Genomic DNA, 55202 nt, shown 5'->3' with positions numbered 1-55202 from the left:
GTGGACCTGCACCCGGACCGGCTGGCCGGCGTCGCCGCGCTGCCGGTCTGCGCGGGCCGCCCGGTCGAGGAGGCGCTGGCCGAGCTGGACCGTGTCGCCGCGATGCCGCAGTTCGTGGGCGTGTGCCTCAACCCCGACCCCAGCGAGGGCGCGGGCACCACGCCGCCGCTGGGCGGCGCGTACTGGTATCCGCTGTTCGAGCGGCTGGTCGCGCACGACCTGCCCGCGCTGGTGCACTCCGCGGGCTGCTTCAACGAGCGGGAGACCTACAGCGAGCACTTCATCACCGAGGAGTCGATCGCGATCCTCACCGTGCTGCGGTCGGACACGCTGGCCGACTTCCCGGAGCTGAAGCTGATCATCGCGCATGGCGGCGGCTCGGTGCCGTACCAGATCGGGCGGTGGCAGGCCGAGCGGCTGATGCCGAGCCTCGGCGGCTCGCCCGGCGCCGAGCGCTTCGAGGTGTCGCTGCGCCGGCTGTGGTTCGACACGGTCCTGCACAACCCGGCGTCGCTGCGCCTGCTGCTGGAGACCGTCGGCCCGGACCGCTGCCTGTTCGGCACCGAGCGGCCCGGCAGCGGCTCGGTCGCCGACCCCCGCACCGGGCGGCATCTCGACGACATCAAGCCCGTCATCGACGCGATGCCGGGACTCAGCGAAGGCGAGAAGCAACTCGTGTTCGAGGGCAACGCCCGGAAGGTGTTCAGCCGCCTGCCGTGCTGACCCGGAACGGAGGAGAGAAACCAATGGTCCAGCCCACCGCCACGCGGGCCTCCACCGACCCCCGCCCGCCGTTCGTCCGCAACGCCTGGTACATCGCCGCCCTGCGCTCGGAATGCGGCGAGCGCATGCTCGCCCGCAGCGTCCTCGGCGTCTCCGTGACGCTGCTGCGCACCAGGAGCGGGCGCATGGTCGCGCTGCGCGACCGCTGCACGCACCGCGGCTACCCCCTGTCCGAGGGCACGCTCGGACCCGACGACGTCATCACCTGCGGCTACCACGGCTTCCGCTTCGACGCCGAGGGCGCCTGTCTCAGCGTGCCCGGGCAGAGCGGCGTCCCCGGCGGTTCCGACCTGCGGTCCTTCCCGACCGCGGAAAACGGGCCGTTCGTGTGGATCTGGATGGGCGACCCCGCGCTCGCCGACCCCGCCGAGATCCCGGCGGAGACCGGCTTCGGCGATCCGAGCTTCCGGTTCGTCTCCGGGCACGTGGTCATCGACGCCGGCCACACGCTGATCGCGGACAACGTGCTCGACCTGTCCCACGAGTCGTTCATCCACGCCACCAAGATCGGCTCGCGGGAGGTCGCGGAGACCGGCATCACCAGCGAGTCCGACGAGAAGCGGTGGCTGGTCCGGGCCTCGCGCGTCATGCGTGACGTGGAGTGCCCGCCCACCTACCGCGAACGGACCGGCCTGCGCTCCCCCATCGACCGCGAGCAGCACATCAGCTTCTTCGTCCCGTCGCTGTACGTGCTGGACGTCATGGTCGTGGCCGCCGAGTCGCAGCACGATCCCGCGACCGGGCCCCGGCGGCCGTACCTCGGGAAGGTCGTCTACGGCCTCACGCCGCAGTCGGAGAAGCGCACGCACTACTTCTTCGCCATCGGCCGGGACTACGCCCAGGACGACCCCCAGATGGACGCGGCCGTGCACGAGGGCCAGCTCTGCCTGATCGACGAGGACGCGTACGCGGTGGCGGTCCTGCAGCGCCTGGCCGATGAGGAGGGCCCCATGCCCGAGGTGAGCACCCGGCTGGACACGGCCGCGCTCATCGCCCGCCGCATGCTCGCCCGGCGGCTGCGAGCCGAGACCCGCTGACCCGCTGGGAGGACATATGGCATCGATCGTCCTGGGCGCCGCCACGTCGCACACCCCGCTGCTCATCCTGCCGCCCGCCATGTGGCTGGAGTACGCCGAGCGCGACGAGCACAACCCCGAGCTCGTCTTCCGGGGGCGGGCGATGAGCTACCAGGAGGCCGTGGCCACGGTCGTCCCGGACTGGATCCGCGCGCGGCCGCGCGACCTCGCCACCTTCGAGCGGCAGTCGGCGCGGTGCCAGGCCGCGCTGGACGAGCTCGCCCGCGACCTCGCCGCCGCCCGCCCGGACGTCATCCTGATCATCAGCGACGATCAGGACGAGTGGTTCTACGAGTCCAACATGCCGGCGTTCTCCATCTTCTGGGGCGACACCGTGCCGCTGATCCCCCGGCCGAAGCCGGTGCGGGGCACCGAGCGGCAGCGCCTGATGGACCAGCTGGTCGCCGACGGCTACGGCGACGCGCGCCGCGATGTGCCGGTCGACTCCGGGCTCGGCCGCCATCTCGTCGAGTACCTCATCGAGCACGACTTCGACGTGAGCCAGATGACGTACGTCGAGGAGAGTTACGGCGGCCGGGTCGCGCGGCGCTACCCGGCCGGCGACGGCGAGCTCGATGTCGTACGCGAGACGCCGTTCCGCCCTCAGGGGCTCCCGCACGGCTACGCGTTCGTGGTGCGGCGACTCCTTGGGGAGGGGCACCCGCCGATCCTGCCGATCTCGCAGAACACCTGCTACCCGCCGAACGCGGTGACGCCGCGGCGGTGCCACGCGCTCGGCGCGGCGCTCGCCGGGGCCGTCGCGGCGTGGGACGACGACGTGCGGGTCGCCGTGATCGCCTCCGGCGGGCTCAGCCACTTCGTGGTGGACGAGGAGCTCGACCGTTCGCTGCTGCGGGCGCTGCGGGAGGGCGACACCGCGACGCTCACCTCGCTGCCCAGGGAGCGGCTGTACTCGGCCACGTCGGAGTGCCTCAACTGGGTCACCCTCGGCGCGATGATGGCCGGGACCGGCCTGGCCATGGAGGAGCTGGCCTACGAGCCGGTCTACCGCACCGAGGCCGGCACCGGGGCGGGGCTGGGGTTCGCCCGCTGGACCTGAGCGCGTGGCGTCAGGCCGGCAGCAGCCTGGCCGGGTTGGCGGCGACGGCCGCGGCCAGGTCGGCGGCGGGCCGGCCGAGATCGAGCAGCCCGCGCAGCACCCTGCGCACGGTGTGGACCGGGCGCGGGCTGCGCGGCGGGCCGGTGTCGGAGCTGATGATCACACGGTCGGCGGGGAGCGCGTCCAGGAAGCGGGCGAGGTCCTCGGGGAGCAGGTCGGTGTCGCGCAGGCCGTCAGCCCGGTCGTAGAGGCCGGCGCAGAACTCGACGTGCGCGCCCTGCCCGGCCCAGCCGGCGACGCGGCCGGGGTCGGCGCCGACGATGAAGTCGGGGTGGCTGATCAAGATCCGGCCGACGCCGGCGGCCACCGCGGCGGGCAGCAGCACGTCGATCTCGCCGGCCCCGAGGTGGCCGGTGTTGAGTATCGCGTCCGCCGCGGCGATGAGCTCCAGGATCTCGCGCGCCTCGCGCCTGAGGGCGCCGTCGTCGTCGAGCACCGAGATGGGCGGGCCGGAGCGCAGGGCGAATGCCGCCGCGGGGAAGTCTTCGTGGAAGCACCGGTGCGCGCGGGAGTCGAGGGTGGGGAACCAGACGACGCGCCCGCCCAGCTGAAGGGTGTGCTCGACGGCGTAGGGGTTGAGCCCGCCCACGGCGTGGTTGAGGGCGATCCCGCCGTAGACCTGGATCGGGATCTCCGCCAGGCCGTGCTCGGCCAGCGCGAGGATCTCGGGGACCATGCTGTGGTGGTGCGATTTGGCGACGATCGCACGGTAGCCGACGGCCGCGGCGGCGGTGGCGATCTCGATGATGTCCATGCGGCGGGGCATGGCCGCGGGTTTGGGGTGGGTGTGCAGGTCCACCGCGCCCCGCAGCAGCCGGTCCACCTCCGGGTCGGGCCGGCCGCCCATCCGGTCCAGGTCGGCGATCGTGTACTCCGGGCGCAGGCCGATCCCCATCGTTGACTCCGTTCGCGTTCACATTCCGCTCATCATGTTCGACATCCGAAAGTGGTGTCAAGAAGCCCTGTGCGACGCGCCTAACAATCGGGAGAACAAGGCTTGTGCACGTCCGTTTACTCCCCTACGCTCACGGCAGCCAAGCATTCGCACATGACGTTCACATTATGAACCGTCCCTCTGGCTCCGCGGACGAGTCACCCGATCAACACCATCTCGACGATTCGATCTGAGGAGATGCCAGCAATGCCAAGCCGACCCCCCACACGCGCCATCGCCACGGCCATGGCCGCCGTACTCGCCCTGTCCTCCTGCGGTGGCGGCACCGGGACGAACGCCGGCGCGTCCACCGGCAAGACCGAGATCAGGTTCGGCGGGACCGTGATGTCGACGTTCGACCCCGCCCTGTCGGGGGTGTACCAGCAGAGCTTCCTCACCCCCGTGTACGAGAGCCTGCTCACCCGCGACGCCGCCGGCGAGCTGGTCCCCGGCCTGGCCACCGAATGGAAGCTGTCGGAGGACGGCAAGACGTTCGACGTCACCCTGCGCGACGGGGTGAAGTTCCAGGACGGCGCGCCGCTCGACGCCGACGCGGTCAAACGCTCCATCGAGCGCGGCAAGAACCTGCCCAAGAGCCTGGTCAAGGGGCAGCTCGCCGTGGTGACGAGCGTCGAGGCCGTGGACGCCACGCACGTGCGCTTCCACCTCGACGGCCCGCCCGGGTCGATCGGCAACATCCTCGCCAGCGAGGCCGGCATGATCATCAGCCCGCAGGCGGTGGACAATCCGGATCTCGCCACCAAGCCGGTCGGCACCGGGGCGTACACGCTGGTCAGCAAGACCGACAGCGAGGTCGTCTACAAGGCGTGGGACGGCTACTGGAACAAGGACGCGGTGAAGAACTCCGGCATCCGCTACGTCCAGCAGCAGGATTCCTCGGCCCGGTTCCGCGCCCTGGCCTCCGGCCAGCTCGACCTGATCGGCATGGACGGCTCGCAGATGGCCGAGGCCCAGAGCGCCGGCCTGAACGTCGTGCAGGGCGCGAGCACCAACCTGGTCGGCATCCTGCTCAACCCGAAGGCCGTGCCCGAGTTCGCCGACCCGCTCGTCCGCCAGGCGATCATGCGCGTGATCGACCGCAAGGCGATCGCGGACAACAGCGGCTTCACCGGGGCGTGCACCCCGTCCGCGCAGCCCTTCCCCGAGGGATACTGGGCGCACGTGGACGGCCTGGAGACCGACCCCGGCCTGTCCTACGACGTCGCCGCGGCCAAGGACCTGCTGGCCAAGGCGGGCAAGGCGGACGGGTTCTCCTTCACCCTGAGCACGATCGCGTTCCCGGCCTTCTCCTCGCTGGCCCAGATCCTGCAGGCGCAGCTCGCCCAGATCGGCGTCAAGGTCAAGATCAACGTCATGGACACCAGCGCATACATCGTCGCCCGCGGCGCGGGCAACCTCGAAGCCGGCCTCGGCCAGTACGCCACCGGCCGGCCCGACCCCAGCGCCTTCCTCCAGACGATGTACCTGCCCGACGGGATGTACAACTGGGGCAAGGTCGACTACCCCGGCGCGGCGGACCTGCTGAAGAAGTCACTCGCCAGCACCGACACCGCCGAACGCTCCGTCCCGACCCACGAACTGATCAACCTGGTCACGAAAACCGGCCCGAACCTGGTCCCGATCTGCGCCCTGAGGCAGACCTTCGGCACGAGCACGGCCGTCGAAGGCTTCGGCACGACACTCCTGCAGGAGTACGACTGGCGCGGCATCTCCATTAAGAAGTAGGACCGATGAGAGCGGCCGCGTGCGGGGGACGCGGCCGGGTGGCCGGTGCGGGTGCAGACCCCGGCCGCGCTGTGCGGGTCAGGTTGCGGAAGCGGCGCCGGGTGGCAGGTGAACTGTCATGATCATGTTGCAGGCTTCGGTGCCCGAGCCGCGGTAGGCGTGCGAGGCGTCGCCGTTGAACGTGGCGGTTCGCCCGGCCTCGACGATGTGCTCGGCACCATCGACGACCAGCGTCATCCGGCCAGAGATGACAGTGATGGTTTCCACGACTCCAGCCTGGTGGGCCTGGCTGGAGTATTCCTCGCCGGGTTCCAGACGCCAGCGCCAGATCTCGGCGGGGGCCGGGCCTGAGGTCGTCAGCATGAGCCTCGCCTCGCCGCCCCGTTCTCCCGTCCACAGGGGTATCACGGTGTCGGCGGCCACGATGCGGACGCGGCCTTCGGGTGGCCCCTGCATGAGGGCGGACACCGAAATGCCGAGGGTGTCGGCCAGCCGGACGAGGGTGGCCAGGTTGGGATTGCCCTGGGCCTTCTCCAGCGCCACCAACGCGCCTTTGCTGACCTGCGCGCGTCGGCCGAGTTCCTCCAGGGACAGGCCCGCGCGGGTTCGGGCCGCTTTGACGTTGTGCGCCACCGTGCGCAGGGCTGTGGCCGCCTCGGCCATCTGATCACCATCCTCACGACTGGACCATTTGAATGCACCATGCGGTCGTTTGACTGACATCCATCGGTCAATCTACTGTACTGCGCAGTCGTTCCAGTGAACAGTTAGGGAAAGTGCTGTGATCGCTCTGCTGCTGGCCCTGGGCAGCTCACTCGCCTACGGCTGCGCCGACTTCCTCGGCGGCCTGGGCGCCCGTAAGGCTCATGTGCTGCGTACCGTGATGATCGCGGCCCCGGCCAGTCTCGCGGTCGAGCTGCTGCTGTGGCCGGTGCTCGGCGCCTCCTTCAGCCCCGCGGCCCTCGGCTGGGGAGCCGCCTCGGGGATCGCCTCGGCCGCCGCGTTCGCCCTGCTCTACCGCACCCTGGCGATCGGCCCGATGAACGTGCTGTCACCCGTGACCGCGCTGGTGTCGGCCGCGCTGCCCCTCGGCGTGGGCCTGCTGCAGGGCGAGCACCTGACCGCCGCCGGGCTGGTGGGTCTGCCGCTCGCACTGGTGGCCGTGGTGCTCATCAGCGCCGGACCGGGCGCGGGCTCGGCGCGCCCCTCGCGCGTGGCGCTGCTGCTGGCCTTCGGCGCGGGCGCCGCCATCGCCCTTCAGCTGGTCTTCTTGCACCAGGCGCCGTCCGACAGCGGGGTGGCCCCGCTGATCGTGGGCCGCGCGGTCTCCTCGGCGATCACCCTGGCGGCGGCCGGGCTGCTGCACCGCAAGCTGGGCTCCGAGCGGCCCGCCTACGCGCTGTCGGCAGCCGCGGGCGTACTGGACTCTCTGGCGAACCTGCTGTTCCTGCTCGCCGCCCGCGGCGGAGACCTCGCCGTCGTCGCCGTGATCACCGCTCTATACCCGGCCGGCACGGTCCTGCTCGCCCGCGGCGTGCTCGCCGAACGCATCCACCGCGGCCAGTTCGCCGGCCTGGGCACCGCCGCCCTCGCCGTCAGCCTCCTGGCCCTCACCTGAGCACCGGCCGAGCCGGGCGTGCGGATCCGGTGGGGCCACGAGCTTGCTCTGGCGCATACCGAACAGGCAATCACTTGCCAATCTGGCAACCATGTTCCATTCTGGAGACATGGCGGAAGAGATATCACCCGAGCAGGCGCGTGATGCCCTCGAGCACACCGACCGGTTGTCGCGCCGTGTGCGCGCACGCGCGTACTCCATGCGGCTGTACCTGCTGGTCTGCGCGGCGGGCATCAGCGTGGCGCTGCTCGTGATCGGCTTGGTCGAGCCCGTCGTGCTGAAGACCGTGCTGGCCCTGGCCACCACGATCCTGCCGTTCGCCGCGGTCACCCTGTGGTACCGCAGGCTGCCCGTGCTCGCCCGCACGCCGCCGCCGCCCCGCTGGGGCGCCTACCCGTACGCCTGGGGGACCTGGCTGCTGTGGTGCGCCGCAGCTGGGTTCGGCCTCCTCACCGGCCTGGACGGCCGGCTGGAGTACTGGATCCCGGCGGCGTTGGTGGTCGCCGCTCCGCTGACGTTCGCCGCGCTGAGGGAACCGCGCCCGTGACCGAACCGAACCCGGGAACCCGTCGCACCCACCCACGCCACGACCTGGACGACCTGCTGACCCACGCGGTCCGCCTGTCCATCGTCGCGGCACTCGCCGACGTCGACCGCGCCGAGTTCGCCCTGGTACGCGACAGCGTGGAGATCACCGACCCGATGCTGTCCAAACAGATCGCCCTGCTCGAACAGGCCGGCTACGTCGGTGTGGACAAGGGCAGGGTAGGCCGCCGCACCCGCACCTGGCTCACCCTCACCCCCGACGGCCAGGCCGCCTACCGCCGCCACATCCACGCCCTCCAGGCGATCGCCGGCCTGGCACCCAACGCCGACGCGAGAGACGCGACGTGATGCCGATCCCGCCGGCCGCCGCCTGCTGATCAAGACAAGCAGCGGTCCGAGGCGGACGGTGCTGTCCTGCAGCGTGTGATGATCTCGGCCATCGTGCTGCGGAAGCGCTCGCGGTCGGCGTCCGTGAGCGGGGCGATGAGGCGGCTGAGTTCCGCGCTCACCTCGGCGTGGAAGGCGGTCGCCGCCTGGTGGCCGGTGTCGGTCAGGGTTGCCTGCAGGGCGCGCCGATCGCCCGGCACGGATGATCGCTGGGCGAGCCCGCGCCGCTCCGCCCGGTCCATCAGGCCGGTGAGGGCCGCCTTCTCGACGCCGAAGCAGGAGGCGAGGTCGGCCATGCCTCGGGGGCCGTCGAGCAGGACGCACAGGAGTTTGGCCTGGACGGGGGTCAGGTCGTGGCGTTCGGAGACGCGGGCGTAGACGCCCTGCACCAGGGCGGTGAGCTGGACCAGTCCGGTGGCGACGTCCAGGTCCGGGTCGCCTGCGCCGGTGGGCTGGGTGTCGGTAGTGCAGCCGAGTCCTGCTGCGGGGTCGGTGGACGTGCTCGTTTGCCCCGTTTTGGCCATGGCACTATGGTACACGTCGCATATAGTTAATATCACGTACAGTACGCGTCATTAACAATGGAAGGACTAACATGAGCTTTGACACACCTGCTGGAACCCGTGGCACCCGCCAGCCCTCCGGGTGGGCGTTCCGCCAGCTGAACAAGCTGATGGCCAGGCGCATCCGCCGTAAGGGCGGCGGCACGTTCATGGGTTTCAACGCCCTGATCCTGACGACCGTCGGCCGCAAGAGCGGTGCCGAACGCACCACTCCGGTCGGCTGGTTCCCCGGCCCGGACGGCAGCTACCTGATCGTGGCCTCAGCAGCCGGAGCCACGGGAAACCCGGCTTGGTACTACAACCTCGCCGCCCACCCCGACCAGGTCCGGATCGAGGTCGACGGCCGCACGATCGCCGTGACCGCCGAGCAACTCCACGGAACCGAACGCGAACAGGCCTGGCGGCAGATCACCACCACCGCCTCCCGCTTCGCCTCCTACCAGGACAAGACCGACCGGGAACTGCCGATCATCCGCCTGACGCCCCGATCCGGCCAGGATGGGCCGTAACCACACTTTGAAGGTACGTCCTCGCCAACAGCCGGAAATGCCGCCAAAGTTTACACAGTGGGTTCAACGATACGGTTGAAGGCATGACGACCTCGATCCGGGACGTCGCCCGTCCCTTCGCCGGTGGCGCCCTCACCGCGCTCCTGTCCCCCGCCACCCGCCTGCTCGGCCTCGGCGAGCCCACCCACGGTGTCGAAGCCTTCCTCGAGCTGCGCAACGAGCTCTTCCGCCACCTAGTCGAACACGAGGGCTACCGCTCGATCACCATTGAGAGCGACTGCTTGTCGGCCCTGATCGCCGACGCGTACGTCACCGACGGCATCGGGGCCCTCGACGACGCGATGAGTCACGGTTTCAGCCACGGCCTCGGCGCCGCACCCGCCAACCGCGAGCTCCTGCGCTGGATGCGCGCCTACAACGAGCCGCGTCCCCTTTACGAGCGGCTCCGCTTCTACGGCTTCGACGGCCCTCTGAAGATAACCGGCCCCGCCAGCCCCCGCCCGGCCCTGACCGCACCGTACGACTACCTCGTCGCCCACCTCGACCTGCCCTGGAGTCGCGAGACACTCGACGAGCTGCTCGGCCCCGACGAGCGCTGGACCAACCCCGCCACCTTGATGGATCCCACCCAGTCCGTCGGCCGCACCTCCGAGGCCAAGGAACTGCGCCAGATCGCCGACGACCTGCGTGCGCTGCTCACCTCGCACTCCCCCCACCTGACGGCCGCCACCTCCCCCGACGACTGGTGGCGCGCCGACCTGCACGCCCGCACCGCCGCCGGGCTCCTGCGCTACCACGCCGGCATGGCCGACACCACGCCCGCCCGCATGGGCTCGCTCATGTGCCTGCGCGACACGATGATGGCCGACAACCTCGACGCCATCGTCCGCCGCGAGGCCCGTCGCGGCCCCACCCTCGCCTTCGCCCACAACCGCCACCTGCAGCGCGACAAGAGCCACATGCACTTCGCCGGCCAGCCGCTCCAGTGGTGGAGCGCGGGCGCCATCATCGGCACCCACCTCGGCGACCAGTACGCCTTCGCCGCCACCACCTTCGGCACCCGCGGCTCCGACATCCCCCATCCCGACACCCTCGAAGGACTCCTGTCGACCCTCCCCCACGCCCGCGCCGTCGTCGATCCCGCTCACCTCGCCGCAACCCTCGACCGGAAGCTGACGCCCCGCGTCCCAGCCGACCACACATACTTCTCCCTCGACCCGGCCACCATCGACCAGATCGACGCCATCGCCTTCCTCACCGAAATCTGAGCCACCCATGGGGTCAACGGCCAGCCGCGTGCCGGCACTCTCCCGCACGCGGAGCGCATGGTGACGCATGCAACCGTCAAGATTACTGACGCTAGTGTAGACTTTTCAGCGTTAGAGTTGAGACCGGTTCACACCATGAAGGGAAGCCCCATGAAGCACGTCCGCGTCGGACTCGTGGTCCCCAGCTCTAACGTCACAGTCGAGACCGAGATGCCGCAGATCCTTGCCCGACACCCTGAGGCCTCGTTCTCCTTCCACTCCTCGCGCATGCGGATGGCGAAGGTCTCACCGGAGGGGCTGGCCGCGATGAACGCGCAGCGCGAGCGCTGCGTCATCGAGTTAGGCGACGCCACGCCCGACGTCATCCTGTACGCCTGCCTGGTCGCCATCATGGTCGGCGGAGCCGGTGAGCACCGCCGGATCGAGGGGCTCGCGGCCGAACAACTCGCGACCGGCGGCTCCGAGGCGCTCGTGCGCTCGAGCGCGGGCGCGCTGATCGAGGGGCTGCACGGACTGAGGGCCAAGCGGATCGCGTTGGTGATGCCATACATGCGGCCGCTGGCCCAGCAGGTCGTGGACTACCTCTCGGCCGAGGGTTTCGAGGTCGCCGACTGGCGCGCTTTGGAGGTCGAGGACAACCGCGAGGTCGGCTGCATCGCCGGCGACCGCGTCATGGCGGCCGCGCGAACCCTGGACCTGGACGGTGTCGACGGTGTCGACGCGGTCGTCATCTCGGCCTGCGTTCAGATGCCCTCGCTCGCCCTCGTCGAAGCCGCGGAACGGGAGTTCGGAGTCCCGGTCATCTCCGCGGCCACGGCCGGCGCCTACAGCATTCTGCGGGCGAACGGCCTCCCCCTGAGCATCGCCGGAGCCGGCTCGCTGCTGGGCTCCGAGGCCGCGGCCGTCCAGCCGGCCTGAGACGACAACTCGAAGGAGCTCACCATGAACCAGCTCGACGACCAGCACCTCGTGACCGGAGTCGACCACGCGGCGTTCCCGACGTTCGACCCGGCCGGCACCGTGCGGTTCTACCGCGACGTCCTCGGCTTCCCCGTGGTGCACTCGATCTGCGCGGCCGGCTGGGGGCCTGACGACCACCCGGACTTCATCCACTTCTTCTTCGACATCGGCGGCGGAGACCGGCTCGCCTTCTTCTACTACTTCAACTGGCCTCAGCCTGACACCACCGTGGGGCTTGGCGACGTCTACGCCCGCTTCCCCGAGGGCACCCCCGAATGGTTTGTCCGCTCCCGCCACCTCGCACTCCATGTGGACTCCGAGGAGCACATGCTCGAGTACCGCCGACGGCTCGACGGCAGCGAGTGGCCGGTCGAGATGCAGATCCAGCACGAGACCATCGAGTCGATCTACACCCACGACCCCAACGGATACATGGTCGAGATAACCCGCCCTATGCGCCCGGTGACTCCCCAGGAAGATCTCGACGCCAACCTCACCATCGACGCCCTCGTGGACATCGTGCGGAAGCCGGGTCACTCCATGGACGATCTCCTCGTCCGCAAGGCCGAGCTCATCGTCGAGCGGGCCGAGGCGTGGACACGCGCGCAGGAGGTCCGCTGATGGGCGGCCGCCTGTTCGTGCTCGATGTCCCTGAGAACACGCCCATCGTCGAGGTCGCCCGCGCCCTGCCGGCGGTCACGGTCGGCACGCTCGGACCGTACCTCGTGATCGAGTCGGAGGCGCCGATCTCCATCGACCGCCGCGCGACCGGAGTCCGGCACGCTGTCTGGTACAGCTGCGTCGCAGGCCTCGACGGCGTGCGCATCGCCCAGTGGACCAAAGACGTCCTGCGTACGGTGGCCCGATGACCGACCCGGCTCGCGGGCTCGGCGCCGGACGGTACACCGAGGCGATACCCGAGCCAGATGCGGTCACCACGTCGGTGCACCAGTTGCGGACCTTCGATGGCGCGAACGTCGTCGGTGTGCTTCGCCGCCCGGCCGGCGCCCGCACCGTCGTCACGCTCATGCACCCGCGGCAGGACGTGACCCACCATGCGCTCGTGCCCCTCCTGCTCGGATCCGGGCTCGCGGTGTGGACACAGGGCTCGCGGTCGCCCAACAACGACCTCAATCTGCTGCACGAGCAGGCGATCCTCGACTTCGCCGCGGGCCAGGTGTTCCTGCGCGAATGGGGCTTCGAGTCCGTGGTGGCGCTCGGGCACTCGGGAGGCGGCACGCTGGCGGCGTTCTACATCCAGCAGGCCTCGCTGCCGCCGGGGCTCCGCCTGACGCACACGCCATCGGGCCGGCCGGTCCCGCTGGGCGAGGCCGTGATGCCGCTGCCGAGCGGGTTCGTCGCACTGGCTCCGCACCCGGGGCAAGGGGCGTTGCTGCAGCGGGTCATCGACCCCTCGGTCGTCGACGAGGGCGACCCGCTGTCGCGCGACCCGGGCCTCGACCCCTTCAACCCGGCGAACGGCTTCGTCGACGCGCCGGGGCCGACGCGCTTCTCCCCCGACTTCGTCGCCGCCTATCGCGCGGGACAGCGAGCCCGGGTCGCCCGCATCGACGCCATCGCGGCCGAGATGAACGCGGCACGACGTGGGGCAGACGCCTCGTTCCGCGACGGGGGTTCCGCCATGGATCGGCGTGCCGCGATCGCTCCGGCCCTGGTCACCGTCTACCGCACCGACGCCGACCTGCGAAACGTCGACCTGACGCTGGACCAGAATCTGCGACCGTACGGCTCCCTGTTCGGGCGCCGGCCAGACCTCACCAACTACGGACTGGTGGGCTTCGGCCGGTTGTCCACGGCGGAAGCGTGGATGTCGACGTGGAGCGCCTCGACGACCAACGCCGGCTTCCTCCGCTGCGCCGCGAGCATCGAGGTGCCGACGCTCCTGCTCGAGTTCGCCGGAGACCAGGCCTCGTTCCCGACCGATATCGAGCGGTTCGCAGCGGCGATCCCCGCGGCTGACCTCACCGTCGAAGCCGTGGACGGGACCCACTTCGGGGACCGCTTGACGAAGGGGGCGCCCACGGGCAACGAACTGGCCGCCGTACGCATCGACAGCTGGGTAGGCGAGCGCTTCTAGGTGCGTAGCAATTCTTTCGAGTCGGCGCAGCCCGTCCGGTAGCGTCGACGGACACCTCCGGAGGTTTCACTCATGGACTGGGCTGGACGACTTGCCCCATACCCCTCCGACACTGTGCGCCAGTACCGCGCCTCCGGCCTGTGGGGCACGCGCACCGTCGCCACCGAACTGCATGAGGTCGCCGTGCGACGCGCGCCGCATCCCGCTGTGGTCGCAGCCGAGGGATCACTCTCCTACGCCGAGTTGGACAAGGCCACAGACCGGCTCGCCCTGGGCCTGTCGAATGCGGGACTGGCGCCCGGCGACCGGGTCGTGGTGCAGCTGACCAACCGGCTCGAATCGATCGTGGCCTGGTACGGCATGCTCAAGGCCGGGCTGATCCCGGTTTGTACGCTCGCCGCCCATCGCGCACACGAGATCGGCCCGATCAGCCGCAAGGTCGGCGCCGTCGCCCACCTGGTCGAGTGGAGCCCATCGGGGTTCGACCTGGTGGCCTTCGCCGTCGAACAGCAGGTCGACCATCCCACGATGCGGCTGGTGCTCACCGCCGGCGCGCCCGCCGGCGCCCCGGGTACCTCGATCGAGCGCCTCGCCGACACCGACCCGGCGCTCGCCCGCGAGCGCGTCGAGGCGATCCAAGCGGCGATCGACCCCGACGACATCGTCTGCTTCCAGCTGTCCGGCGGCACCACGGGCGTCCCCAAGGTCATCCCGCGGTTGCACGCCGAGTACTGGTACAACGCGAGGTCCTACGCCGAAGCAGGCGGCTGGGACGAGAGCACACGCGTCGCCCACCTGATCCCGATCATCCACAACGCGGGCATCACCTGCGGCTTGCACGCGACCCACAGCGTCGGCGGCACCCTTGTGCTCGGCACGCCGGTCCTGGACCAGGCCCTCCCCGTCGTCGCTCGCGAGCGGACGACCGACGTGCTCATCGGCCACGGCCATTTCGGCATCGTGGACCATCCCCTCTTCGAGGAGGCGATGACCGCCATGAAGCGCGTGGTGCTCTCGGGCGCGAAGGTGCCCGCTCGTGTCTTCGAGGCCTTCGAGAGCCGCGGGGTATGGGTCGGCCAGAAGTTCGGCATGGGCGAGGGTTTCTTCACCATGTCGACGGCTGCCTCGACTCGCGAGGCGAGGCTCACGACCGTCGGCGTCCCGGTCTCACCGTACGACGAGTTCCGGGTCCTCGAGCCGGGCACGGAAACCGAGGTGCCGGATGGCGCTGTCGGAGAGCTCGCCTGTCGCGGGCCGTACACCATCCGGGGTTACTTCGACGCCCCCGGCATCAACTCCTCGGCGTTCACCTCCGACGGTTTCTACCGCACCGGCGACCTCGTCGCGGTCCGGACCGTGGGCGGCGAGCGCAGCATCAGCGTTGAGGGCAGACTGAAGGACCTCATCAACCGCGGTGGGGAGAAGGTGAGCGCCGAGGAAGTCGAGACGCTGCTGATGCGACACCCTCGCATCGTCGCCGCGGCGGTCGTGGCGATGCCCGACGAGAGGCTGGGTGAGCGCGCCTGTGCCTATCTCGTCACCGCGGGCGAGCCTTTGACCATGTCTGAGGTGCAGAACCACCTCAGCTCGCTGTCGCTGGCGAAGTTCAAGTGGCCCGAGCGGCTCGAATGGATCCCAGAGCTGCCGAGGACACCCCTGGGCAAGCTCGACAAGAAGCTGCTCCAGCGCGACATCACCGCGAAGGTCACGACCGGGCGATGAGGAGTTCTCGTGCCTGAAATCCGACGCACAAGGCGAAACGCCAACGCAGGCGTCGGCTCGCGCGGGTAGCGTATGGAATCATGGAGAACACGAACGGCGGCGAGGTCGAGGCACCGAAGAAGGCCGGGGTACGCCGAGGTCTCATGCAGCACGAGATCTTTGAGCAGGCCACTCGCCTGTTCGCTGAGCGCGGGTTCGCCGGCACGAGTTTTCAAGACATCGCCGACGCCGTCGGCTTGACCCGGCCTGCGCTTTACCACTACGTCAAGAGCAAGGACGACCTCTTGGCGAAGCTCGTCGCGGAGGTCACCGTCGTCGCCGCGACCGACATCGCAGAGGTCGCGCAGCGCACCGAGCTGTCCGCGACCGAACGAATCCGCGACATCGTGCGCCTCATGGTGCGACACCAGGGCGAGCAAGGCGAGCGCTTCCGCCTGCTGCTGCGCTCGGAGGCGGATCTGCCCGATTCGGTTGCCGGCTCCTACGCCGAGAATCGCCGAGCCGTGCTCCGCTCCCTCACCGAGGTGATCGAGCAGGGCGTGGCACATGGCGAGTTCCGACCGGTCACCCCGACCGTCGCGGCATTCGGCACGCTCGGCATCGTCAACTGGGTGGCCTGGTGGTACCACCCCGGCTCACAGTTCGATCTGGATGCCATCTGCGCCGAGCTCGCGGAACAGGCAGTGCACAGTCTCGCGGCCGAGCAGGGCCGGCCCGCGTCCGCGACCCCGCTCGACGCGGTGCACAGCATTCGACGCGAGATCGATCGGCTGGAGGGACTGCTCAAGGAGGCGTGATCGGTGCGGTGGGCTCCGATCCCGACGCCCGTGAACGAACGCTGATCGCAAATTGTCGGCGGAATTTCACCACTTGGCGCGAAAAAATGGCGTCATGAGAATTCTGGTAATCGGTGGGTCGGTGTTCCTGGGGCGGGCGATCGTGGCGGACGCTCTGCGCCGGGGGCACGAGGTGACGACGTTCAACCGGGGGGTGAGCAGCCCGGACCTGTCCGGGGTGACGGCCGTGCACGGGAACCGCGAGGTTCCGGCCGACCTCGACCGGCTGGTCGAGGGGCGAGAGTGGGACGCGGTCATCGACGTCTGCGGCTTCACCCCCGCCGTCGTCCTGGACGGGGTGCGGCGGCTGAACGGCCGCGTCCCGCACTACACGTTCATCTCCAGCATCTCCGCCTTTCCGGGGTACCCGAGCGTGATCGGGCTGGACGAGAGCGCCCCCCGGCACGAGTGCCCGCCGGACGCCGATGCGAGCCTCGGCGAATACGGGGTGCTCAAGGCCGGCTGCGAGCGCGCGGTCGAGGAGTTCTTCGAGGGCAAGGCGCTCATCATCGAGCCGGGGCCGATCCTCGGCCCGCACGAGAACCTCGACCGCCTGTCCTGGTGGCTGACCCGGATCGAGGGCGGCGGCCGGGTGCTGGCACCCGGCGTCCCTGACCTGCCGATGCAGATCATCGACGCGCGAGACATCGCCGCCTTCACCCTGGACCAGGCCGAACGCGGCGCGACCGGGCGGTACTTCACCACCGGCGAGCCGGGCAAGATCACGTTCGGGGAGTGGCTGGGGCTGTGCGTGGCGGAGACCGGCTCCGACGCCGAACTGGTCTGGGTGGAGGACGAGTTCCTGCTCGCCCACAGCGTGAAGCCGTGGACCGAACTGCCGCTCTGGCTGCCGCGGGGGCCGATGACCTCCGGGATCTGGACGCCCTCCTCCGCCAAGGCCGTCGCCGAAGGGCTGGTCTGTCGGCCGGTGGCGGAGACCGTACGGGACACCTGGGCCTGGCTGCGGGAGATCCCGGTGGCCGAGCGGTCGTTCGGCGGACGGCTCCTGCGGCACGGCATCGACCCAGAGAAGGAAGCCAGGATTCTGGAGCAGTGGGATCATCACATCAGCGGGTGAATTGAATCCCCACCTGACGACGGCGAGTGCCTGCCGATGGTGCGGGTCGAGCCGGCCGACCAGGCGGCCAGGCGCCTTTCCTGCCCTCGTGGCCTCACCGGACGGTCCTGTCGAAGATCTGCTGGTTGCCTCGCTGCCAGTGCTCAACCTGGCGGATCTTGGCGATCCGCCAGTCCTGATCCCGTGTGAGCCGGTACTCGTAATAGCCCACCTGCTGGTGGAACTCCCCATCGGTCATGTCCTTGAGGTAGTGCGTCGCGTTGAGCGTGGACCAGGCCACCGCGCGGTCGCCCTCGATCGAGATCTGATGGTTGGCGCTCACGTGCTGAGTCGCGCTGTAGGACTCGAAGACCCCCCGCACCAACGACACCAACTCGGACCGCTCAAACCGCACCCACCCATCGGTGCGGATGAGATCGACCTCGACCGTCTCGACGAAGCAGGACGAAAAGTCGTCCCATCGGAGTCGATCGATGCTCACGGCGTACTTGCACAGCAGATCCACGATCGCGGCCCGATCCTCGATCGCGCGCAACCGTTCCTCGAGAGATCTTTCCGCCATATTGCGTCCTCCGTCACCTATTCAGCGACTCCAGCACGAGCACGGATCCGGCCGTGGCCTCCTGGACTTGTCCGGTGGCACGCTCCCGCGCCGCTCGCGGCAGCACGGTCCACGACCACGGATGAGCTCTTGCTTTCGTCCACGCAACAGTTCTCGGGGGCTCACCGCTTACCCCTGAGAACTGTGAAGCACACTACCCTCGAACCACATTAGCGTCAATTATTCAACGCACTCGTTTGGACATCCCATGTTCCCTGCCGCGTCGAGGGTTCAGGCCAGCAGGTGGTCGAGGCAGAGGCTGAGCCCACCCTCCAGATGCTCCGCGGAACCTGTGGCGAGCAGGACGGCGACCCCGCCCTGGATGGTGGCGATGACGGCCGCGGCGGTTCGGTCCGGGTCGAGTGCGGGGTTGGCCTCACCGACCGCTAGCGTGGCCTCGATCCCGGCTCGGACGCACTCCTGCCACCGTCGCACCAGCTGCGCGGAGACGGCTCGCGCGGCCGAACTGTTCGCGCTCGTCGAGAGCGGTGAGCTGGTCGTACGGATCGGTGCCCGCTATCCGCTCGCAGCGGCGGCCAAGGCACACGCCGACATCGAGTCGCGCGCGACCACCGGAAAGCTCCTGCTCGTCCCGTGACCGGTGGCGCGGCCAGCCAGGCCCGATGCGGCCACGTCCCGTGAGCGGCGCGCCAGATCGGACGTTCCGGCGCGCCGCCGAACCTCTGGTGCCAGGCAGGCTTGGCCGCCGTCAGACGGAAGCCGTCACCGTCCTCGACGATGTAGCCGGCGCCCATCCCCGTGAAGTGGGCACCCAGGATCAGCAGGTCGGTTCCTGCGCACGACTCGAAGGTAGCCTCAGCCGCCGCTGCACGGTCGGACCATGTGCGTCGGCGGGCGCGTATTTCCGTACCATTGAGGTATGACCGCTGGGCTTCCGGAACCTGTCCCCCGTGGTGAGTTGCGCGTCTCGCATGAGGAACGCGAGGCGGTGGTGGAGCGGCTGAGTACGGCGGCGGCCGACGGCCGGATCGACCTCAGCGAGCTGGATGTGCGGCTGGACCTGGCGTTGAACGCCAAGACTTATGCCGATCTGGCGGCCCTGACCGCCGATCTGCCGCCGGAAGTTCCCGTGAATCAGGAGCCACTGGTTCTCAGGGGAGGCATAAACGGCGCGACACGTTCCGGACGCTGGCAGGTCCCCGCGCGGATCGCCGTGTACGGCGGCATGGCCGCCGCCAAGCTCGATTTCACCCAGACCGAATGCCGGCTGCCTGAGATCGAGATAGAAGCGCACGGGCAGATGGGCGGCGTCACGATCATCATCCCCGACGGGTGGGTGGCGGGGACCGCCGGGATGGACCCGGGCCTCGGTGGTTTCACGGACAAGACCACGTCGCAGCGGCTCCCCAGGACGCCGCTGATCCGCCTTACCGGCACCGGCGGCGCCGGGGGCGTGGTCATCCGCCACCCCAACAGCTGGGAACGCCGAACGCAGCGGCGTCTTCAGGGGCGCTGAGCGACTACAGGTGTAGTACACGCCCCGGACCGTTGAGGCACCTGAGTAGACGCCCAGGCCATTGCGGCACGTGAAGCCGATCGGCTGCTCGCACCAAGGGCTCCGGCGAGGCATGGCCGTATCCCAGCAGCCGCCGCCTAGGCGTGCCAGATGGCGGCGAGTCGCCGGGTGGCGAGCCGGGGCGGTATCGCGCGCAGCAGGGCGTCGCGTAGCCATGCCGCGGCGCCGGTCTGCGACGTCAGTCGCGATTGCCGGGAGGACGCCAGCATCAGGCGGTTGGCGCGGGGCCGGCGTTCCGCGTCGTAATGGAGGAGTCGCTGGATGGCATCGGCCGGTTCGGCGTCGGTCAGGTGCTGGGTGACCGCGGCCGCGTCCTCGAAGGCCTGGCTGGCGCCCTGGCCGAGATCGGGGGTCATGGCGTGCGCGGCGTCGCCGAGGAGCGCGACCCTGCCGACCGCGAACGAAGGGAGCGGTACGGCCAGGCAGGCGATCGGATCGACGTAGATGCCGGCGGGCGGAGTGGCCTCGATCACCGCCGGGACGGCCGGGTGCCAGTCGGCCATCAGGGACAACATCTGCCGGCGCGCCTCCTCCGGCCCTGGCGGTGCCGCGCGTAGCGGGGAGTCGGTGAACCAGTACAGACCCTTCTCGCCGACGGGGAACAGGCCGAACATCGCCCCGCTGCGGCGGTCGATCATGATGCTGGCCAGCAGGCCGGTCACGTCCAGGCCCGGTGGATCGGGCAGCAGGCCGCGCAGGTCCATCCGGCCGATCCGCCGCAACCCGGGATGGCCGGGGAAAAGCTGACCGCGCAGCCCGCTGCCGATCCCGTCGGCCACGATCACGGCGTCCGCCCTCGTGAGGGAATGGCCGTCGCTGATCACCGTCACCCCGGTTGGGTCGGGCTCCAGGCGCTCGATCGGCGTCCCGGTTCGTACGAGCCCGGCGGGCAGTGGAGCGCGGATCGCCCGGTGCAGCTCCGCCCGGTGCAGCTCCGCCCGGTCGACGACGACCGTCGCCCCGACCTCCCGCTGCGCCTGGACCGCGTCGGTGACCAGCAGCGCCCGCCCCCGCCAGTCCCGCAATCCCCCGCTGACGGCAGGCGTGGCCTGCCCCCGAACGTAGTCGGCCAGCCCCAGCGCGGCCAACGCCCGGACCCCATTGGGCATGACCACGACCCCGGTGCCCGCCTCCCGAAGCTCGGCGCCCCGTTCGCAGAGCATCACCTCGTGACCCGAACGATGCAGCCCCACCGCGGCCGCCACTCCACCCAGACCGGCACCGACCACTACAACTCTCACGAGAGCTCCAATCACTACGATCGTACTAGTACGAATATTGGCATAGCATAGCCGCGTGCCGCCGACCAACCAAGCCCGCCGCCGGGCCTTGACCGATGCCGCCATCGCACTCCTGGCAACGGCAGGAGTGCATGGATTGACCCACCTCGCGGTGGAGAAGGAAGCCGGACTCCCGCGGGGCACGGCCTCGAACTACTTCCGCAGCCGGGAAGCGCTACTGGTGGCCGCCGCGGAGCGCATCGTCGAGCTGCATCATGCCGACATGGACCAGGCCGCCGAGCAACACAAAACAACCGAGAGCGTGCAATTCGTCGATCTACTGACGGAATCGCTGCTCGCCGCGGCCACCACGTGGCGTAACCGCTATCTGGCGATCTTCGAACTCCAACTGGAGGCGGTGCGACGACCGGTGCTGGCCTCAGCCCTCGCAGGCCTGCAGGACACATCGACGCAATTCACCGCCGGACACCACGACCAGCTTGGCCTCGCCATCCCGCGCGAGAGCATTCCCGCCCTGATCACCCTCTACGGCGGCGCGCTGTTCACCCTGGTCACCGCTCCGCCCGCGAGCGTCACCAGAAACGTCGTCCAGGCCGTCGTGCACGCCATCGTGTACGGCGCTGCCGCACCGGAGCACTGACGGTCCACTGAGCCGGCCGGTTTGTCGGTGGCGGGCTCTACGCTCGCCGCCATGAACCCCTATGCGGAGACCGTCCAGGTGGAAGTGGACGTCGAGGACTGCAGCACTGTCTTCCTGATCGACGGGGACGGCGACGAGGCGGGCGAGGTGGAGCAGTCCGTCGCGCTCGTCCAGGTGCGGCAGGCCGTGGCCGAACTGTCGATCATTTACCAGGGCGCCGACGGCCTCCCCTTCACGGTGACCGTCGCCGACCACGACCCGGGCGCCGACCTCGACGGGTACGAGGAGATCGTGGAGATCGACTTCATGTCACCAACCGGCGAGGTCCTCCTGATCGGATGGCGCATGGACTGGGACGACGCGGCGGTGCGCCGCCTTCCCCCGCTACCCGCCGGTCCGGGCGTTCACCGGCTGCGCTACCACATCTGGAGCACGCTCATGGAGCGGCCGGATTTCGACGGCAACCACCACTACCTGCAGATCTGGCCCGCACAGCCGTCCGCGCCCATCGTCGTCAAGCCGGGCGCATGGACCGCTCACTGGAACGACGCCGTCACCTGAGGCCCGTGGCCGGGTGCGACGCCGCCCTGGAGCTCCAGACCGGCGTACGAAGGCCGGGGGCATGATGCGACTATTTGATGTATTCAGCTCGCATGATCGCGCGCCGGATGGGTTCGTAGCCGGTGCAGCGGCAGATGTTGGACTCGACGAGGGCGCGGACCCGATCTGGATCCTCGGCGATCGTGGGGTCGGACTCCAGGGCGCCCGCCGCGACCATCAGGAAGCCCGGTGTGCAGAAACCGCACTGCAGGGCGTGCTCGGCGGAGAAGGCCCGCTGCAGCGGATGGGGTTCGCCGACGGGTCCGCGCAGACCTTCGACGGTACGCACCGACCTGCTGTCGCATTGCACCGCGAGCATGAGGCACGAGCGGACGGCCCTGCCGTCCACCAGGACCGTGCAGGCCCCGCAGACGCCGTGCTCGCAGCCCAGGTGCGTGCCCGTCAGCCGGCAGTCCTCGCGCAGCACGTCGGCCAGGACGCGCCGCGGCTCGACCTCCAGCGGGTAGATGTCGCCGTTGACCGTGAGCGTAATCTTCATTGCCGGGCTCCTTCCGCCGCTTGCCGCAGCGTCCTGCCGACCAACACCGCGACCGCGTGCCGCCGGTACTCCACATCGGCGTACGGCTCGGCCAGCGGAGCGGCGTCCTCATCCGCCGCGACGCGGCCCGCGCGGGCGAACGAGTCACCGCCGACATCGGCTCCGACGAGCACCTGTTCGGCCGCGCGCGCCCGCACCGGCCGATCGGCGCAGTTGGCCAGCCCGATCCGCGCCTCGACGATCACCCCGTCGTGTACGGTCAGCGCGGCGGCCACTCCCACCTGGGCAAAGCTGAAATGTGTACGCCGGTGTTCGATGAAACCCACCCCAGTGCCCTCGCCGAGCAGCGGAAGCCGTACCGAGACGAGAAGCTCGCCAGGTCGGCGCGCGGTCGTGAACGGACCGCGGAACCAGTCATGGGCCGGGACCTCGCGGGCGCCCTCGGGACCCCGCAAACTGATCACGGCGTCCAGGGCGGCGGCGATGGCGCACCACTCTGATGCGGGGTGGGCCCAGGCCAGGCTGCCCACCATGGTGCCGAGGGCGCGGATCGGCGGATGCGCGATGTTCGGGGCGGCGAGCGAGAGCAGCGTGCCGAGCGGTCCCGGCACGGCCCGCGGCGAGTCGAAGACCTCGTGGCGGACCAGCGCGCCGACCTCGACCATGCCGTCGTCCACGCCCACCCGGTCAAGTCCGGCGATCCGGTTGATGTCGACCAGCAGGTCGGGGCGCAGGCGTTGCAGGCGCATCTCCAGCAGGAGGCTCTGCCCACCGGCCAGCACCCTGACGTCGCGCCCGGTGTCGGCGAGGGCGGCCAGCGCCTCCGGCACCGTCCGGGGCACTACGTACTCGAAACCGGCGGGCTTCACAGCCGGGCCGCCCGCCAGACCACGTCGGGAGTGAGCGGCATCCGCAGCAGGCCGGGGTCGGCGAGCCGCAGCGCGTCGGCCACGGCGTTGACGATCGCCGCCGGGGTGCCGATGCATCCCGACTCCCCCGCCCCCTTGGCGCCCAGCGGCGTCCCCGGGCTCGGCGTGCACGTGTCCTTGACCGTGATCGGCGGGATCTCGGCGGCGGTCGGCACCAGATAGTCCAGCAGCCCGTTGGCCAGCCGCGGCAAACCGTCGTCGTCGAACGGGATGCCCTCGTACAGCGCCTGCCCGATGCCCTGGACGGCCGACCCGAACGCCTGCCCCTTGACGATCATCGGGTTGAGCACGACCCCGCAGTCGTCCACCGCTACCAGTCGCAGCACGCGCACCGTGCCCAGCTCCGGGTCGACCTCGGCCACCGCGGCATGGGCGCCGAACGGGAACCCCATGTCCGACTCGAACCTGTCCTCCACCCGCAGCGGCCCTGTGGCCTTCACCAGTTCGCCCAGACCCATGGCCGCCCCGCCGCGCGCGGGCGACACCGCTCCCCCGGACCAGGCCACCTCCGCCACGGGCAGCCCCCACAGCCCGGCCGCGCGGGCCCGGGCCTCCTGGACGAGCAGGTCGCACGCCTGCCGCAGCGCCGCACCGCCCACCTGCGCCGACCGGCTGGCGAAGGAGCCGACACCGCCGGGCAGCTCGTCCGTGTCCCCTTCCACCAGTTTCACCCGTACCTGATCCACCCCGAGCGCCTCGGCGACCAGCGCCGAGAAGGTCGTCTCGTGGCCCTGGCCGCTGGAAGCCGACCCGCACCGGGCGATGATCGTGCCGTCCTCCCGCGCCTCGACACCCGCGAACTCGTGCAGCCCGCCCGGCTCGCCGCCGGACCGTTCCACGTAACAGGACAGCCCGATGCCCAGCGGCAGCGCCGATGGGTCGCCGCGGCGCCGGGCCTGCTCGGCCCGCCAGCCCGCATAGCCAAGGGTCTCCAGCGCCAGGTCGAGCGCCGCGCCGTAGTCGCCGCTGTCGTACACCCGCCCGGTGGGCGTACGGTACGGAAAGCTCTCAGGCGGGAGGAAATTACGCCGCCGCAGCTCCGCCGGGTCGATGCGCAGGCGCAGGGCCAGGGCGTCCATCGACCGCTCCAGCGCGATCGTCGCCTCCGGCCGGCCCGCCCCCCGATACGGGTAGGTCACCATCGTGTTGGTGAGCACCGAGCGGACGGTGGCGTACACCCGCGGCGTGCGGTACGGCCCCGTCGCCATCCGGGCGGTCTGCATCGGCAGGCCCACCCCCAGGTGCGGGTAGGCGCCCACGTCGGCGTCGATGGTCAGCTCGTACGCGAGCAGCCGCCCGTCGGCGTCGGCGGCGAGGCGGACCCGCTGGTCCTGGCCGCGCCCCCGGGTGGCGGTCAGCATCGACTCCATGCGGTCCTCGATCCACCGCACCGGCCGTCCGAGAATCACCGCCAGGAGGACCACCACCACGTACTCGGGGAAGATCGCGCTCTTGGACCCGAACGCGCCCCCCGTGTCCGGCGCCACGACCCGGATCCGGTCGACCGGCCATCCCAGCAGGGCGGCCAGTTCCCCGCGCAGCCGGTGAGGCGCCTGATGCCCCGACCACACCGTCAGCCGGTCCCCGCCGGGCACGGCGAGGATGGTCCGGCACTCCATCGGCGTGGGCATCAGCAGTTGCTGCCGGTACTCGGCCTCCACCACCGCCGCCGCTCGCCGCCACACCGCCTCCTCGATCGGCTCCCCCGCCGCGCCCTGGAACGCCACATTGCTCAGCCCGTCGAACAGTTGCACCAAGTCATCCGCGGCGGCCCGCGGCGTCACCACGGCGGGCAGCGGGTCGACCTGGAACGCGACCTCGGCCGCCCCGTCCTCCGCCCGGTAGCGGTCCTCCCCGACGACCACCGCGACGGCCTCGCCCGGATACCGCACCCGCTCCTCGACCAGCGCCGGCCACTCCCGTCCCGCCACCGCCTCCTCCGCCGACAACCCGGCGGACCGCGTGTACGGCACCCGCAGGCCGGCGGGCCCCGGGAAATCCGCGGCGGACCAGGCCCCCACCACACCCGCCACCCGGCGGGCTTCGGAGCAGTCCAGCGCGCTCAGCACGCCGTGCGCGACCCCGCTGCGCACGAACACGGCGTCCAGGCACCCCGGCACCACCAAATCGGCGACATACCGTCCGCTACCGGTCAGCAGCCGCTCGTCTTCGCGCCTGGTCCACTGCCGCATGTGACCACACTATTTGGCCGAATCCATAGAGAGTCCCTTGGTTTTACGCGGGGACGTCATGCTGCTGACCTGCCAAGACATGAGCGCCTCAGGCCGCGGCAAGGGGAGCTTCAGGCGCCGCCGTCAGACCGGCCGCTCCGGATGGCGTTGCCGTACGGGCGTGGCGAGGGCGATGACGGCGAGCAGCAGGCAGCCGGCGCCGGCGAAGACGAACACCGGGGTGCTGCCGAAGCGGGCGGCGCCCCAGGTGAGCGCGGCGGCGCCGACCGGGCCCAGCGCGAAGTGGATGGTCCAGAACGCCGAGGTGACCCGGCCGAGCAGGTGGTCGGGGGTCACCTGCTGGCGCAGGGACATCGAGCAGATGCCCGCCACGCTCACGCACGCCAGGTAGCAGGCCATGATGGCGGCCACGCCCCACACCGAACCGGCGAACCCGATTCCGACGATGGCCAGTCCGGCGATGGCGTGCGCGCCGATCCACGCGGGGCCGAAGCCCAGTTTCCGGCGTACGCGTGCGACCACGAGGGCGCCGAGCATGGTGCCGACCGCGCCCACGCCAAGGACCACGCCGACGACACTGTCCGGCTGTTCCAGGTCGTGCTTGAGGCGATAAATCACGATGTCGGTGAGGCCGAGCGTCATGAAGATGAACACCGACAGCAGGATGGTCAGGACCCGCAGCACAGGCTGCCGCCATAGGAACACGGCGCCGGCCACGAGTTCGCGCCACGGCCGGTCGCGTTCCGCCGCCGGGGCGGGCGCGTGCCTGGACAGCCGGATCAGGGAGATCCCGATCGCCGACACGGCGAAGCTGACCGCGTTGATCGCGATCGCCGCGGTCAGCCCGACCCAGCCCGCCACCGCTCCGGCCAGCATCGGGCCGAGGATGCCCGCCGCCGCGGCGGTCGAGTAGAGCTTGCCGTTGGCCTCGGTGACCTTCTCGTCCCCGACCAGGCCGCGTACGGCGGTCACATACGCCACCTGGAAGACCATGCCAACCGCCGAGGCCAGCGGGAGCACCACGTACAGCAGCCAGATCCGGGGACCGGCCAGCCAGGCCAGCGGGATCACCGCGTACAGGACGAACCGCACGAGGTCGCAGACGATGAGCAGGGTACGCCGGTCGAACCGGTCCACCAGGACGCCCGCGAACACCCCGGCCGTGACCGAGGCCACGCCGGACACGCCGGTCAGCAAGCCCATCTGGGCGACAGATCCGGTCGCGTGCAGGATCAGCAAGGGAACCGCGATGAGGGCGAACGAGTCGCCCGCCACGGAGAGCGTCTGCGCGGCCCAGAAGACACCGAAGCCAGGCTCGCGCCGCAGCGGACCGACCGACTCCGAGGCCGCTATCGTTCTCCCCCTCCACCACGACCAGCGACGGCTGCGCCAGCTTTGTGCCCCGGCCACGAACCGGGACAGGCGCTAATTTAGCGCGAGTTAGTACCGTGACAACGTCCTCCTTGGCGCTGTTTCACCGGCCCGCCAAGACATGAGGATCCGAGGCTGCGGTAAGGTAGCACAACTCCTCAGACAAGCTGAAGAGCTCGGGCGACTTCTGCCTGATAAACACGGAGGCGGCGGATGTCCTCACCCGTGCAGCGGCACCCACTGGCGGCGCAGACCGCGGATGTTCTGCTGGCGCGCATCCGTTCCGGCGAGTGGCCCCTGGGGCACCGGCTTCCCGGTGAGACCACGCTCTCGGCGCAGCTGGGAGTAGGGCGGTCGACGCTGCGTGAGGCCATCCGGGAACTCGCCGGCAAGGGCGTGCTCGACTCCCGGCAGGGGGCGGGTGTCTTCGTCACGGCGGTCGATGTCACCGAAGACTGGGACGCGATCCTCAGGCGCGCCTCGGTGGTCTCCGTTCTCGAGGCCAGGATCGCCATCGAGGCGGAGGCCGCGGCGCTGGCGGCCGAGCGCCGTACGCCCGCCGACCTGCGGGCGATCAGGCGCGCGCTCGCGGGGCGCGCGGGGACCGGGCGAAATGTCGAGGAGCATGTCGACGCGGACATGGCCTTCCACCGCGTCGTGATCGTCGCGGCCCACAATGACGTGCTCGTCGAGATATTCGACACCTTCGTGCCCAGGGTCCGCCGAGCGATGACCGACATGCTCAAGATACGCCCGCTCGCCTCGCCGGAAGCCGACCACGCCGCGCACGCGGACCTGGTGACGGCGATCTCCGCTCGCGACTCCCGGGCGGCGAGCGAGTTCAGCCGGTCCCACCTGACGGCCCTGAAACGGGCGTTCGCGTGAGCGGCGCGGCGACGGGATCACCGGCACCATCGAAACACCACTCCGCTGGGAGCCCCGGCCCGACGAGCTGGACCGAGTCGACGCCCTTCTCGGCACCCTCGGCCTCCTCCGCATGGCCGGCGAACGCTGGCCCACCCTGTCGCAGGGTGAGCGCGGCCGGACTCTCATCGCCCGCGCCCTGGCCTGCGCCCCTCGCCTCCTGCTGCTGGACGAGCCGGCCACCGGACTGGACGTCGCCGCCCGCGAACACCTCCTCGAAACCATCGACCTCCTCGGCGAGACCCACCCGGACGTCACGTCGGTCCTGGTGACCCATCACCTTGAAGAGCTACCCCGCACGACCACCCACGCCGCGCTGCTGGCAGGAGGTCGCCTGATCGCGGCCGGGCCCGCTGGAACGGTCATCACGACCGAGAACGTCTCCACCGCCTTCGACCATCCGATCGAAGTGCGCCGCCAGGACGGGCGCTGGACCGCACGCGCCCGCCGTGCCCCGGCCACGAACCGCGGGTTTTAACGCGGCTGCAACGCGAGTTAATGCAGTGACAAAATAGGAACGTTCTACTTAGTGCGTTTCGTGAGCTTTATGTGGCTTGCGTGCACGAAAGGAACGTTATGAGGCTTTCTAGGGCTGCGCTGTGGCGTGGTCTGGCCGCCGTAATGGTCGCGGTGGTGGCGGGGGCCGTGTCGCTCCCCCTTCCCGCGGCCGCGGACACCTGGTCGGTAGTGCCCGTCGACGGCGGATATCAGGTGACGTTACGCCTGGATGAACCGTTACCGGTGCGGGACGCCGCGCCGGAACTGGCGGTCAACGGGCAGTCGCTCGGCTACGCGACCGAGAGCGACGAGGGCCGGACGCTCACCCTGCTGACCTCCGACCCGCGGGCGGGCGAGGCCAGGAGCGTCCAGGTCGCCTGGAACGGCGCCGTCGAATCCAGGGCCACCGCCAAGGCGGTCTACATCCCGCCGGCCGACCCGCAACCGTCGACGATCGCCACCGATCCGGGCGTGCCCGGGCCGTACGAGGTCGAGGAGAGCACCTACGACCTGGGCGACACCGCGATCAGCCTGGCGGGGCTCGGTGACCGGCTGGGCGAGCTGCGCGCCGAGGTCTACCTGCCGAAGGGCGCGACCGGGCGCCGCCCGCTGGTGATCTTCCTGCACGGCAGGCACTCGGCCTGCTACGACGCGATCACCCGGCGGACCAGCAACAACGCCTGGCCGTGCCCGGCCGGGCAGCAGCCGATCGAGAGCTTCAAGGGCTACCAGGGCCCGGCCGACGCGCTGGCCAGCCACGGCTACGCGGTCGTGTCGGTGAGCGCAAACGCCGTCAACGCCTTCGACGCCAACTTCTCCGAGGACCGGGGCGCGCTGGCCCGCAGCGAGGTCGTCATGCGCCACCTCGACCTGCTCGACGCCGCCGAGAAGGGCAAGGGCGACCCCCGGCTGGTGTCGTTGTTCAGGGGCCGGATCGACCTGGACAACGTCGGCCTGATGGGACACTCGCGCGGCGGCGAGGGCGTCGCCAAGGCCGTGCTCGTGAACTCCGGCCGGGCCAAGCCGTACGGCATCCGCGCGGTGCTGCCGCTCGCGCCGACCGACTTCGCCCGCGCCTCCCTGCCGGGCATCCCGACCGCGACGATCCTGCCGTACTGCGACGGCGACGTCTCCAACCAGCAGGGCCAGCACTTCTACGACGACTCGCTGTACGCAGTCCCCCACGACACCGCGTTCCGGTCGGCGCTGATGGTGATGGGCACCGACCACAACTTCTTCAACACCGAGTGGACGCCCGGCGTGGCGACCGCGCCGGCCTCCGACGACTGGTCGAACAACAACGACCCGGTCTGCGGCAACCGGGCCGAGTCCCGGCTGAGCGCGACCGAGCAGTACGCCGTCGGCACCGCCCTCATCGCCGGGTTCTTCCGGCTGGTCCAGGGCCAGGAGACCGCGCTGCTGCCGCTGTTCGACGGCAGTGGCAAGACCGTCGCCTCCACCGGCCGCGCCATCGTGCACACCGTCGCCCAGACTCCGGCCGCCAGCCGGATCGACGTGGCGACCTTCGCCGGGTCCTCCCCGGCCCTGGTGTCGGGCGCGGCCACCGGCACGCTGTGCGCGAGCATGCTCGACCGGTCGCCGCAGAGCGGGCTGCCGTCCTGCGCGACCAGGCTGACCACCTCGCAGGCGCCGTCCTGGACGCCCGCGACCTACCTGCCGAACGCCGTCGCCACCTCGGTGCTGCGGTTCGCCTGGCAGGACACGTCCGGAAAGCTGACCGTGCCCCTCGCGTCGCGGAACGTCTCCAGGGCGGAACTGCTCACCTTCCGGGTCGCCCGGGACGAGAACGTCGCGGCGTCCGCCCCGCTCGACATGACCATCACGCTCGTCGACGGGCGCGACCGCAGCGTCACCGTGCCGGTGTCGTCGCTCAGCCCAGCGCTGACCGCGCTGCCCGGCGTCACCTCGCCGCTGCCGAAGACCTGGCTGCGGACCGTGCGCATGCCGCTGGCCGGCCTCAGCGGCATCGACAAGAAGGACATCAAGGAGGTGACCCTCGCCGGGGCATCCGACACCGGCGGCGTCTACCTGGCGGACCTGTCCTTCACCCGGTTCCGGATCGGCGAGGAGAGCATCGCCGACCTGCCGCAGGTGTCGGTCGGCGACCTGACCGTCCTGGAAGGGAACGGTCCCGGCGAGGCGCGGATCCCGGTGACCCTGTCCCGGCCGTCGGACGCTCCGGTGACGGTGACCGTCCAGGCGCTCGCCACCGGGACCGGCCCGGTCATCACGCAGGTCGCGGCCACCGTGACGATCCCGGCCGGGCAGACCGGCGGCGTCTTCACCGTGCCGCTGGCCGGCAACACGGTCAAGGCGACCGCCGCCCAGTCCTACCAGGTGATCGCGGGCGTCTCGGCGAACGCGACCATCGGGGACGGCTTCGCCCGTCTGGTCGTCACCGACGACGACTGAGTTCCGCGATCCGGTCTCTCAGGGTGGGGATCCGCCCACCCTGAGAGATTCGGGTGCCAGTTCAGGCCTGCTGTCCCGAGCCTTTGGGGGCCTGCTGGGGAGGCGGAGGACGAAACGGGCGCCGTGCGGGGGCGCCTCTTCGACGTGGAGGGTGCCGTTGTGGGCGTGGGCGATGTCCCTGGAGATGGCCAGGCCGAGGCCGGAGCCGCCGTGGCTGCGGCTGCGGGCGGTGTCCAGGCGAGCGAAGCGCTGGAAGATGTGCTCGCGTTCGGCTTCCGGCACCCCTGGACCGTCGTCGGTGACGGTGAGTTGGGCCAGGTCGCCGGCCCGGTGGACGGCCACGGTGACGCCGGTGGTGGCGTGGCGGTGGGCGTTGTCGAGCAGGTTGTGCAGCAGGCGGACGATCTGGATGGGTACGGCGTCGACCATCACGCCGTCCCGCAGGTCGAGCAGGGTGGGGTTGCCGTCGCCGGTACGGCGGGCGGTTTCGGCTTCGGCCAGCCCGGACAGGTCGATGTGCTCCAGCGCGCTGGGCGGCATGACCCCGATCTTGGCCAGCAGGAGCAGGTCGGTGACGAGGGCCTGCAGCCGGTCCACATCGCCCAGCGCGTGGTCGAGCAGCTCGGTCAGGTCGGTCTCGCCGGGATGGAGCTGGGCTTCCTCCAGCTGGGCCCGTAGCCCGGCCAGGGGGGTGCGCAGTTCGTGGGAGGCGTCGGTGGTGAAGCGCCGCTGGCTTTCCAGCGACTGTTTCAACGACTCGGCGGCGCGTTCCAGCTCCAGCGACATCGTGTGCTCGCGGGTGTAGCGGCGGGCGTTGTCGATGCACACTGCCGCCCGGCTGACCAGTTCGGTGGCCAAGGTCACATCGTCGTCCTCGAACGCGCCGGTGTCCTGGGACCGGTAGAAGCTGACCACCCCGAGGGTGACGCCGCGGGCCCGCATCGGCACCGCGATGAGTGAGTGCACGCCCTGCCCGCACGCCCTCTGGCCGCGCTCAGGGTCCTGTGCCATCCAGCCGAACACGGTTTCCAGCGCCGGTTCGAGCACCGGCTGCCCGGTGGCCAGGCAGCGCGCGTGCGGGGTGGACGGCAGCGGGTGGATGAGCGAGCCGAGCCCGTACAGGTAGGACCCCGGCCGGGCGGTGGCCAGGGCGATGCGGGACAGCCCGGGATCCGGGGTGGACGGCTCGCGGCCGTGCAGCACCCAGTCGGGCACGTCGACGGCGGCGTAGTCGGCGAACCGCGGGACCGTGACCTCGGTGAGTTCCTCGGCGGTCCTGGTCACCTCCAGGGTGGTGCCGATCCGCGCGCCGGCCTCGCACAGCAGGCCGAGCCGTTCGCGCGCCTGCAAGGCCAGGCGCCCGATGCCCGGCTCGCTCACGGCCAGCAGCCACCCTTCCGTCGCGGCCAGGGGGGCGCAGACGGTGGGAGTGGCTGCTTTCAGCTTGGTGGCGGGTATCGGCAGGCCGGTCGGCGCCACCAGGGGATACCCGGCCCTGGGCTCGCCGGACGCCACGTGCGCGGCCGGGCCGCCGTCGATGACGGCCTCCACCGCGATGCCGCTCGCCCCGGCGGGATCGTCGACGGGACGGCTGCGCAGCGTGGCGGCCCGGCCTCCCGACAGCTGCACCATCGCCACGCCCACATGGCCGACGGAGATCAACTCCGTGGCCTTCTCCAGCAGGCGCAGCCGATCGTGCGTGGGCAGCAGGTCGACGGGGACGACACCCGCCCGATGCGTGGCGTCGAGGAACGCCCGCAGCAGCGCGCGTTCCCGTTCGGAGGTCTGTTCGAACAGGCGCCGTTCGATGCGGACGGCCGCGTCGGTGACCAGGCCGAGCATCGCCGGGTCGGCTTCCCGGTCCGGGCACGTCAGATCCAGTACGCCCAGGATGCGGCCGCTGATCGGGTCGCGGATGGGGGCGCCGGCGCAGGCGAGCAGCCGCAGGGATTCCGCGAAGTGTTCCCGCCCCCGGATGAGGATGGGACGCCGCTCGACCAGGGCGGTGCCGGTGCCGTTGGTGCCGACGATGTCCTCGGGGCACCCGCAGCCGGGCAAGGCGGGCAGGTCGTCGAGCAAGCTGAGGATGGCCGGTTCCCCGACGCGGCGCTGCAGGATCCTCGCCTGCTCGTCGAAGAGGAGGATGGCGACGTTGATACCGGCGAGCTGGGATTCGAGCTGGTCGAGCACGGGCCGGGCGGCGCTGACGAGCCTGCCGTCCATGTCAACGTCCCGGTGGTACACGTAGGGCGCGTAGTCTGGCGCGAGGCCGAGGCTCCGGCACCGCTGCCAGGACATCAGCACCCGTTCGCGGACTCCGCTCTCGACGGCCTCACCGGCGAAGAAGCAGTCACGAGCAACAGCGATGTCTCCTTCGCTGACAGTCACCATTGACCGTTTCCCCCTGAAAGTTGCCATCCATACCACTCTGCGCAACCAATACCAATGTTTCTGCATAAAACTGTTAAACGTTCTGTTGATTCAGCGGGCGGGCGACCGTTCCCGGTCGTCGTATTAGAGTCGCGGGCATGCAGAACTGGAGCCGCGATCAAGACGTACGTGACGTTGTGGGCGCGCACCTGCCCGGCTATCGGATCGCCTCGGTGGCGCTCCTCGGCGAGGGCGAGGACAACATCGCGTACGAGGTCAACGGTGAGCTGATCGTGCGCTTCGCCAAGGAGTCCGATCCGGTGGAGCGGGCCGCGCGAGTGAATGACGAGACTCGCCTTCTTACGACCGTAGCCGGGATCTCACCGCTGCCCGTCCCCGAGCCGAGTTTCACGGTCGCGGAACTAGGCTGCCTGGCCTACTTCAAACTCCCCGGCCTGCCCCTGATCGACGTGCCCGCGGCGCGACGATCCCCCAACGGCATCGCGGCCGCGCTGGGCGAACTCCTCGCCGCGCTGCATCATGTTCCAGCCGAGCGCATGACTGACCTGGTGAACGCTGATGACCAGCCGAAACAGTTATGGCTGAGCGAGGCCGCGGACACCTATTCCGTCGCCGTAGAGAGAATACCGACAGCACATCGCCCCATCGTCGAGGCCTTCCTCGACGCGCCGCCACCCGCTGACGAATACGCACAGGTGTTCTCCCACAACGACCTGGGAATCGAACACGTTCTCGTCGACCCCGCCACCCGCACGGTCACCGGCATCATCGACTGGAGCGACGCCGCGATCGTCGACCCGGCCTATGACTTCGGCCTCCTCTACCGCGATCTAGGTCCAGCAGCCTTAAGCCAGGCATTGCAGGCCTACCAAACCGACGTCGACGCGATCAGCGCTCGCGCGGTCTTCTACGCCAGATGCAGCGTCCTGGAGGACATGGCCTACGGAATCGAGACCGGACAGGAGAAGTATCTCGAAAAGAGCCTTACCGCACTGAAGTGGCTGTACCCAGCGTAGTCAGCGGTGCTCACCGCTGGCGGATGACCGTCAGCCCGCGTTGAACCGCCGGAGCGCGAAACCGTCGAGGAAGATGGACACCTTCTCGTCGAACCAGCCGCGACCATGCCAGATCTCGGCGGGAATCGCCGGTCCGATGACCCCGATCCGGCCGAGTCCGTGCCGGTAGGTCTCGCGCACGGACGGCGAGCCCGGTGCGGATCCGGCCGGGCGGTCGAGGTGGCTCATCAGGATGAACGTGCTGAGGGCGAGATCGGAGACGAAGTCGAGGAGCAGCACCGCGTCGTAGGGGGTGAAGCCGTGGCCGACGATGTGGGCGCCCAGTGACTCCAGCACGGGCACCATCGCGTCCGGTACGGTACTGGCCTTCCACGCCGCCTGGGCCAGGCCCGGATTGCGGTCGAAGGCGGCCCACAGCGCGGTGGCGTAGTCGATGACCGCGGCCCGCCAGTCGCCGTCCGGCTCCGGCCAGGACGCCTCGGCGACGATCTGGTTGATCACGGCGAGAGCCAGGTCGTCGCGGTCGGCGAAGTAGCGGTAGAGCGTGGAGTGGCTCACGCCGAGACGGCTCGCCACGGCCGGCATGGTGAACTCGGCCACACCCACGAAGCGCGCGGCGGCCACGATCTGACCGTCGTCCAGCGTCCGCCGCCGACCGGTACGCTTCCCGATTCCCACAACCGCAGCATAGGGAACACCGCGCGGCCCTCAACCGCCGCCGCTACGACGGATCAGGCGGGATCGTCCTCGTGCTGGTCAGCGCCGCGGATCAGCACCAGGCTCGCCACCGCGGCGAGAAGCCCGGCGATGCCGGCGATGGTGAGCATGGCCGACAGCCCGTTGGTGAAGCCGCGCTCGGCCGCCTGCCGGACGGGCTCGGGCAGCGTGGCGAGCTGGTCGAAGCGACCGGCCGTGACCAGCGCCCGGACCTGCTCGGCCGGGCCTTCGGCCACGGGTAGCTGGAGGTCGACCTGGTGGGCGAGGACGGCGCCGAAGACGGCCACACCCGATGCCGTACCGAGGGGGAAGAAGGTGTTCGCCGCGCCGGAGGCCATACCGGCCCGCCCCGGCGGGACGACCCCGACGGCCACGCCGAGCAGGTGGGGCGCCGCCAGCCCGGCACCGGCGCCGATCAGGGCCAGGCCCGGGGCGGCGGCGGTCCAGTCGTCACCGGGCTCGATCACGGTCATGGCGAGGGCGCCCGCGCCGGTGAGCGCCATGCCCAGCGCCATCAGCACGTTGACCGGCACCCGTCTCGTCAGGGCCCCGCTCAGCGGCGCCACGATGATCATCGTGATCGACAGGAACAGCAGCCGCACGCCGATCTGGAGCGGGCTGTGGCCCAGCATGCCGCTCAGCCACAGGATCAGGAACGGCAGCAGGCCGAAGCTGACCAGGCGCGAGGCGTAGGTGACGATGAGGGCCCCGGTGAACGAGCGGATCCGGAACAGCCGCAGGTCCAGCATGGCCGCCTCGCCGCGCCGCCACTGCACGATCCCGAACACGATCGCGAGGCCACCGGCCGCGACCAGCGACCCCACCACCGAGGTGGCCGACCAGCCCTCGACCGGGCCGGTCAGCAGCGCGTAGTTCAACGCGAACAGCACCATGGCGGCCAGCACCAGCCCGGCCAGGTCGAGACGGTGCCGGAGATCGTCGGCCTTCGACTCGGTCAGCCGCAGCCACGTTCCGAGCAGGATCGCCGCGCCGAGCGGCAGGTTGAGCAGGAAGATGTAGCGCCAGCCCCAGCCGTCCACGACAGCCCCGCCCACCAGCGGTCCGAGGGCCGCGGCCGCCGCGCCACCGGCGGCGAACAGCCCGATCGCGGTGTTGCGCGCCGGAGCCCCGGCACCGGCGTGCGCCGCGGCGATCAGCGCGAGGCCCGTGCCCATCACCAGCGCCCCGCCCACGCCCTGCACCGCGCGGGCGGCCACCAGCGCGGTGGTGTCCGGGGCCAGGGCGCAGCCCAGCGAGGCCACGGTGAACACCGCCACGCCCAGGCCGAAGATGCGCCGCCGCCCGACCCGGTCGGACAACGAGCCGACCGAGAGCAGCAACGCCGCGAACGCCAGCGTGTAGGCGTTCACGATCCACTGAAGCCCGTCAAGACCCGCGCCCAGGCCCGCCGCGATCTGCGGCAACGCGACGTTCACGATGGTGATGTCCAGCGTCATCAGCATGGCCGACAGCGCGGTGATCGCGACCGTCCAGCGCCGCCGTGCCGCCAGGACCGAACGCACCTGGTCGTCCTCTGGTGCCATCGGGTCGGCTCCTCATCCGTGCGGAGTCCGGTCGTCCCCCGGGCCGGAGCGGACTCGGTTCCACGACCATTAAAGACATACTGTCTGCTTTAGGTTAGCCTAACCTAGTCTTTACTGGAACCTCAATATCAGCAGACGTACCAGGGCGATGGCTCTCGGCCGGGTGTGGCCGGGAGCCATCGTTCTAGCGGGCTATCGAAGGCGCGGCCGGGGCGGCGGGGGCGTAGCCGGCGGGGCGGGTGGTGAAGGCGCCCCGGCCCTGGGTCCGGCTGCGTAGCCGGGTCGCGTAGCCGAACAGGCCGGCCAGGGGGACCGTGGCGGTGATCACCACGGTGCCGGCCCTGACGGTCGAGTCGGAGACGCGGCCGCGCCGGGCGGACAGGTCGCCCAGCACACGGCGTCCGCGGGGACGGTGACCAGCACCTCGGCCATCGGCTCCAGGAGGACCATCAGGCTGGCCCGCAGCGCCTCCCGCAGCGCGAGGCGGCCGGCGGTGCGGAACGCCAGCTCCGAGGAGTCCTTCGGATGGGTGGCCCCGTCGGTGAGCGTGACCCGCACGCCCGTCACCGGGTGACCGCCCAAGGGACCGTCGGCCAGCGCGTCCCGGCAGCCGGCCTCCACCGCCCCGATGTACTCCCGTGGCACCCGCCCGCCCACGACGGCCGAGTGGAACACGAAATCCGACCCCGGAGCCGGCTCCACGTCGAGGACGACGTGGGCGAACTGGCCTGCCCCTCCGTCCTGCTTGACGTGCCGGTACAGCAACCCGGACACCCCGCGGGCGACCGTCTCCCGGTAGGCCACCTTCGGCCGGCCGACGCTGACGTCCAGCCCGTGATCGCGACGGACCTTCTCCACCGCCACCTCCAGATGCAGCTCGCCCATCCCGGACAGCACCGTCTGCCCGGTCTCCCGATCGGCCAGGACCGCCAGCGAGGGATCTTCCTCGACCAGCTGGGCCAGCGCGGACCCGAACCTGTCGGCGTCGATCCTCCGGCGGGCCTCGACCGCCACGGAGACCACCCGATCGGCCACCGCGGCCGATTCGAACAGGATCGGCGCGGCGGGGTCGCACAGGCTGGCCCCGGCGGCGGCCGCCTTCAGCCCGGCCACCGCGACGATGTCCCCGGCCACCGCGACCGCCACTTCTGTGTGCCGATCGGCCCGCACCCGCAGGATCCGGCCGATCCGCTCGGTACGGCGAGCACCCACGTCGCGCACCGTGTCCCCCCGCCGGACCGTCCCCGAATACACGCGCAGATAGGTCAGCCGCCCCGAGGCGGTCGAGTTCACCTTGAAGACGAGCCCGGCGAACGGCGCCGCCGGGTCGGCGGCCCGCTCCCCCGCCTCGCCGTCCCGCGTGCCCCGCACCGGCGGCACGTCCAGCGGCGAGGGCAGGTAGGCCCCGATGGCGTCCAGCAGCGGTTCGATCCCGCGGTTGCGGTAGGCGGAACCGCACAGCACCACCACGGCCTCACCGGAACAGGTCAGGTCGCGCAGCGCGGCCGTCAGCGTCGGGGCGGAGACGGCCGACTCCGCGCAGAACTCCTCCAGCGCGAGCGGATGCCGTTCGGCCACCGCCTCGTGGAGCAGCCGGGCGCGCCGGCGCGCCTCGTCCTGGAGCGCCTCGGGCACGGGGCCCTCCTCGACCGTGTCGTCGTCCGACCAGATCAGGGATCGCATCCGCACCAGGTCCACCACTCCGGTGAACCCGGCTTCCCGGCCGATGGGCAGCTGGACCACCAGCGGGGTCGCGCGCAGTCGCGCGCGGATCGACTCGGCCACCGCGTCGACGTCGGCGCCGGGCCGGTCCAGCTTGTTGACGAAGGCGATGCGCGGCACGCCGTACCGGTCGGCCTGGCGCCACACCGATTCGGTCTGCGGTTCGACTCCGGCGACGCCGTCGAACACGACGACCGCCCCGTCGAGCACCCGCAGGGAGCGCTCCACCTCATGGGAGAAGTCGACGTGGCCCGGCGTGTCGATCAGGTTGATCTGCCGGCCGTTCCAGGCGCAGCTCACCGCCGCGGCGAAGATGGTGATCCCGCGGTCGCGCTCCTGCGGATCGAAGTCGGTGACGGTCGTGCCGTCGTGGACCTCGCCCCGTTTGTAGGTGACGCCGGTGGCGTACAGGATCCGTTCGGTGATGGTCGTCTTGCCCGCGTCGACGTGGGCGAGGATGCCGAGATTGCGAACGTCGTTAAGGTTTGTACGCATGCCCATGGGCCCTTCAAAATGATCCAGAAAAGGACAGCGCGAATCCCGGACGAAACGGGGACAGCGTCAGCCGTTCGCCGCGGACGTCCAGCGCGGGCCGCGCAGCCGGCGCCGGGACGGCGAAGACACCAGGATCACCTCATACCGTGACGAGGGAACGACGACGGCGACGCGATGACGCATGGCCGCCTCCCCTCCGTCACCAAGGCCCGCGCCGCCGGCTTCTAGGGATACCCAGGGCGGCGCTCAATTCGCGGCGAGCCTACCGAAGCGACCGTCCACGGCAAACAGGTTTTCCCGGGCCTCCGTCATCGCTCACCCGCGAGGGGCTTGGTGGCCCCGGCGATGAGGAGGGCCACCCCTTGCAGCGCGGCGACGACGAGGAGGGCGCGGAGCACTGTGACATGGTCGCCGAGCAAGCCGATCATCGGTGGTCCGGTGAAGGCGGCCAGCTTGCCGACGGTGGAGATGACGGTGACCCGGGCGGTGGCGTGGCGTGGGTCGTCGGCCCCGGCGCTCATGCCGACCGGGTAGCCGAACGCGGTCCCGACGCCCCAGAGCAGCGCCCCGGTCAGCGCGACGGGAAGGTTCGGGCCGAAGATGAACAGGAGCACCCACCCGAGCTGCGCCGGCCGCAGGTCCAGGTGGTCCCGCAGCTGCGGGATCCGGGCGACCCAGCTGGCGAGTTGGAACCCGCAGCCGGCGAAGACGACGTACGTCGCCCGGGTCGCGGCGCCCAGGCGGATCGACACGGTGGCGGGCATGGCGGCCTTTCGGTCGTGGCGGGGAGTGCGCGGGTGTCAGATGTTCGCCATGCCGTACGCGGCGGGGTCGGTGCTCCGCCGCGTGATGAGCTCGACCGGGAAGATCCGCCGCCATGACGGTGTGAGGGTGCTGTTCAGGAGTGCTTCGGTCGCGGCGGCGGCCATCTCCTCGGCCGGCAGCCGCATGGTGCTCAGCGGGGGGTTCGCGCACGTGTTGACCTCGGGCCCGTGGATCGCCGCGATCCGCCCGCGCCCGACGCGGTGCAGGTGGCTGACGGCGGTGTAGGCCCCCGCGGCGTTCTCCGCCTCCACGGCGGGCACCGAGGCGGCGGTCGCGCTGAGCGACACCACCCGCGGGCAGCGGCGTTGAAACCGCACCGCGAGCTCCGGCGGGACGTTGACCAGGACCGCGCCGACCGTCGCCTGCCGCGCGACCGTGTCGAGGAGCTCCGCCGCGCCCGCGAGGCTGCCCGCGTGGATCCGCAGATGCACGCCGCTGCCGTCGAGCGCCGCCATCATCCCGGCGATGACCCGGCTGTAGTACGGGTGGGCGCCGAGCCAGGACAGGTCCGGGTCGTACACGATCACGACGAGATCGACGACCATCCGGCGGCCGGAGGCCAGCGCCCGCGCCGCCTCGTTGGGCCGGTACCCGAGGCTGGCCGCCACCGCGGCGACCCGGGCCCGGGTGACCCCCGAGGCGCCCGGCATGTTGTTCATCACCCGCGATGCCGTGGCCCGCGACACACCTGCCTCACGTGCGACATCCTGGATCGTCGGCTTTCGGTACGGCATTCGAACTCGCAATCGTTCTTCACGGCCAAACGGTGGCCGCACCGCACACTAGACGCGAGAGCGCTCTCACCAACACGAGTATCAAGGAAGATCTTCTAGGATCAGCCAGCGGCCGCGCTTCGCAGTTGAGTAGCACCCGACTCACGACACACCGGGCGGGCTCCCCGGATTCTGGAAAAAATCCGAACCAGCCCTTGGGAGCTTAGGATGGATCGTTCCACCACACTCAAACTCTCCGTCGCCGCGCTGGCGCTGGGCCTGACCGCGATCGCGGCTCCGGCTCAGGCCGCCTCCAGCGCCCCCCGCCAGGTGATGCTCGTCAACGTCGAGACCGGCAAGTGCCTCACCATCGCGGGCGGGGTCAGCACCCAGAACAACGTCCACGCCGTCCAGTACACCTGCGACACCCACCTCTCCCGCCGCTGGACGATGTCGTCGGGCGTCGGCGGCGGCCTGCGCATCAAGAACGCCCAGACCGGCAAGTGCCTCACCATCGCGGGCGGCCTCAGCACGGCGAACAACGTCACGGCCCTGCAGTACAACTGTGACACCCACCGGTCGCGGTCGTGGACCTTGACCGAGGACGGCGAGACCGGCAACTACCGGATCCGGAACGTCCAGACCGGCAAGTGCGTGACCATCGCGGGCGGCGTCAGCAAGGCGAACAACGTCGAAGCGCTGCAGTACACCTGCGACAGCCACCCCTCCCGCCGCTGGCACCTCGTCTACGTGACCTGACGCTTTCCTGGCGGATCGCCACCAGCCGGTGGCGATCCGTCAGGGTGTGATCCGGACGACCGCCACCGGGCAGGGAGCGTGGTGCAGCATGGCCTGGCTGACCGATCCGAGGAGCATGCCCGCCAGGACCCCGTGCCCGTGCGAGCCGACGACGAGCAGGTCGGCGCCGTCAGCGGCGTGCCGCAGGGCGTCGACCGGGTGCCCGTGCACGACGTCCATCGACACCGGCACGTCCGGGCTGGTCTCCCGCCATCCGGCCAGGACCTCGGCCAGCACGCGCCGGCTGCCCTCCGGTTCGCCGGCGTCCGGCCGGATGAGGTCGTGCCAGTCCCAGGCCAGCACGGCGCGCAGGCCGGCGCCGCGCAGGGCCGCCTCCTTGAAGGCGAACTCCAGAACGGCGGGCTGGGCTCCGGAGCCGTCCACGCCGACGACGATCTCCGGCCGGGCCGGCGACTGCCGCTTGCGCACCACGACCACGTCGCAGGCCGCGTGGCCGGCCACGCCGTACGCCACGGAGCCGATCAGCTTGCCGCGCAGGGCGCCGAGCCCGGAGTCCCCGACGACGAGCAGCTCGGCGTGGCGCGACTCCTCGATGAGGGCCACCCGGGCGTCGCCGCCCACCAGCTTCGTGTCGACGTTCACCTTCGCCTCCGCGCGCCGCGCCGCTCCGGCGGCCTCGGCGAGCGCGGCGTTCCCCCCGTCACGCATCCAGGTCCCGACTCCGCTGTACGGCCCCGCGGTGCCCCGATCGAGGCACCAGGCGGGCACCGCGCTCACCACGCGGAGCGGCACGTCACGCAGCACGGCTTCGTGAGCCGCCCACTCCACCGCTTCCACACCGGCCCGCATGCCGTCCACTCCGGCGACGATCACGATGTCCTCCCATTGGGTCTACGCCTGCCTTCATGATCGCCGATGGGCCCTCGGAAAGTCAGAGCCGATGGACCCGAGAAGGAAGGGACCTCCGTCCGCTTAGCCGGGGTTTCCGCCCTCGTCGAGAACGTCCGCCAGCGGTCGCCGGACCCCCCGGGTCCTGGTGGTGGGATAGCCCAGCCGCATCACCATCTGCGGGAACTCCCCCGAGCAGAGCTGCGCCCGGATGAAGTCTCGCAGCTGCGGGTGTTCCAGCGCCTGGGTGTGGAAGGCGGCGGCGACACCCGCGGCCGCGGCGTGCAGGAGCACCGCCTGGAGCGCCTGCCCGGCCTTCAGCCAGTCCGCGCGCGTGTCGCTTCTGGTGGTCAGCAGCGCCACCACCCCGGTGTCCGCGGCCATGGGCTGATCATCGGGGTTGCCCCAGCCCTGCCCGCGCGCGTAGTCGCGCTGGGCGAAGTGCGGATGTGTCCGGCGGGCCTGCTGCGGGTAGGCGTCCGCGGGCACGCCGTCGCGATACTTGCTGCCCGGTGGCCGCCCCCAGCGGATCATCTCCAGGCTGTACTCCCGATCCTGGGCCTGCACCTCCTGGGCCGCCGTGGTGAGCGCCGCGAGAACCCGGATCGCCCCCTCCGCCCCGACGGGGGTCAGCCGGGCGCCTTCCCGTTCCGCCTCCCCCACCAGCGCGTCCAGCATGCGCTCCGGCACTCGCCTGCCCGCGAAGCCCGCCCGATGCGTACGCCGCCGGGGAATCTCCGACCGGATCACCTCGGTGTGCTCATCCACCGCCTCGGCCGGCCCTATCCGTACGGTGGCCAGCAACGCCGGCCGGTCAGGATCGGGAAGCATCCCCACCAGCGGCTCGAAACCGAGGGCGCGTATCGCCGTCCTGACGTTGAACAGCGCGGCCCCGCAGCTCACCAGGAGCTCCCTGCCCTCCGGATCGGCCGCGCGCAACCGCCGGTCGACGTCGGCGCGGAGACTGATCTCGTCTCCGGCGATGGTGAACGACCACGGCTGACTGTTGTGCACCGACGGCGCCCACCCCGCCGCCTCCACGACGGCTTCCAGATCCTCTCGCGTACGCATTCCGCCCCACCTCCATCTCCAGTCCAATGACCCGTGCGCCACCGGGTAAGGGCCGAAGGTCCCCCGTTGGCGGGACGGTGGGCTCCAATAACCTGCTTTCCGATATATTCTGGAGCGCATGGGAAGACGGATGATGACGGAGGCGGCGTTCCTCGTTCTCACCGCGCTGGTCGACGAGCCGCGGCATGGCTACGGGATCGTGCGGGAGGTCGAGACGCTGTCCGCCGGGCGGGTGCGGCTCAAAGTCGGCACGCTGTACGGCGTGCTCGACCGGCTGGCGGCCGACGAGCTGGTGACGCTGGACCGCGAAGAGGTGCAGCAGGGCCGGCTGCGCCGCTACTACCGGCTGACCGACTCCGGTGCGACGGCGCTGGAGGCGGAAGCCGTACGGCTCGCGGAGAACATCAGGGCTGCCACGGATCGGCTCAGCGCCCGCCACCGGCGTGCGATCACGGCGGGAGGGGCGGCATGAGCCTGCTGGAGGAGAGCTATCGGCGCGTGCTGCGCCTGCTGCCCGCCTCCTACCGCGCCAAGCGGGAGGAGGAGATGGTTGCGGCCTACCTGGAAAGCGCGGGGGACGTCGGCGACGAGGACGGTCCCAGGCCCAGCTGGCCGGAGATCGCCAGCGTGGCGGCGCTGTCGATGCGGGTCCGCCTGGGCGGTGTCGGCGCGGCGCCGAGGTTCTTCGCCTGGGGCCAGACGATCCGCCTGGTGGCCCTGCTGGGGCTGTTCTTCCAAACAGTGATCAGTTGCGTGTACTTCGGCGGTTTCCTCCGCACCTACGACGAGTACGGGTTCCCTGGATCGATGATCCAGACCTTGGCCAGCGGCTTGTGGATCGCGGCGTTCGTGACGCTCGCCTGGGATCGCGTCCGCGCCGCCAAGGTGCTGGCGCTGCTCGCCCTGGCCCAGCAGCTGTTCCTCATCGCCGCCACTGTCGACGGCGAGTACCTCCTGGTCAGATTGCCCTACACCCTGCTGACCCTGGTGCCGGTGCTGGCCCTGACCGCGGGATTCCATCGCGACGCGCCACAGGTCCGCCGCACGTGGTGGCTCACCCCGACGCCGCTCGGCGCCGGCATCCTGCTGTCGGTGGCGCTGGGCGTGGCAGCGGTGGAACTCAATCTCCGCCTGCCGGCATCGTGGGCCTGGCTTGACGAGGCCGGCCTGGCCAGCCTGCTGATCGTGATCGCGGGCCTCGCCCGCGTGGGCGCGCACTGGCACTCCCCCGCACTGCGGACACCATCGTGGCCACTGGCCCTGGCGATCCTGGCGGTGCCGGTATTGTGCGCTCGATTCCCCGCTCTCAATTTCGGCGCCACCGACTCGATCACCCAGACCATGACAGCCGTGGCGCTCGGTCAGAGCATCGCCGTCGCGCTAACCTGCCTGATCCTGGTCGTCCTGGGCGCCAGAGCGCTGCTGGCCATTCCGCGTGACCAGGTCGCCGAGTCGTGACCTACGCAGCAAAATCATGTTTGACTTATATAAGCGCACCCTGAAACGATCGGGTCGACGGATCCTGAGGAGGACACCTGATGGATATCGTTGACGAGGTCAACCAGGCGCATCGCGAACTGCTCAACGGTGAGCGCAAGGTCATGACGCTGCGGCGGCGCTACGACGCCGACGTCGAGGACGTGTGGGACGCCTGCACGAACGCCGAGCGGCTGCGCCGCTGGTTCCTGCCCGTCACCGGAGACCTGCGGCTGGGCGGCACGTACCAGCTCGAGGGCAACGCGGGCGGCGAGATCCTGCGCTGCGAGCCACCCCGCCTGCTGGCGGTCAGCTGGCTGTACGGCGAGGATCCCGGCTTCTCCGAGGTCGAGGTGCGCCTGTCGAGCGAGGGCGACGGCACCCTGTTCGAGCTGCGCCACACCGCCGACGTGCCCCCGGACATGTGGTCCGGCTACGGCCCCGGCGCCGCCGGCGTGGGCTGGGACCTCTCCCTCCTGGGCCTCAGCCTGCACCTGTCGGGCGCGCCCCCGGTCGACGAGAACACCTTCCACCAGACCCACGAGGGCCGGCGCTTCATCACGGCCAGCAGCCAGGCGTGGGGCCACGCCCACGAGGCCGCCGGCGGCCCACCCGACCAGGTCGCCACCGCCGTCGCCAACACCACCGCCTTCTACGCCCCCGAGGACGAGCAGTCATGACCCAGAAGATCACCACTTTCCTCATGTTCCAGAACGGCGACGCCGAGGAGGCCATGACGTTCTACGTCTCCCTCTTCGAGGACGCCAAGGTGGTGAACGTCACCCACATCCCTCCGGGGGAGCCCGCGGAAGGCAAGATCAGGCATGCCACCTTCACCCTGGCGGGCCAGGAGTACATGTGCATCGACAGCTCCGGGCACGCCTTCACGTTCACGCCGTCGGTCTCGCTCTACGTCGGATGCGACACCGAGGAGGAGATCGACCGCCTGTACGCGGCGCTCGCCGAGGGCGGCGGGGAACTCATGCCACTGAGCTCCTACGGCTTCAGCACCAAGTTCGGCTGGGTAAACGACCGCTTCGGCGTCTCCTGGCAGCTCAACCTTCCGTAACGGACGTCCCAGCCTGCGGCCGGGCGCCTTCGCGATCGGCGGACAACGCGAGCGTGCCGACGACTTTAAAGTAGGCGCGTGACCACTATGCCGCCGGAGCGAGCACGTCCTTCCGAGCCCCAGCCTCACCAGCACCGACAGGTAGCGGAGTCGTTCGGGGTGGACGCCGAACGCTACGACCGGACCCGGCCCCCATATCCCGACGCCCTGGTGAACCGGATCGTCGCCGCCGGCCTCGGGCCCAACGTTCTCGACGTCGGCTGCGGCACCGGCATAGCGGCCCGGCAGTTCCAGGCGGCCGGCTGCACGGTTCTCGGCGTCGAGCCCGACGCCCGCATGGCCGAATTCGCGCGCCGCAGCGGGATCGAGGTCGAGGTGGCGACGTTCGAAGCCTGGGATCCCGCCGGCCGGGACTTCGACGCGGTCATCGCCGGGACGGCCTGGCACTGGGTCGACCCGGTCGCCGGACCGGCCAAGGCGGCACGGGTGCTGCGGCCCGGCGGCCGGCTGGCGGCATTCTGGCACGCGTTCCAGCCTCCGCCCGCCGTGGCGGACGCCTTTGCCGCAGTCTACCAGCGGGTGATGCCCGACTCGCCGTTCAACCTCCAGCCGACGAGGCAAGCCCTGGACATCTATCAGGCGATGTTCTCCAAGGCCGCCGACGCGATCCGGGACGCGGGCGGGTTCAGCGACCCGGAGCAGTGGCGATTCGACTGGGAGCAGCCCTACACCCGGCACGCGTGGCTGGACCAGCTGCCCACTACCGGCGCCCTCACCCGGCTTCCGCCGGACAAGCTGACGGAGGTGCTGGAGGGCGTCGGCACCGCCATCGACGCGGTGGGGGGCAGCTTCACGATGCGCTACGCCACGGTGGCGGTCACCGCGACCCGAACCAGCGCCGCCGACCCGGCCTGACGTCCACCGGCGGTGCGAACCGACGCAGCCTGCCCCGGCTTAACGGTCCACCGGCTCGGACGGGGACGCCGACCAGGCCGGTGCTGACGGCGAGCGGACAGCAGGTGCGCGCTTTCACTCCTCGCCTGGCCGGGTCAGCCGGTGCGCGGCCAGGAGCGACGTCCACACCAGGACGAGCGCGATCGGGACGGCGAAGGCGATGTTGGCCGCCCTGTTGCCCGGCAGCGCGAAGATCGACATCCAGGATGCCAGGAAGAGCGCGCCGGTCACCGTACTGAAGGCCGACCAGCCGCGGCGGCCGGCCGCGGCGAAGCGGCGGGCGAACACGAAGCAGGCGGCGATCAGCGCGAGGAAGGCGACCCCGGCGACGAGGAAGTGCACGAGTCCGGGCACGCTGACGGTCGTGGGCGGGCCGGTCGGCGTCCCCGGCGGGAAGCCGTCGACGGGGTCGGCGGAGAAGAAGGCCGCGGCGACGATCCCGGCGCCGAAGACGCCGATCAGCCGCGGCCCCCAGGTGCCGCCCCGGCCCGCCGAAGGCCCCAGTACTCGGCGCAGCCCGACCGCGCCCGCCCCGAACAGCAGGCCGCTGACCAGGAAGTTGGCGATCTGGATCCATCCCAGGTCACCGTTGCTCAGCAAGCTGGCCGGATGGCGGCTGATGTCGAACCCGTCCCTGGTGAGCATCTGCAGGACGACCACGACGATGTAGAGCGGGCCGGCGATGATCCCGCAGGTCAACAGCGTCCTCGTCGAGCCGGCGGCGGTGGCGTTCCCGGGCATCAGCCGTTCTCACCGGTCTCGGGGGCGAAGTGCTGCACCCCGAACGCGATGGCCGCGGCGATGTCGTCGTCGCTGGTTCCCCAGGCGGCCTGGATCACCGCTCCCCAGGCGTGGCAGCTGCGGGTCGCGAACTCCTTGACCTCGGGCGTGTCCTCCCAGGTCGCGGGGTCGAACGTGGCGTCGCTGAGGAACAGGTGGAGGCCGAGCAGCGCGAGATCCCAGCCGCCGCCGACTCCGATCGTGCCGCCGGGGCCGTACGTGCGCAGCAGCTCGTCGACGATCTCGGCGGGAGAGGAGTGCTCCAGCTCCAGGACGGTGCCGTCCCCGTCGCGCGCGAGGCGGACTTCGACCTCGGTGAGCATGCCTTCCCCGAAGGCCCAGGTCACCTTGATCAGATGGGGCTCCTCGCAGCGCAGGATCTCCCCGCCGGCGTTGTCCTTGAGCTGGAACGTGCCGCCGAGCCGGAGGTCGCCCTCGATCGGGGCCAGCCATCGGCTGATCCGGTCGGGGTCGGTGCAGGCGCTCCACACGTCCTCGATGGGGGCGTCGTAGGTACGGCGCAGCAGCAACGACCGACCTTCGCCGGTGGTGAGCGCGTGGTTGCCGATCTCCCGGTGAGTGGCGTTGACCTGATTTATGTCAATCATGTGTCTTCCTCGTTGTTTTGTGGACGGCGGCTCGGCGGGGTTTTCGCGGCGCTCACGCCCGCCGCGCGCGAGTTCGGCGCCCAGCGCGTCCAGGCGCTGGGTCCAGAACCGGCGGAAGCGCTCCAACCAGATGTCGACCTCCCGCAGTGGTGCCGAGTGGCAGAATGTCAGCTTCGGCTTATATAAGTCAAGTGTGAATTATGACGAGAAGCCCTGGCCGCCAGAACGGCCAGGGCTGTAGGGAATGGTCAGATCATGGCTGGCTTCTTACCGGTTCCGCGGGAGGGCTCCGGTTCCCGGGATCTGGCTCGGAGTCGCCGGAACACCATGCCGCTGGCGATGGCGGCGCCGGCGCCCAGCAGCGCGAGCAACAGGGGGATGATCGTCGCGAGCCATGGCCAGGCGTCGCCGGTCAGCTTGACGTCGAGTATGGGGTATTCCAGCGTCTTGGCGGCGAACCGGGCGGTTTGCACGTCGTACGTGCGGGCAATGTCGCGCAGCACCGGGTCGAACGCGAACTCCTGGTCGAGGTGGAGGTATTCGGGCTGAAGACCTCCGGCGCCCACCCCCGCGTGACGCCGCGCGGCGTCCACTCCGGGCACGAGGAGCCGGTCGAGGTCACCGGCGGCCGCCGCGACCGTCGAGCGGGGGACGAACGTCAGGCCGTGCCTGGAGCGGACCGGGCCGTCGCCGAGCGCGACGGTGCGCCCGATCGTGGACTGCTCGGTGTAGGAGATGAACGCGGAGGCGAGTTCCAGCTCGCCGACGCCCTCGGTGACCTGCACGCCGATGGTCGTCGGTCCTGGCTGGTAGGAGGCGTTGAGTACGGCGACCACATCGGATGGCTCCAAGCCGGACACGGGGATCTGCGCGGAGCCGCCCGGCGTGTAATGGCGCCAGTGGACTCTCCGCGCCGCCTCGCGCGCGGTGTTCTCGTCGATCAGCCGTTCGATGATCCGGAGGCCGCCGTCGATTCCGGACAGCACGCCGGCGGCGGTGATCACATTCCCGTCGTCGACGTACCGCTGGCCGGCCACCCAGTTCACCTTGCCGAAGTCCTCGCGTAGTCCGGACAGCCGCAACCAGTGGGAGGTCGCGGGCCTGCCGTCCAGCAGGCCGCTGTCCGCGAGCGTGCGCGCCCCGGCGCAGACGCTGACGGTCAGCGCGCCGGCGGCCGATTGGCGCCGCAGCCACACGTTGATCGAATCGCGCTCCGCGGGCTCCGATGGCTGCAGGGCGGGAATCACCACGGCGTCGAGGCTGTCGCGCCGGTCGCCCAGCAGCCGGGCCAGCTCGTCGAAGGTCAGGTCGGGCACCAGGTCCAGGCCACCGGTCAGAGGCGCCAGCCGGGTGGCGGCCGAGACGACGTAGGTGTTGAACCGTCCGGTGCCCGCCAGCACCTCGTACGGACCGAGCAGATCGGCCACGTTGGCGCCGCTCTCGCTGACCAGCAGAGCCACCGTGGGCTTGGCCGGATCATGGCCGCCGGCCTTGCTCACCGGCTGGACCGACACGGCATCCGACCGCGTCGTGTACTGGTCGCGGAACTTCCCGACGGTGTTCACCGCTGAGACCGTGGCAGGGACCGATAACGCGACCAGCACGACGGCCGCCCTCCTGACCCATGCCGGGCGGATGCCGACCGGGTGATGCGTGTACTCCGCCCGCCGCCTCAGCATGGCCAGCGCCATGAAGACGAACATGAGCACGTGCCCGATCGACGTCACCAGGTGGCCCGGCAACACGCCGAACCAGTACGGGACGAGCAGGACGAGGAACGGCGCGACCATCGCCAGGCTCATCTCGGCGATGGCGGGCCAGCCGTGCCGGCGAACCCGCATCCACACGGCCATGCCGGCGCACATGTCGGCGGCCATGATCAGGGTGCTGACGTCGAGCCGGGTGACCTCCGGCAGGACGGCGCCCCACAGCAGACCGAGCAGCAGCATCCCCAGGCTCATCGCGAGGACCATCTCGACGTAGTGCCAGACGAACCGGCCGACCATGCGCGCCCTGCCGATACGTGGCTGGTGGATTGTCATCGCTGGACTCCTAACGACTCGACGTCTCTCTCCACCCGCCGAGTGTGGCCTGATCTGCGAAGACGCAACCAGTGCCTGCAGCACGAGGTCGGCATGGGATTCGCACGAGCCCGATATGCACTCTGCATGTGCCGAAGGCCCGGAACATGAAACGGTGAGGGGCGGGCGGCGGTGAGTGGTGACGAGCGGCGTGGCCGTGGCGACGGCGCTGTTCGCGCTGCCATTGCTGTACACGATCCCGCGCGGCCGGATGGTGGGCCCGCCACCGAGCCTGGCTGCTGTGCGCCCAGGCCGTCCTGACATATCTGCCTTTCGCCGTCTGCGCGTCACCACCGGCGGCACCGGTATCGGGAACCTCAGCGCGCGCGTACAAGCCCTCGGCGGGCACTTCACCGCCGGCCCGCACGGCGAAGGGGGGTTCGAGTTGGTCGTCGAGATCCCTGGAGACCCGGCGGAGAGCTGATGTAAACTTGAAGGCTGCCCATCGGGCTGGAGCCGGGTCGCTGTGGTTGTCGCGGGAGGAACAGATGGTCCGGATTCTGATCGCCGAGGACATGCGTATCCTGCGTGACACGCTGGTCGCCCTGCTCGAGCTGGAGGACGACCTCGAAGTCGTCGCCGAGCTGGCCTCCGGCGACCACATCGTGCCCGCCGCGCTCCAGCATCGGCCGGACGTGGCGGTCCTGGACATCGATCTGCCCGGCACCGACGGGCTCGCCGCCGCAGCGGAGTTGCACCGGTTGCTGCCGGAGTGCCGGACCCTGATCCTGACCGGCCTGGGCAAGCCGGGAACCCTGCGCCGAGCGCTGGCCGCTCACGTGTCCGGGTTCATCGTCAAGGACGCGCCGTCGCAGGAGCTGGTCGACGCGGTACGGCGGGTGGCCGCCGGTGACCGCGTGATCGACGCGACGCTGGCGCTGGCCGCGCTGGAGGCGTCCGGCAATCCGCTCTCGCCCCGGGAGGCCGAGGTCCTCAAGCGCCACGCGGGCGGCGCGTCGGCGGCCGAGATCGCCGCTGCGATGCATCTGTCCTACGGGACCGTGCGCAATTATCTCGCGTCGTCGGTCACCAAGCTGGGCGCACGCAACCGGGTCGACGCCGCGCGCATCGCCGACGAGGCCGGCTGGCTGTAGCCGGTGGCCGCCCTCACGTGTCGATGGCCGCCCTCACGTGTCGGTGGCCGCCCTCACGTGTCGATGGCCGCCCTCACGATGTGCGATCTGCACGGCCTCCGCGATGCGTTCCGCATGGTGGAGTCGTGCCGGCCGCACTGGCAGTGGATCTTCCGGTGAGCGAAGACTGGAGCATGGGCAACACGGCCGCGCGCGAGAACACGGTGACGCGAATCCTGGTCGCCGAGGACGTGGCTGACCTGCGTGACACGCTGGTCGCCCTGCTCGAGCTGGAGGACGACCTCGAAGTCGTCGCCGAGCTGGCCTCCGGGGGCCACATCGTGCCCGTCGCGCTCCGGCTCCGCCCCGACGTGGCGGTGATCGACATCGATCTGCCCGACGTGGACGGGCTGACCGCCGCCGCGGAGTTGCACCAGCGGCTGCCCGCCTGCCGCACCCTGATCCTTACCGGCCTGACCAGACCAGGAGACCTTCACCGCGCATTGGCCGCCGGAGCGTCGGGATTCCTGACCAAGGACGGCCCAGCGGACGGGCTCATCGACGCCATCCGCAGAATCGCGCGCGGCGAGCAGCTCTTCCCGCAGCCCGATTAAATGGCCATTGTTTTTGGTGAGCCAGGTAAAGGTACCCTGGCCGGGTGGGTAAGCATGATGATGGCCAGATCGGGATTGTGCCCGCGCTGGTGCGGTCGACGTTCCTGGTGAACGCGGTGTACGCCGAGTCGGGCCGGGAACACGGCCTCACCCCGCAGCAGGGCCAATTGTTGTGCGTGCTGATGGCCCAGCCGTACGGTATGGGCGAGTTGGGCGCGACGCTGGGACTGGCCAAATCCAGCCTTACCGGTCTGGTGGACCGCACCGAGCGCAACGGCCTGGTCCGGCGCGAACCAGACCCGCAGGATACGCGCGCGGTCCGGGTCACGCTCACGCCGGAAGGCGGCAAACTGGCGGAGGAGTTCTACGCCGAGACCTGCCGCCGGGTCGGAAAGCTGCCGACGGGGCTCAGCGCCGCCGAACTCGACACGCTCGCCCGCCTGCTGAGCCGCATCGTGCTGGACAACAAGGTTCCAGTGGTTTTCCTGGAAGAAGGATCCCTCGCCGATCACGAGCGATAAGACCGCCTCCCGCGAGGCTTGAAGTTCGCAGTACGAACTAATACGGTTCGTACCGCGAACTAAGATTTTTTCGTCCGTGGGAGTGGAAATCATGATTCATACCGCCGGTCGGGAAGTCGTCTTCGGTTTCGGTGCGCACAACGGATTCGGCGAGGTGCCGGAGTTGCTGCGCATGGTGGAACAAGCCGACCGTGACGAGCTTGACGTCTTCTCGGTGGCCGACCATCCCTACATCGGCGGGCGCCTGGACGCGTACGCCTCCGTTGGATTCATCCTCGGGCGTACGCGCCACATCTCGGGCCTCGTCAACGTCACCAACCTGCCCACCCGGCCCGCACCCATGCTGGCACGGCTCGTGACGTCCCTGTCGGCGATCTCCGGCGGGCGCGTCGTGCTCGGCATGGGCGCGGGCGGGCGGTGGGACCGCATCGCCGACATGGGCGTGCCGCCGCTCTCACCTGGCGATGCCGTGAACGCCTTCGAGGAGGCGATCGTCCTGGTCAAGCTGCTGTCGGGTGGCGGCCCGCCGGTCACCTACCAGGGCCGCCACTACCAGGTGGACCAGATCGAGCCCGCTCCCGTGGCCGCGCCCCTCGTGTGGACCGGATCGGTCGGCCCGAAGTCCCTGGCCGCTACGGGCCGGGTGGCCGACGGCTGGATCCCCGGCCACGCGTCCGACTGGCTCAGCGAGCGATACCGGACGTCGCGGCCGATCATCGACGAGGCGGCGGCGACCGTGGGACGCGATCCACGCGCAATCCGCACGGTCTTCAACCTCCCCGGACGCATCACCGACCGGCCGCTGCCCGCCACGCGTGACCGCGACGGCCGCTGGATCGGCGGTTCCGTCGGCCAGTGGATCGAGGAACTAACCGGAGCCGTGCTGGAGCACGACGCGTCGGGCTTCACCCTCTTCCCCGCCGGTCACACCGACCTAGTCTTCCTCGGCCGCTGGGCCAGAGAGATCGCCCCTGCCGTACGCGAAGCGATCGCGAAGGAGAACGGCTAGCCCGGCCGGCCTGTTATGTCTGCCGGGTGGCTAGCCCGGCCGACCTGTTCTGTCTGCCGGGTGGCTGTCCTGGCGCGTCCGTATTCGGCCAGGGCATGGAAGGCGGCCTTGGGTTCCCACGGCAGCCCCGGATAGGCCGTGCCTGTGTGGCCGTACTCCAGGATCTTGACGATGCCGAAGCTGGCGGTGTCGAAGTCCCGTTCCGGCTCGGCGGACGTCGGCAGGTCCCGGCGGGCGAAGGTGTTGACGAACGCCGTGTCGGCGCCCTCCTCGTCGTAGATGCCGAGAAGCTCGCGTACGTAGGCGGCTTGTTCTTCTTCGTCCCGTGTGATGGTTGCGGTCAGGCGGGCGGGGCGGGCATGTTCGTCCCATTCGACGATGGCGTCGCCGCGTCCGCCCAGATCGGCGGCGCCACGATAGGTGACGCAGCCGAATTCGGTGACGGCGAGCGGTTTGCCCTGCGAGGTCTGCGCGCGCAGACCCGCACGGAACCCGGGCGCGGTGGCCGCGTCGCGGTATCCGGCGTCGGTGGCGATCATGTCGAACGGAGCCCAGTCCACGCCTTCGAAGGGCAGCGAGGCGTAGCTGACCGGGCCGCCGAACCGTTCGCGCACCGCGGCGACGGCTCTGGTGAGGAAGGCGTTGACGCGGGCATGCACGCCGGGGAGCGCGGCGCGCACCCGCGCGGGCTCGGCCAGCCCGGCAAGCCGTTCCCGCAGGCTGTCACCAGGCAGAAAACCGCTGGTGACCAAGCTGATCTCAGAGCCGGTGAGAAACACGACGCGCGCCCCTTCCCGGCGCAGGCGTTCGGCCCGTTCGGCACCGTCGACGAGGAACGCCATCAGCTCGTCCTGGGTGAGGCCGTTGGTGAACGGCGAGTACCAGACCTCCAGACCCGCGCGGGCGGCGTGCCGGGCGGCGGTCTCAAGACGGTCCTGGTCTCCTCCGGTGACACGGACCGCGTCACAGTGCAGGTCGTCGCGGATGATCTGCATCTCACGGCGTACGACGTCGGGGTCGAAGGGCTCGTGGGTGGTGGTTCCAGCAGATGGGAAACCGGTGTCGTAGGTGACACCGTAGACACGCATCAGAGGTCTCCGTGTGTGGTTAGAAGTCCATGTCGCCGCCGCCGGGCATGGCGGAGGTCGGGTTCTTCTCGGGCTTTTCGGCGATGACGGCCTCGGTGGTCAGGAAGAGCGCCGCGATGGAGGCGGCGTTCTGCAGGGCAGAGCGCGTCACCTTGGCCGGGTCGATGATGCCGGTGTCGAACATGTTCACGTACTCACCGGTGGCGGCGTTGAGGCCCTCACCCGGGGTGAGGTTGCGGACCTTCTCCACCACGACGCCGCCTTCGAGGCCGGCGTTGACGGCGATCTGCTTGAGAGGCTCCTCAAGCGCCTTCCTCACGATCGCGGCACCGGTGGCCTCGTCGCCGAGGAGCTCGAGCTTGTCGAACGCCTTGGCGCTGGCCTGGAGCAGCGCGACGCCGCCGCCGGGGACGATGCCCTCCTCGACGGCCGCCTTGGCGTTGCGGACGGCGTCCTCGATGCGGTGCTTGCGCTCCTTGAGCTCGACCTCGGTGGCCGCGCCCGCCTTGATGACGGCCACGCCGCCGGCGAGCTTGGCGAGGCGCTCCTGGAGCTTCTCGCGATCGTAGTCGGAGTCGGTACGCTCGATCTCGGCGCGGATCTCGTTGACCCGGCCGGCGATCGCCTCGGCGACACCCGCGCCGTCCACGATCGTGGTCTCGTCCTTGGTCACCACGACCTTGCGAGCCCGGCCGAGCAGGCCGAGGGTGGCATTCTCCAGCTTGAGACCGACCTCCTCGGCGATGACCTGGCCACCGGTCAGGATCGCGATGTCGCCCAGCATGGCCTTGCGGCGGTCGCCGAAGCCCGGAGCCTTGACCGCGACCGACCGGAGAACGCCCTTCATCTTGTTGACGATCAAGGTCGACAGCACCTCCCCCTCGACGTCCTCAGCGATGACCAGCAGCGGCTTGCCGGCCTGCACGACCTTGTCGAGCAAGGGCAGCACGTCCCTGTTGGCGGAGACCTTGCCGCTCACGATCAGGACGTACGGATCGTCCAGGACCGCCTCCATGCGCTCGGGGTCGGTCACGAAGTAACCCGAGTTGTAGCCCTTGTCGAAGCGCATACCCTCGGTG

General features: G+C 70.4%; 57 protein-coding genes and 1 pseudogene (1 of these 58 running past the window's edge). 35 read left to right on the top strand and 23 right to left on the bottom strand.

The genetic code is table 11. The annotated features are described in order from the left end of the window. The 3 genes in view from Aple_RS09845 to Aple_RS09835 are tightly spaced (at most 23 nt apart) and all read left to right on the top strand, a layout consistent with a single transcriptional unit that may run on beyond the window. On the top strand, window positions 1-723 hold the 3' portion of the coding sequence (locus Aple_RS09845; RefSeq protein ID WP_155344208.1) for an amidohydrolase family protein. It extends 276 nt beyond the left edge of the window; 723 of the gene's 999 nt are visible here — the last part of the coding sequence; the start codon falls outside the window, past its left edge; its stop codon occupies window positions 721-723. Between the two features lie 23 nt (window positions 724-746). Then, window positions 747-1820: an aromatic ring-hydroxylating oxygenase subunit alpha gene (locus tag Aple_RS09840; RefSeq protein ID WP_155344207.1), complete on the top strand. Its 1074-nt coding sequence runs from the start codon at window positions 747-749 to the stop codon at window positions 1818-1820. A 16-nt stretch (window positions 1821-1836) separates the two neighbouring features. Then, a complete protein-coding gene (locus tag Aple_RS09835; RefSeq protein ID WP_155344206.1) occupies window positions 1837-2919 on the top strand; it encodes a DODA-type extradiol aromatic ring-opening family dioxygenase in 1083 nt (360 codons plus the stop codon). 10 nt (window positions 2920-2929) lie between these two features. Here the strand turns inward: Aple_RS09835 and Aple_RS09830 are convergent, their stop codons facing one another. Beyond that, the gene (locus Aple_RS09830) at window positions 2930-3874 is read right to left on the bottom strand and encodes a DUF6282 family protein (protein WP_155344205.1); all 945 of its coding nucleotides are present in this window, start codon (window positions 3872-3874) and stop codon (window positions 2930-2932) included. A gap of 246 nt (window positions 3875-4120) precedes the next feature. On the opposite strand from Aple_RS09830, the gene Aple_RS09825 reads away from it, so the two are divergent. Then, window positions 4121-5659, top strand: a complete 1539-nt coding sequence (locus Aple_RS09825; protein ID WP_155344204.1) for an ABC transporter substrate-binding protein — start codon at window positions 4121-4123, stop codon at window positions 5657-5659. Window positions 5660-5737: 78 nt separating this feature from the next. Here Aple_RS09825 and Aple_RS09820 read toward each other — a convergent pair whose 3' ends face one another. Continuing rightward, complete coding sequence (locus Aple_RS09820) at window positions 5738-6322, bottom strand: helix-turn-helix domain-containing protein (protein ID WP_155344203.1); 585 nt, start codon at window positions 6320-6322, stop codon at window positions 5738-5740. Window positions 6323-6440: 118 nt separating this feature from the next. Between Aple_RS09820 and Aple_RS09815 the strand changes: the two genes are divergently transcribed. The 3 genes from Aple_RS09815 (at window position 6441) to Aple_RS09805 (ending at window position 8171) form a co-directional block, all read left to right on the top strand. Then, on the top strand, window positions 6441-7277 hold the full coding sequence (locus Aple_RS09815) for an EamA family transporter (protein ID WP_155344202.1): 837 nt from the start codon (window positions 6441-6443) through the stop codon (window positions 7275-7277). A 109-nt stretch (window positions 7278-7386) separates the two neighbouring features. Then, entirely contained in the window at window positions 7387-7824 is a 438-nt protein-coding gene (locus Aple_RS09810; RefSeq protein WP_155344201.1) for a hypothetical protein, read from the top strand. Continuing rightward, on the top strand, window positions 7821-8171 hold the full coding sequence (locus Aple_RS09805; protein ID WP_155344200.1) for a winged helix-turn-helix domain-containing protein: 351 nt from the start codon (window positions 7821-7823) through the stop codon (window positions 8169-8171). Before Aple_RS09810 ends, Aple_RS09805 begins: the two co-directional genes overlap by 4 nt. A gap of 29 nt (window positions 8172-8200) precedes the next feature. Here Aple_RS09805 and Aple_RS09800 read toward each other — a convergent pair whose 3' ends face one another. Next, window positions 8201-8734, bottom strand: coding sequence for a MarR family winged helix-turn-helix transcriptional regulator (locus Aple_RS09800; RefSeq protein ID WP_155344199.1), 534 nt, complete (start codon window positions 8732-8734; stop codon window positions 8201-8203). A 71-nt stretch (window positions 8735-8805) separates the two neighbouring features. Here Aple_RS09800 and Aple_RS09795 point away from each other — a divergent pair, with 71 nt between their 5' ends. The 9 genes from Aple_RS09795 to Aple_RS09755 all read left to right on the top strand — a co-directional run bounded on the left by Aple_RS09795 (window position 8806) and on the right by Aple_RS09755 (window position 17244). After that, window positions 8806-9282 carry a nitroreductase/quinone reductase family protein gene (locus Aple_RS09795; RefSeq protein WP_155344198.1) on the top strand — a complete coding sequence of 159 codons (477 nt, stop codon included), beginning with the start codon at window positions 8806-8808 and terminating at the stop codon, window positions 9280-9282. An 83-nt stretch (window positions 9283-9365) separates the two neighbouring features. Next, window positions 9366-10550: an erythromycin esterase family protein gene (locus Aple_RS09790; protein WP_155344197.1), complete on the top strand. Its 1185-nt coding sequence runs from the start codon at window positions 9366-9368 to the stop codon at window positions 10548-10550. 150 nt (window positions 10551-10700) lie between these two features. Then, the gene (locus tag Aple_RS09785; RefSeq protein WP_155344196.1) at window positions 10701-11468 is read left to right on the top strand and encodes a maleate cis-trans isomerase family protein; all 768 of its coding nucleotides are present in this window, start codon (window positions 10701-10703) and stop codon (window positions 11466-11468) included. A gap of 24 nt (window positions 11469-11492) precedes the next feature. Continuing rightward, on the top strand, window positions 11493-12131 hold the full coding sequence (locus Aple_RS09780; RefSeq protein WP_155344195.1) for a VOC family protein: 639 nt from the start codon (window positions 11493-11495) through the stop codon (window positions 12129-12131). Next, window positions 12131-12379 (top strand): hypothetical protein, encoded by a 249-nt coding sequence (locus Aple_RS09775; RefSeq protein WP_155344194.1) that lies wholly within the window; start codon window positions 12131-12133, stop codon window positions 12377-12379. Before Aple_RS09780 ends, Aple_RS09775 begins: the two co-directional genes overlap by 1 nt. Beyond that, on the top strand, window positions 12376-13608 hold the full coding sequence (locus Aple_RS09770; protein ID WP_155344193.1) for an alpha/beta fold hydrolase: 1233 nt from the start codon (window positions 12376-12378) through the stop codon (window positions 13606-13608). Before Aple_RS09775 ends, Aple_RS09770 begins: the two co-directional genes overlap by 4 nt. Before the next feature lie 72 nt (window positions 13609-13680). Further along, complete coding sequence (locus Aple_RS09765) at window positions 13681-15330, top strand: (2,3-dihydroxybenzoyl)adenylate synthase (protein WP_155344192.1); 1650 nt, start codon at window positions 13681-13683, stop codon at window positions 15328-15330. A gap of 80 nt (window positions 15331-15410) precedes the next feature. Next, window positions 15411-16127, top strand: a complete 717-nt coding sequence (locus tag Aple_RS09760; RefSeq protein WP_155344191.1) for a TetR/AcrR family transcriptional regulator — start codon at window positions 15411-15413, stop codon at window positions 16125-16127. Between the two features lie 94 nt (window positions 16128-16221). Beyond that, a complete protein-coding gene (locus Aple_RS09755; protein WP_155344190.1) occupies window positions 16222-17244 on the top strand; it encodes an NAD-dependent epimerase/dehydratase family protein in 1023 nt (340 codons plus the stop codon). 94 nt (window positions 17245-17338) lie between these two features. On the opposite strand, the gene Aple_RS09750 is transcribed toward Aple_RS09755, so the two are convergent. Together Aple_RS09750 and Aple_RS54335 are read right to left on the bottom strand one after the other, a co-directional pair. Beyond that, window positions 17339-17806: a nuclear transport factor 2 family protein gene (locus Aple_RS09750; protein ID WP_155344189.1), complete on the bottom strand. Its 468-nt coding sequence runs from the start codon at window positions 17804-17806 to the stop codon at window positions 17339-17341. A gap of 270 nt (window positions 17807-18076) precedes the next feature. Continuing rightward, the gene (locus Aple_RS54335; RefSeq protein WP_246264346.1) at window positions 18077-18280 is read right to left on the bottom strand and encodes a TetR family transcriptional regulator C-terminal domain-containing protein; all 204 of its coding nucleotides are present in this window, start codon (window positions 18278-18280) and stop codon (window positions 18077-18079) included. On the opposite strand from Aple_RS54335, the gene Aple_RS54330 reads away from it, so the two are divergent. Both Aple_RS54330 and Aple_RS09735 read left to right on the top strand, forming a co-directional pair. Then, window positions 18237-18443, top strand: coding sequence for a zinc-binding dehydrogenase (locus tag Aple_RS54330; RefSeq protein ID WP_246264320.1), 207 nt, complete (start codon window positions 18237-18239; stop codon window positions 18441-18443). The two genes, Aple_RS54335 and Aple_RS54330, sit on opposite strands and share 44 nt — an antisense overlap. A gap of 282 nt (window positions 18444-18725) precedes the next feature. Further along, window positions 18726-19322 carry a DUF1707 SHOCT-like domain-containing protein gene (locus tag Aple_RS09735; RefSeq protein WP_155344188.1) on the top strand — a complete coding sequence of 199 codons (597 nt, stop codon included), beginning with the start codon at window positions 18726-18728 and terminating at the stop codon, window positions 19320-19322. Between the two features lie 137 nt (window positions 19323-19459). Here the strand turns inward: Aple_RS09735 and Aple_RS09730 are convergent, their stop codons facing one another. Continuing rightward, on the bottom strand, window positions 19460-20623 hold the full coding sequence (locus Aple_RS09730; protein ID WP_170321375.1) for an FAD-dependent oxidoreductase: 1164 nt from the start codon (window positions 20621-20623) through the stop codon (window positions 19460-19462). Between the two features lie 55 nt (window positions 20624-20678). Here Aple_RS09730 and Aple_RS09725 point away from each other — a divergent pair, with 55 nt between their 5' ends. Together Aple_RS09725 and Aple_RS09720 are read left to right on the top strand one after the other, a co-directional pair. Beyond that, complete coding sequence (locus Aple_RS09725; RefSeq protein WP_155344186.1) at window positions 20679-21263, top strand: TetR/AcrR family transcriptional regulator; 585 nt, start codon at window positions 20679-20681, stop codon at window positions 21261-21263. Window positions 21264-21314: 51 nt separating this feature from the next. Next, the gene (locus Aple_RS09720; RefSeq protein WP_155344185.1) at window positions 21315-21824 is read left to right on the top strand and encodes a hypothetical protein; all 510 of its coding nucleotides are present in this window, start codon (window positions 21315-21317) and stop codon (window positions 21822-21824) included. A 70-nt stretch (window positions 21825-21894) separates the two neighbouring features. Here Aple_RS09720 and Aple_RS09715 read toward each other — a convergent pair whose 3' ends face one another. The 4 genes from Aple_RS09715 to Aple_RS09700 form a co-directional block, all read right to left on the bottom strand. After that, window positions 21895-22362: a (2Fe-2S)-binding protein gene (locus tag Aple_RS09715; RefSeq protein WP_155344184.1), complete on the bottom strand. Its 468-nt coding sequence runs from the start codon at window positions 22360-22362 to the stop codon at window positions 21895-21897. Continuing rightward, window positions 22359-23231, bottom strand: a complete 873-nt coding sequence (locus tag Aple_RS09710; RefSeq protein ID WP_155344183.1) for an FAD binding domain-containing protein — start codon at window positions 23229-23231, stop codon at window positions 22359-22361. Before Aple_RS09710 ends, Aple_RS09715 begins: the two co-directional genes overlap by 4 nt. Continuing rightward, complete coding sequence (locus tag Aple_RS09705) at window positions 23228-25483, bottom strand: xanthine dehydrogenase family protein molybdopterin-binding subunit (RefSeq protein ID WP_155344182.1); 2256 nt, start codon at window positions 25481-25483, stop codon at window positions 23228-23230. The genes Aple_RS09710 and Aple_RS09705 overlap by 4 nt, the downstream gene beginning before the upstream one ends. Before the next feature lie 123 nt (window positions 25484-25606). Beyond that, complete coding sequence (locus tag Aple_RS09700; protein ID WP_218038212.1) at window positions 25607-26893, bottom strand: MFS transporter; 1287 nt, start codon at window positions 26891-26893, stop codon at window positions 25607-25609. Between the two features lie 174 nt (window positions 26894-27067). Between Aple_RS09700 and Aple_RS09695 the strand changes: the two genes are divergently transcribed. From Aple_RS09695 to Aple_RS09685, 3 genes are all read left to right on the top strand, one after another. Continuing rightward, window positions 27068-27739 (top strand): FadR/GntR family transcriptional regulator, encoded by a 672-nt coding sequence (locus Aple_RS09695; RefSeq protein ID WP_155344181.1) that lies wholly within the window; start codon window positions 27068-27070, stop codon window positions 27737-27739. Between the two features lie 16 nt (window positions 27740-27755). Beyond that, window positions 27756-28256, top strand: a complete 501-nt coding sequence (locus tag Aple_RS09690) for an ATP-binding cassette domain-containing protein (RefSeq protein WP_155344180.1) — start codon at window positions 27756-27758, stop codon at window positions 28254-28256. Between the two features lie 98 nt (window positions 28257-28354). Then, window positions 28355-30709: an alpha/beta hydrolase gene (locus Aple_RS09685; RefSeq protein WP_155344179.1), complete on the top strand. Its 2355-nt coding sequence runs from the start codon at window positions 28355-28357 to the stop codon at window positions 30707-30709. Between the two features lie 18 nt (window positions 30710-30727). Here Aple_RS09685 and Aple_RS09680 read toward each other — a convergent pair whose 3' ends face one another. Continuing rightward, on the bottom strand, window positions 30728-33100 hold the full coding sequence (locus tag Aple_RS09680; protein ID WP_155344178.1) for an ATP-binding protein: 2373 nt from the start codon (window positions 33098-33100) through the stop codon (window positions 30728-30730). A 176-nt stretch (window positions 33101-33276) separates the two neighbouring features. Here Aple_RS09680 and Aple_RS09675 point away from each other — a divergent pair, with 176 nt between their 5' ends. Continuing rightward, window positions 33277-34116, top strand: coding sequence for a phosphotransferase family protein (locus Aple_RS09675; protein ID WP_218038211.1), 840 nt, complete (start codon window positions 33277-33279; stop codon window positions 34114-34116). A gap of 30 nt (window positions 34117-34146) precedes the next feature. Here the strand turns inward: Aple_RS09675 and Aple_RS09670 are convergent, their stop codons facing one another. The 5 genes and pseudogenes from Aple_RS09670 to Aple_RS09650 all read right to left on the bottom strand — a co-directional run bounded on the left by Aple_RS09670 (window position 34147) and on the right by Aple_RS09650 (window position 40153). After that, window positions 34147-34794, bottom strand: a complete 648-nt coding sequence (locus Aple_RS09670; RefSeq protein ID WP_155344176.1) for a TetR/AcrR family transcriptional regulator — start codon at window positions 34792-34794, stop codon at window positions 34147-34149. A gap of 53 nt (window positions 34795-34847) precedes the next feature. Further along, window positions 34848-36377 carry an MFS transporter gene (locus tag Aple_RS09665; protein WP_155344175.1) on the bottom strand — a complete coding sequence of 510 codons (1530 nt, stop codon included), beginning with the start codon at window positions 36375-36377 and terminating at the stop codon, window positions 34848-34850. 184 nt (window positions 36378-36561) lie between these two features. Next, window positions 36562-38600, bottom strand: a pseudogene (fusA, locus tag Aple_RS09660) (elongation factor G). A gap of 302 nt (window positions 38601-38902) precedes the next feature. Next, window positions 38903-39358 carry a hypothetical protein gene (locus Aple_RS09655; protein ID WP_155344174.1) on the bottom strand — a complete coding sequence of 152 codons (456 nt, stop codon included), beginning with the start codon at window positions 39356-39358 and terminating at the stop codon, window positions 38903-38905. Between the two features lie 36 nt (window positions 39359-39394). Further along, window positions 39395-40153, bottom strand: a complete 759-nt coding sequence (locus Aple_RS09650; RefSeq protein WP_155344173.1) for a LacI family DNA-binding transcriptional regulator — start codon at window positions 40151-40153, stop codon at window positions 39395-39397. A 207-nt stretch (window positions 40154-40360) separates the two neighbouring features. Here Aple_RS09650 and Aple_RS09645 point away from each other — a divergent pair, with 207 nt between their 5' ends. Then, the gene (locus tag Aple_RS09645) at window positions 40361-40891 is read left to right on the top strand and encodes an RICIN domain-containing protein (protein WP_155344172.1); all 531 of its coding nucleotides are present in this window, start codon (window positions 40361-40363) and stop codon (window positions 40889-40891) included. 39 nt (window positions 40892-40930) lie between these two features. On the opposite strand, the gene Aple_RS09640 is transcribed toward Aple_RS09645, so the two are convergent. Both Aple_RS09640 and Aple_RS09635 read right to left on the bottom strand, forming a co-directional pair. Further along, on the bottom strand, window positions 40931-41764 hold the full coding sequence (locus Aple_RS09640; RefSeq protein WP_155344171.1) for a universal stress protein: 834 nt from the start codon (window positions 41762-41764) through the stop codon (window positions 40931-40933). 99 nt (window positions 41765-41863) lie between these two features. After that, complete coding sequence (locus Aple_RS09635) at window positions 41864-42850, bottom strand: Acg family FMN-binding oxidoreductase (RefSeq protein ID WP_155344170.1); 987 nt, start codon at window positions 42848-42850, stop codon at window positions 41864-41866. A gap of 118 nt (window positions 42851-42968) precedes the next feature. Here Aple_RS09635 and Aple_RS09630 point away from each other — a divergent pair, with 118 nt between their 5' ends. The 5 genes from Aple_RS09630 (at window position 42969) to Aple_RS09610 (ending at window position 46310) form a co-directional block, all read left to right on the top strand. After that, window positions 42969-43322 (top strand): PadR family transcriptional regulator, encoded by a 354-nt coding sequence (locus Aple_RS09630; protein ID WP_246264312.1) that lies wholly within the window; start codon window positions 42969-42971, stop codon window positions 43320-43322. Next, complete coding sequence (locus Aple_RS09625) at window positions 43319-44308, top strand: hypothetical protein (RefSeq protein WP_155344169.1); 990 nt, start codon at window positions 43319-43321, stop codon at window positions 44306-44308. Before Aple_RS09630 ends, Aple_RS09625 begins: the two co-directional genes overlap by 4 nt. 80 nt (window positions 44309-44388) lie before the next feature. Then, a complete protein-coding gene (locus Aple_RS09620) occupies window positions 44389-45006 on the top strand; it encodes an SRPBCC family protein (protein WP_155344168.1) in 618 nt (205 codons plus the stop codon). Beyond that, window positions 45003-45395: a VOC family protein gene (locus tag Aple_RS09615; protein WP_155344167.1), complete on the top strand. Its 393-nt coding sequence runs from the start codon at window positions 45003-45005 to the stop codon at window positions 45393-45395. Before Aple_RS09620 ends, Aple_RS09615 begins: the two co-directional genes overlap by 4 nt. A gap of 87 nt (window positions 45396-45482) precedes the next feature. Further along, window positions 45483-46310 carry a class I SAM-dependent methyltransferase gene (locus tag Aple_RS09610; protein WP_174889811.1) on the top strand — a complete coding sequence of 276 codons (828 nt, stop codon included), beginning with the start codon at window positions 45483-45485 and terminating at the stop codon, window positions 46308-46310. Between the two features lie 114 nt (window positions 46311-46424). On the opposite strand, the gene Aple_RS09605 is transcribed toward Aple_RS09610, so the two are convergent. The 3 genes from Aple_RS09605 to Aple_RS51930 all read right to left on the bottom strand — a co-directional run bounded on the left by Aple_RS09605 (window position 46425) and on the right by Aple_RS51930 (window position 49779). Continuing rightward, window positions 46425-47090: a DUF998 domain-containing protein gene (locus Aple_RS09605; RefSeq protein ID WP_155344165.1), complete on the bottom strand. Its 666-nt coding sequence runs from the start codon at window positions 47088-47090 to the stop codon at window positions 46425-46427. After that, on the bottom strand, window positions 47090-47737 hold the full coding sequence (locus tag Aple_RS09600) for an SRPBCC family protein (protein ID WP_155344164.1): 648 nt from the start codon (window positions 47735-47737) through the stop codon (window positions 47090-47092). The genes Aple_RS09605 and Aple_RS09600 overlap by 1 nt, the downstream gene beginning before the upstream one ends. Window positions 47738-47985: 248 nt before the next feature. Then, a complete protein-coding gene (locus Aple_RS51930; RefSeq protein ID WP_170321374.1) occupies window positions 47986-49779 on the bottom strand; it encodes a DJ-1/PfpI family protein in 1794 nt (597 codons plus the stop codon). Window positions 49780-49957: 178 nt separating this feature from the next. Here Aple_RS51930 and Aple_RS09590 point away from each other — a divergent pair, with 178 nt between their 5' ends. From Aple_RS09590 to Aple_RS09570, 5 genes are all read left to right on the top strand, one after another. After that, on the top strand, window positions 49958-50242 hold the full coding sequence (locus Aple_RS09590; protein WP_155344163.1) for a hypothetical protein: 285 nt from the start codon (window positions 49958-49960) through the stop codon (window positions 50240-50242). A 64-nt stretch (window positions 50243-50306) separates the two neighbouring features. Then, entirely contained in the window at window positions 50307-50912 is a 606-nt protein-coding gene (locus Aple_RS09585) for a response regulator transcription factor (protein ID WP_155344162.1), read from the top strand. 155 nt (window positions 50913-51067) lie between these two features. Beyond that, window positions 51068-51505: a response regulator gene (locus Aple_RS09580; protein ID WP_246264310.1), complete on the top strand. Its 438-nt coding sequence runs from the start codon at window positions 51068-51070 to the stop codon at window positions 51503-51505. A 44-nt stretch (window positions 51506-51549) separates the two neighbouring features. Further along, window positions 51550-52026, top strand: a complete 477-nt coding sequence (locus Aple_RS09575; protein ID WP_174889809.1) for a MarR family winged helix-turn-helix transcriptional regulator — start codon at window positions 51550-51552, stop codon at window positions 52024-52026. Between the two features lie 91 nt (window positions 52027-52117). Then, entirely contained in the window at window positions 52118-53035 is a 918-nt protein-coding gene (locus Aple_RS09570; RefSeq protein WP_155344161.1) for an LLM class flavin-dependent oxidoreductase, read from the top strand. Here the strand turns inward: Aple_RS09570 and Aple_RS09565 are convergent. Beyond that, on the bottom strand, window positions 53032-54123 hold the full coding sequence (locus Aple_RS09565; RefSeq protein WP_155344160.1) for a glycoside hydrolase family 113 protein: 1092 nt from the start codon (window positions 54121-54123) through the stop codon (window positions 53032-53034). The two genes, Aple_RS09570 and Aple_RS09565, sit on opposite strands and share 4 nt — an antisense overlap. A 19-nt stretch (window positions 54124-54142) precedes the next feature. Further along, window positions 54143-55202, bottom strand: a 1060-nt coding sequence (gene groEL / locus Aple_RS09560; protein WP_155344159.1) for a chaperonin GroEL, incomplete at its 5' end; no start/stop codon positions are given.

It is taken from the genome of Acrocarpospora pleiomorpha (assembly GCF_009687885.1).
Classification (GTDB): Bacteria; Actinomycetota; Actinomycetes; order Streptosporangiales; family Streptosporangiaceae; genus Acrocarpospora; species Acrocarpospora pleiomorpha.
This window is presented reverse-complemented; position numbering and strand designations above follow the sequence as displayed.

Coding starts and splice junctions, on each gene's coding strand:
- Aple_RS09715 (WP_155344184.1), bottom strand. CDS start 22,362: ATGAAGATTACGCTCACGGTCAACGGCGACATCTACCCGCTGGAGGTC.
- Aple_RS09735 (WP_155344188.1), top strand. CDS start 18,726: ATGACCGCTGGGCTTCCGGAACCTGTCCCCCGTGGTGAGTTGCGCGTC.
- Aple_RS09810 (WP_155344201.1), top strand. CDS start 7,387: ATGGCGGAAGAGATATCACCCGAGCAGGCGCGTGATGCCCTCGAGCAC.
- Aple_RS09665 (WP_155344175.1), bottom strand. CDS start 36,377: ATGGCACCAGAGGACGACCAGGTGCGTTCGGTCCTGGCGGCACGGCGG.
- Aple_RS09655 (WP_155344174.1), bottom strand. CDS start 39,358: ATGCCCGCCACCGTGTCGATCCGCCTGGGCGCCGCGACCCGGGCGACG.
- Aple_RS09605 (WP_155344165.1), bottom strand. CDS start 47,090: ATGCCCGGGAACGCCACCGCCGCCGGCTCGACGAGGACGCTGTTGACC.
- Aple_RS09835 (WP_155344206.1), top strand. CDS start 1,837: ATGGCATCGATCGTCCTGGGCGCCGCCACGTCGCACACCCCGCTGCTC.
- Aple_RS09685 (WP_155344179.1), top strand. CDS start 28,355: ATGAGGCTTTCTAGGGCTGCGCTGTGGCGTGGTCTGGCCGCCGTAATG.
- Aple_RS09705 (WP_155344182.1), bottom strand. CDS start 25,483: ATGCGGCAGTGGACCAGGCGCGAAGACGAGCGGCTGCTGACCGGTAGC.
- Aple_RS09600 (WP_155344164.1), bottom strand. CDS start 47,737: ATGATTGACATAAATCAGGTCAACGCCACTCACCGGGAGATCGGCAAC.
- Aple_RS09620 (WP_155344168.1), top strand. CDS start 44,389: ATGGATATCGTTGACGAGGTCAACCAGGCGCATCGCGAACTGCTCAAC.
- Aple_RS09840 (WP_155344207.1), top strand. CDS start 747: ATGGTCCAGCCCACCGCCACGCGGGCCTCCACCGACCCCCGCCCGCCG.
- Aple_RS09570 (WP_155344161.1), top strand. CDS start 52,118: ATGATTCATACCGCCGGTCGGGAAGTCGTCTTCGGTTTCGGTGCGCAC.
- Aple_RS09630 (WP_246264312.1), top strand. CDS start 42,969: ATGGGAAGACGGATGATGACGGAGGCGGCGTTCCTCGTTCTCACCGCG.
- Aple_RS51930 (WP_170321374.1), bottom strand. CDS start 49,779: ATGACAATCCACCAGCCACGTATCGGCAGGGCGCGCATGGTCGGCCGG.
- Aple_RS09615 (WP_155344167.1), top strand. CDS start 45,003: ATGACCCAGAAGATCACCACTTTCCTCATGTTCCAGAACGGCGACGCC.
- Aple_RS09825 (WP_155344204.1), top strand. CDS start 4,121: ATGCCAAGCCGACCCCCCACACGCGCCATCGCCACGGCCATGGCCGCC.
- Aple_RS09645 (WP_155344172.1), top strand. CDS start 40,361: ATGGATCGTTCCACCACACTCAAACTCTCCGTCGCCGCGCTGGCGCTG.
- Aple_RS09800 (WP_155344199.1), bottom strand. CDS start 8,734: ATGGCCAAAACGGGGCAAACGAGCACGTCCACCGACCCCGCAGCAGGA.
- Aple_RS09565 (WP_155344160.1), bottom strand. CDS start 54,123: ATGCGTGTCTACGGTGTCACCTACGACACCGGTTTCCCATCTGCTGGA.
- Aple_RS09695 (WP_155344181.1), top strand. CDS start 27,068: ATGTCCTCACCCGTGCAGCGGCACCCACTGGCGGCGCAGACCGCGGAT.
- Aple_RS09635 (WP_155344170.1), bottom strand. CDS start 42,850: ATGCGTACGCGAGAGGATCTGGAAGCCGTCGTGGAGGCGGCGGGGTGG.
- Aple_RS09760 (WP_155344191.1), top strand. CDS start 15,411: ATGGAGAACACGAACGGCGGCGAGGTCGAGGCACCGAAGAAGGCCGGG.
- Aple_RS09780 (WP_155344195.1), top strand. CDS start 11,493: ATGAACCAGCTCGACGACCAGCACCTCGTGACCGGAGTCGACCACGCG.
- Aple_RS09790 (WP_155344197.1), top strand. CDS start 9,366: ATGACGACCTCGATCCGGGACGTCGCCCGTCCCTTCGCCGGTGGCGCC.
- Aple_RS09720 (WP_155344185.1), top strand. CDS start 21,315: ATGAACCCCTATGCGGAGACCGTCCAGGTGGAAGTGGACGTCGAGGAC.
- Aple_RS09785 (WP_155344196.1), top strand. CDS start 10,701: ATGAAGCACGTCCGCGTCGGACTCGTGGTCCCCAGCTCTAACGTCACA.
- Aple_RS09625 (WP_155344169.1), top strand. CDS start 43,319: ATGAGCCTGCTGGAGGAGAGCTATCGGCGCGTGCTGCGCCTGCTGCCC.
- Aple_RS09820 (WP_155344203.1), bottom strand. CDS start 6,322: ATGGCCGAGGCGGCCACAGCCCTGCGCACGGTGGCGCACAACGTCAAA.
- Aple_RS09680 (WP_155344178.1), bottom strand. CDS start 33,100: ATGGTGACTGTCAGCGAAGGAGACATCGCTGTTGCTCGTGACTGCTTC.
- Aple_RS09750 (WP_155344189.1), bottom strand. CDS start 17,806: ATGGCGGAAAGATCTCTCGAGGAACGGTTGCGCGCGATCGAGGATCGG.
- Aple_RS09770 (WP_155344193.1), top strand. CDS start 12,376: ATGACCGACCCGGCTCGCGGGCTCGGCGCCGGACGGTACACCGAGGCG.
- Aple_RS09585 (WP_155344162.1), top strand. CDS start 50,307: ATGGTCCGGATTCTGATCGCCGAGGACATGCGTATCCTGCGTGACACG.
- Aple_RS09610 (WP_174889811.1), top strand. CDS start 45,483: ATGCCGCCGGAGCGAGCACGTCCTTCCGAGCCCCAGCCTCACCAGCAC.
- Aple_RS09830 (WP_155344205.1), bottom strand. CDS start 3,874: ATGGGGATCGGCCTGCGCCCGGAGTACACGATCGCCGACCTGGACCGG.
- Aple_RS09755 (WP_155344190.1), top strand. CDS start 16,222: ATGAGAATTCTGGTAATCGGTGGGTCGGTGTTCCTGGGGCGGGCGATC.
- Aple_RS09795 (WP_155344198.1), top strand. CDS start 8,806: ATGAGCTTTGACACACCTGCTGGAACCCGTGGCACCCGCCAGCCCTCC.
- Aple_RS09650 (WP_155344173.1), bottom strand. CDS start 40,153: ATGCCGTACCGAAAGCCGACGATCCAGGATGTCGCACGTGAGGCAGGT.
- Aple_RS09775 (WP_155344194.1), top strand. CDS start 12,131: ATGGGCGGCCGCCTGTTCGTGCTCGATGTCCCTGAGAACACGCCCATC.
- Aple_RS09765 (WP_155344192.1), top strand. CDS start 13,681: ATGGACTGGGCTGGACGACTTGCCCCATACCCCTCCGACACTGTGCGC.